The organism is Olivibacter sp. XZL3 (assembly GCF_004368405.1).
Classification (GTDB): domain Bacteria; phylum Bacteroidota; class Bacteroidia; order Sphingobacteriales; family Sphingobacteriaceae; genus Olivibacter.
Window position 1 is genome coordinate 57,672 of the sequence record NZ_SBJH01000042.1, and the last position, 57,671, is coordinate 115,342.

General features: G+C 43.7%; 54 protein-coding genes (2 of these 54 cut by a window edge). 16 read left to right on the forward strand and 38 right to left on the reverse strand.

Annotated features, from left to right (window positions below; genetic code table 11):
* Positions 1–29 carry the beginning of a lipopolysaccharide biosynthesis protein gene (locus tag EPX21_RS09585; protein WP_134089469.1) on the reverse strand. Its footprint begins 1,453 nt before the window's first position, so the window shows 29 of its 1,482 coding nt (coding positions 1–29); its start codon is at positions 27–29; its stop codon lies beyond the left edge, outside the window.
* Positions 30–77: 48 nt separating this feature from the next.
* Between EPX21_RS09585 and EPX21_RS09590 the strand changes: the two genes are divergently transcribed.
* From EPX21_RS09590 to EPX21_RS09605, 4 genes are read left to right on the forward strand one after another with little or no spacing between them, the layout of a single operon-like run.
* Entirely contained in the window at positions 78–1,091 is a 1,014-nt protein-coding gene (locus tag EPX21_RS09590; RefSeq protein WP_134089471.1) for a glycosyltransferase, read from the forward strand.
* A 7-nt stretch (positions 1,092–1,098) separates the two neighbouring features.
* Positions 1,099–2,028, forward strand: coding sequence for a glycosyltransferase (locus EPX21_RS09595; protein ID WP_134089472.1), 930 nt, complete (start codon positions 1,099–1,101; stop codon positions 2,026–2,028).
* Positions 2,025–2,726 carry a DUF5672 family protein gene (locus EPX21_RS09600; RefSeq protein ID WP_134089473.1) on the forward strand — a complete coding sequence of 234 codons (702 nt, stop codon included), beginning with the start codon at positions 2,025–2,027 and terminating at the stop codon, positions 2,724–2,726. The genes EPX21_RS09595 and EPX21_RS09600 overlap by 4 nt, the downstream gene beginning before the upstream one ends.
* A 6-nt stretch (positions 2,727–2,732) precedes the next feature.
* A complete protein-coding gene (locus EPX21_RS09605) occupies positions 2,733–3,506 on the forward strand; it encodes a glycosyltransferase family 2 protein (protein ID WP_134089474.1) in 774 nt (257 codons plus the stop codon).
* A 24-nt stretch (positions 3,507–3,530) separates the two neighbouring features.
* On the opposite strand, the gene EPX21_RS09610 is transcribed toward EPX21_RS09605, so the two are convergent.
* The 4 genes from EPX21_RS09610 to tilS all read right to left on the reverse strand — a co-directional run bounded on the left by EPX21_RS09610 (position 3,531) and on the right by tilS (position 8,499).
* Positions 3,531–5,981 carry a YfhO family protein gene (locus tag EPX21_RS09610; protein ID WP_134089475.1) on the reverse strand — a complete coding sequence of 817 codons (2,451 nt, stop codon included), beginning with the start codon at positions 5,979–5,981 and terminating at the stop codon, positions 3,531–3,533.
* A 279-nt stretch (positions 5,982–6,260) separates the two neighbouring features.
* Entirely contained in the window at positions 6,261–6,545 is a 285-nt protein-coding gene (locus EPX21_RS09615; RefSeq protein WP_134089476.1) for a DUF4834 family protein, read from the reverse strand.
* Between the two features lie 135 nt (positions 6,546–6,680).
* A complete protein-coding gene (locus EPX21_RS09620) occupies positions 6,681–7,166 on the reverse strand; it encodes a hypothetical protein (protein WP_134089477.1) in 486 nt (161 codons plus the stop codon).
* Position 7,167: 1 nt separating this feature from the next.
* On the reverse strand, positions 7,168–8,499 hold the full coding sequence (tilS, locus tag EPX21_RS09625) for a tRNA lysidine(34) synthetase TilS (RefSeq protein ID WP_134089478.1): 1,332 nt from the start codon (positions 8,497–8,499) through the stop codon (positions 7,168–7,170).
* A 141-nt stretch (positions 8,500–8,640) separates the two neighbouring features.
* On the opposite strand from tilS, the gene EPX21_RS09630 reads away from it, so the two are divergent.
* Both EPX21_RS09630 and EPX21_RS09635 read left to right on the forward strand, forming a co-directional pair.
* On the forward strand, positions 8,641–11,052 hold the full coding sequence (locus EPX21_RS09630) for an OstA-like protein (RefSeq protein WP_134089479.1): 2,412 nt from the start codon (positions 8,641–8,643) through the stop codon (positions 11,050–11,052).
* A gap of 123 nt (positions 11,053–11,175) precedes the next feature.
* Positions 11,176–13,329, forward strand: a complete 2,154-nt coding sequence (locus tag EPX21_RS09635; RefSeq protein ID WP_134089480.1) for a S46 family peptidase — start codon at positions 11,176–11,178, stop codon at positions 13,327–13,329.
* A 36-nt stretch (positions 13,330–13,365) separates the two neighbouring features.
* Here EPX21_RS09635 and miaA read toward each other — a convergent pair whose 3' ends face one another.
* The 3 genes from miaA to EPX21_RS09650 form a co-directional block, all read right to left on the reverse strand.
* Positions 13,366–14,277, reverse strand: coding sequence for a tRNA (adenosine(37)-N6)-dimethylallyltransferase MiaA (gene miaA / locus EPX21_RS09640; RefSeq protein ID WP_134089481.1), 912 nt, complete (start codon positions 14,275–14,277; stop codon positions 13,366–13,368).
* Positions 14,256–15,413 (reverse strand): Gfo/Idh/MocA family protein, encoded by a 1,158-nt coding sequence (locus EPX21_RS09645; RefSeq protein WP_134089483.1) that lies wholly within the window; start codon positions 15,411–15,413, stop codon positions 14,256–14,258. Before EPX21_RS09645 ends, miaA begins: the two co-directional genes overlap by 22 nt.
* A 63-nt stretch (positions 15,414–15,476) precedes the next feature.
* Positions 15,477–16,265 (reverse strand): hypothetical protein, encoded by a 789-nt coding sequence (locus EPX21_RS09650; RefSeq protein ID WP_134089485.1) that lies wholly within the window; start codon positions 16,263–16,265, stop codon positions 15,477–15,479.
* 153 nt (positions 16,266–16,418) lie between these two features.
* Between EPX21_RS09650 and EPX21_RS09655 the strand changes: the two genes are divergently transcribed.
* A complete protein-coding gene (locus EPX21_RS09655; RefSeq protein ID WP_134089487.1) occupies positions 16,419–18,233 on the forward strand; it encodes a serine hydrolase in 1,815 nt (604 codons plus the stop codon).
* Between the two features lie 143 nt (positions 18,234–18,376).
* Positions 18,377–19,519, forward strand: coding sequence for an N-acetyl-alpha-D-glucosaminyl L-malate synthase BshA (bshA, locus tag EPX21_RS09660; RefSeq protein WP_134089489.1), 1,143 nt, complete (start codon positions 18,377–18,379; stop codon positions 19,517–19,519).
* A 34-nt stretch (positions 19,520–19,553) separates the two neighbouring features.
* Here the strand turns inward: bshA and EPX21_RS09665 are convergent, their stop codons facing one another.
* Entirely contained in the window at positions 19,554–20,660 is a 1,107-nt protein-coding gene (locus EPX21_RS09665; RefSeq protein ID WP_134089491.1) for a lactonase family protein, read from the reverse strand.
* A 77-nt stretch (positions 20,661–20,737) separates the two neighbouring features.
* Positions 20,738–21,088, reverse strand: a complete 351-nt coding sequence (locus EPX21_RS09670; protein WP_134089493.1) for a phage holin family protein — start codon at positions 21,086–21,088, stop codon at positions 20,738–20,740.
* A 191-nt stretch (positions 21,089–21,279) separates the two neighbouring features.
* Here EPX21_RS09670 and rimP point away from each other — a divergent pair, with 191 nt between their 5' ends.
* The 4 genes from rimP (at position 21,280) to EPX21_RS09690 (ending at position 26,568) form a co-directional block, all read left to right on the forward strand.
* Positions 21,280–21,744 (forward strand): ribosome assembly cofactor RimP, encoded by a 465-nt coding sequence (rimP, locus tag EPX21_RS09675; protein WP_134089495.1) that lies wholly within the window; start codon positions 21,280–21,282, stop codon positions 21,742–21,744.
* A 2-nt stretch (positions 21,745–21,746) separates the two neighbouring features.
* On the forward strand, positions 21,747–22,982 hold the full coding sequence (nusA, locus tag EPX21_RS09680) for a transcription termination factor NusA (protein ID WP_134089497.1): 1,236 nt from the start codon (positions 21,747–21,749) through the stop codon (positions 22,980–22,982).
* A gap of 112 nt (positions 22,983–23,094) precedes the next feature.
* Positions 23,095–26,142 (forward strand): translation initiation factor IF-2, encoded by a 3,048-nt coding sequence (gene infB / locus EPX21_RS09685; protein WP_134089498.1) that lies wholly within the window; start codon positions 23,095–23,097, stop codon positions 26,140–26,142.
* A 156-nt stretch (positions 26,143–26,298) separates the two neighbouring features.
* Positions 26,299–26,568 (forward strand): hypothetical protein, encoded by a 270-nt coding sequence (locus EPX21_RS09690; protein ID WP_134089499.1) that lies wholly within the window; start codon positions 26,299–26,301, stop codon positions 26,566–26,568.
* Between the two features lie 234 nt (positions 26,569–26,802).
* On the opposite strand, the gene EPX21_RS09695 is transcribed toward EPX21_RS09690, so the two are convergent.
* Positions 26,803–28,626 (reverse strand): ABC transporter ATP-binding protein, encoded by a 1,824-nt coding sequence (locus EPX21_RS09695; RefSeq protein ID WP_134089500.1) that lies wholly within the window; start codon positions 28,624–28,626, stop codon positions 26,803–26,805.
* Positions 28,627–28,824: 198 nt separating this feature from the next.
* On the opposite strand from EPX21_RS09695, the gene EPX21_RS09700 reads away from it, so the two are divergent.
* Together EPX21_RS09700 and EPX21_RS09705 are read left to right on the forward strand one after the other, a co-directional pair.
* A complete protein-coding gene (locus EPX21_RS09700; RefSeq protein ID WP_134089501.1) occupies positions 28,825–29,985 on the forward strand; it encodes a pyridoxal phosphate-dependent aminotransferase in 1,161 nt (386 codons plus the stop codon).
* Between the two features lie 19 nt (positions 29,986–30,004).
* Positions 30,005–30,847, forward strand: a complete 843-nt coding sequence (locus EPX21_RS09705) for a prephenate dehydrogenase (protein WP_134089502.1) — start codon at positions 30,005–30,007, stop codon at positions 30,845–30,847.
* A gap of 26 nt (positions 30,848–30,873) precedes the next feature.
* On the opposite strand, the gene EPX21_RS09710 is transcribed toward EPX21_RS09705, so the two are convergent.
* From EPX21_RS09710 to EPX21_RS09840, 27 genes are all read right to left on the reverse strand, one after another.
* Positions 30,874–31,593: a 16S rRNA (uracil(1498)-N(3))-methyltransferase gene (locus tag EPX21_RS09710; protein ID WP_134089503.1), complete on the reverse strand. Its 720-nt coding sequence runs from the start codon at positions 31,591–31,593 to the stop codon at positions 30,874–30,876.
* Positions 31,594–31,605: 12 nt separating this feature from the next.
* Positions 31,606–32,925, reverse strand: a complete 1,320-nt coding sequence (locus EPX21_RS09715) for a hemolysin family protein (protein ID WP_134089504.1) — start codon at positions 32,923–32,925, stop codon at positions 31,606–31,608.
* 3 nt (positions 32,926–32,928) lie between these two features.
* On the reverse strand, positions 32,929–33,471 hold the full coding sequence (locus EPX21_RS09720) for an inorganic diphosphatase (protein WP_134089505.1): 543 nt from the start codon (positions 33,469–33,471) through the stop codon (positions 32,929–32,931).
* A gap of 19 nt (positions 33,472–33,490) precedes the next feature.
* Entirely contained in the window at positions 33,491–34,150 is a 660-nt protein-coding gene (locus tag EPX21_RS09725) for a DedA family protein (RefSeq protein ID WP_134089506.1), read from the reverse strand.
* Between the two features lie 70 nt (positions 34,151–34,220).
* Positions 34,221–35,600, reverse strand: coding sequence for an NADH-quinone oxidoreductase subunit N (locus tag EPX21_RS09730; RefSeq protein WP_134089507.1), 1,380 nt, complete (start codon positions 35,598–35,600; stop codon positions 34,221–34,223).
* Positions 35,601–35,656: 56 nt separating this feature from the next.
* A complete protein-coding gene (locus EPX21_RS09735) occupies positions 35,657–37,108 on the reverse strand; it encodes a NuoM family protein (protein WP_134089508.1) in 1,452 nt (483 codons plus the stop codon).
* 21 nt (positions 37,109–37,129) lie between these two features.
* On the reverse strand, positions 37,130–39,043 hold the full coding sequence (gene nuoL, locus EPX21_RS09740) for an NADH-quinone oxidoreductase subunit L (protein ID WP_134089509.1): 1,914 nt from the start codon (positions 39,041–39,043) through the stop codon (positions 37,130–37,132).
* Between the two features lie 93 nt (positions 39,044–39,136).
* Positions 39,137–39,466 carry an NADH-quinone oxidoreductase subunit NuoK gene (gene nuoK / locus EPX21_RS09745; RefSeq protein WP_134089510.1) on the reverse strand — a complete coding sequence of 110 codons (330 nt, stop codon included), beginning with the start codon at positions 39,464–39,466 and terminating at the stop codon, positions 39,137–39,139.
* Entirely contained in the window at positions 39,466–39,963 is a 498-nt protein-coding gene (locus EPX21_RS09750) for an NADH-quinone oxidoreductase subunit J (RefSeq protein WP_134089511.1), read from the reverse strand. The genes nuoK and EPX21_RS09750 overlap by 1 nt, the downstream gene beginning before the upstream one ends.
* A gap of 45 nt (positions 39,964–40,008) precedes the next feature.
* Entirely contained in the window at positions 40,009–40,518 is a 510-nt protein-coding gene (locus EPX21_RS09755) for an NADH-quinone oxidoreductase subunit I (protein ID WP_134089512.1), read from the reverse strand.
* Positions 40,519–40,570: 52 nt separating this feature from the next.
* Complete coding sequence (nuoH, locus tag EPX21_RS09760; protein WP_134089513.1) at positions 40,571–41,608, reverse strand: NADH-quinone oxidoreductase subunit NuoH; 1,038 nt, start codon at positions 41,606–41,608, stop codon at positions 40,571–40,573.
* Positions 41,609–41,657: 49 nt separating this feature from the next.
* Positions 41,658–42,668 carry a 2Fe-2S iron-sulfur cluster-binding protein gene (locus EPX21_RS09765; protein WP_134089514.1) on the reverse strand — a complete coding sequence of 337 codons (1,011 nt, stop codon included), beginning with the start codon at positions 42,666–42,668 and terminating at the stop codon, positions 41,658–41,660.
* A 103-nt stretch (positions 42,669–42,771) separates the two neighbouring features.
* On the reverse strand, positions 42,772–44,124 hold the full coding sequence (nuoF, locus tag EPX21_RS09770) for an NADH-quinone oxidoreductase subunit NuoF (protein WP_134089515.1): 1,353 nt from the start codon (positions 44,122–44,124) through the stop codon (positions 42,772–42,774).
* 140 nt (positions 44,125–44,264) lie between these two features.
* Positions 44,265–44,777, reverse strand: a complete 513-nt coding sequence (gene nuoE / locus EPX21_RS09775; RefSeq protein ID WP_134089516.1) for an NAD(P)H-dependent oxidoreductase subunit E — start codon at positions 44,775–44,777, stop codon at positions 44,265–44,267.
* Positions 44,770–46,005: an NADH-quinone oxidoreductase subunit D gene (locus EPX21_RS09780; RefSeq protein ID WP_206106042.1), complete on the reverse strand. Its 1,236-nt coding sequence runs from the start codon at positions 46,003–46,005 to the stop codon at positions 44,770–44,772. Before EPX21_RS09780 ends, nuoE begins: the two co-directional genes overlap by 8 nt.
* Positions 46,006–46,012: 7 nt before the next feature.
* Positions 46,013–46,516 carry an NADH-quinone oxidoreductase subunit C gene (locus EPX21_RS09785; RefSeq protein WP_134089517.1) on the reverse strand — a complete coding sequence of 168 codons (504 nt, stop codon included), beginning with the start codon at positions 46,514–46,516 and terminating at the stop codon, positions 46,013–46,015.
* Positions 46,509–47,060 (reverse strand): NADH-quinone oxidoreductase subunit B, encoded by a 552-nt coding sequence (locus tag EPX21_RS09790; RefSeq protein WP_134089518.1) that lies wholly within the window; start codon positions 47,058–47,060, stop codon positions 46,509–46,511. The genes EPX21_RS09785 and EPX21_RS09790 overlap by 8 nt, the downstream gene beginning before the upstream one ends.
* Positions 47,061–47,206: 146 nt before the next feature.
* Positions 47,207–47,584, reverse strand: coding sequence for an NADH-quinone oxidoreductase subunit A (locus EPX21_RS09795; RefSeq protein ID WP_134089519.1), 378 nt, complete (start codon positions 47,582–47,584; stop codon positions 47,207–47,209).
* Between the two features lie 143 nt (positions 47,585–47,727).
* The gene (locus tag EPX21_RS09800) at positions 47,728–49,479 is read right to left on the reverse strand and encodes a tetratricopeptide repeat protein (RefSeq protein WP_166670723.1); all 1,752 of its coding nucleotides are present in this window, start codon (positions 49,477–49,479) and stop codon (positions 47,728–47,730) included.
* Positions 49,480–49,516: 37 nt separating this feature from the next.
* Positions 49,517–50,434, reverse strand: a complete 918-nt coding sequence (locus tag EPX21_RS09805) for a PstS family phosphate ABC transporter substrate-binding protein (protein WP_134089521.1) — start codon at positions 50,432–50,434, stop codon at positions 49,517–49,519.
* Between the two features lie 58 nt (positions 50,435–50,492).
* A complete protein-coding gene (locus EPX21_RS09810) occupies positions 50,493–50,738 on the reverse strand; it encodes a hypothetical protein (RefSeq protein ID WP_134089522.1) in 246 nt (81 codons plus the stop codon).
* 3 nt (positions 50,739–50,741) lie between these two features.
* Positions 50,742–51,569 (reverse strand): energy transducer TonB, encoded by an 828-nt coding sequence (locus tag EPX21_RS09815; RefSeq protein ID WP_134089523.1) that lies wholly within the window; start codon positions 51,567–51,569, stop codon positions 50,742–50,744.
* Between the two features lie 30 nt (positions 51,570–51,599).
* Positions 51,600–52,106 carry a biopolymer transporter ExbD gene (locus EPX21_RS09820; RefSeq protein WP_134089524.1) on the reverse strand — a complete coding sequence of 169 codons (507 nt, stop codon included), beginning with the start codon at positions 52,104–52,106 and terminating at the stop codon, positions 51,600–51,602.
* Positions 52,107–52,133: 27 nt separating this feature from the next.
* A complete protein-coding gene (locus EPX21_RS09825; RefSeq protein WP_134089525.1) occupies positions 52,134–52,766 on the reverse strand; it encodes a biopolymer transporter ExbD in 633 nt (210 codons plus the stop codon).
* 99 nt (positions 52,767–52,865) lie between these two features.
* Entirely contained in the window at positions 52,866–53,699 is an 834-nt protein-coding gene (locus EPX21_RS09830; protein ID WP_134089526.1) for a MotA/TolQ/ExbB proton channel family protein, read from the reverse strand.
* A gap of 545 nt (positions 53,700–54,244) precedes the next feature.
* Complete coding sequence (locus tag EPX21_RS09835) at positions 54,245–54,592, reverse strand: translation initiation factor (RefSeq protein WP_134089527.1); 348 nt, start codon at positions 54,590–54,592, stop codon at positions 54,245–54,247.
* A gap of 23 nt (positions 54,593–54,615) precedes the next feature.
* The gene (locus EPX21_RS09840; RefSeq protein ID WP_134089528.1) at positions 54,616–55,491 is read right to left on the reverse strand and encodes a diacylglycerol kinase family protein; all 876 of its coding nucleotides are present in this window, start codon (positions 55,489–55,491) and stop codon (positions 54,616–54,618) included.
* Between the two features lie 253 nt (positions 55,492–55,744).
* Between EPX21_RS09840 and metK the strand changes: the two genes are divergently transcribed.
* A complete protein-coding gene (gene metK, locus EPX21_RS09845) occupies positions 55,745–56,998 on the forward strand; it encodes a methionine adenosyltransferase (protein WP_134089529.1) in 1,254 nt (417 codons plus the stop codon).
* Positions 56,999–57,159: 161 nt separating this feature from the next.
* On the forward strand, positions 57,160–57,671 hold the 5' portion of the coding sequence (locus EPX21_RS09850) for a 1-acyl-sn-glycerol-3-phosphate acyltransferase (RefSeq protein ID WP_134089530.1). It continues 235 nt past the right edge of the window; 512 of the gene's 747 nt are visible here — the first part of the coding sequence; the start codon lies at positions 57,160–57,162; the stop codon falls past the right edge of the window.

Sequence of the window (57,671 nt, forward strand, 5' to 3'; positions counted from 1 at the left end):
TTAATAGTCTGTTGCTTAATAATACCCATTTTGAATTGCGATTTCTGTTTATCTATTGTAAACTTGCATAAAATAAGATGACAAAGATAGCATATAATGTTTGTGTGTTAACCGTAACCTATGGAAAGAGATGGGCTTTTTTAAAACAAATATTAGATCGTGTTTTGTCATTTAAAAACGTAGTGGATATCATTGTGGTTGACAATGCCGCTGATTATGACCTGAGAAGTAAAATAAATCAGCTGGGCGTCTCCACCATATCCCTTCTTCAACAGACAGAAAATATCGGCTCCGCTGGCGGGTATAAAGCTGGCTTAACCCATTTTGTTTCTCATTCGACAGCAGATTTCGTCTGGCTATTGGATGATGACAACCTACCGGATGAAGACGCTTTGGAACACTTAATGCGTGCCTGGCCCACTATTCCGCTGGCTGAAGACCAAAAGGCCTTATGTAGTTTGCGAACAGATCGCAAAAATCATATACGGATTGCAAAGGGAGCCGATCCGTATCAGTATTATTTAGTGCCTGATAATTTCATGGGCTTCCATCTGTTCCGGATTTTAAGCAACCAGTATCGCAAGTGGGACGAAAAGAAAAATCACCAGCAAGCAGCGCCATTGCGTGCAGCTAAGCTTCCCTATGTACCTTATGGCGGACTATACCTGCATAAAAGCTTGCTGCAGTTAATTGGCTATCCGGACGAACAGTTATTTGTTTATGTGGACGATTCGGAATACACTTACCGGATAACCGACCATGGAGGCGAAATCTGGCTGATTCCGGCCAGCAAGATCAAAGACGTGGATACTTCACAAGGAATTCACTATAAACGTCGCTTCTGGCGGTCGGCCATATTGGATTTATGGAATTTCCGCACTTTTTACCAAGTAAGAAATCGCCTTTACTTTTATTCGCGCCATGCTATAAAAAATAGATTTATTTTTGCCATTAATAAATGGTTATATATGACGGGGCATTACTTTATCAGTATACTTACTGGAAAAGGGACCGCCTACAAGGAATTCAAAAAAGCAGTTGCAGACGGACTGGCGGGACGGCTCGGTAAAAAAGAAGACCTTATCAATTGATGACAGTATGCAAAATCCAGCACCCATTGCTTTATTCGTTTATAATCGACCGGAACATATGCGTCGAACGCTGAAGTATCTTCAAGATAATTTGTTAGCGGCAGATAGCCGCTTATTTATTTTCTCGGATGCGGCAGCGCATACGGCGGACGAAGAAAAGGTAAACCAGGTCCGCGCCCTCGCTAAGCAAACTGCCGGCTTTAAATCGGTCCGATTGATTGAACGAGAAGAAAACATGGGTTTAGCGCAATCCATTATACAAGGCGTTACGCAACTCGTAAACGAATACGGAAAGGTAATCGTGTTTGAAGACGATCTTTTGAGTTCTCCCCATGCCCTCACCTATTTTAATGAGGCCTTGCAACGATACGAACAGGCGGAAAAGGTCATGCAGGTTGCGGCCTATATGTTTCCGTTAACAGGAAGGGACACCTTACCGGAAACCTTTTTCCTCCGCTCCATCAGCAGTTGGGGCTGGGCGACCTGGGCGCGTGCGTGGAAACATTTCGAAGCGGATATCGATAAGCTGTATGCACAGTTCGACGTGGAAAAAATCCATTGTTTTACGGTGGATGGTACCATGAAAAACTACTGGAAACAGTTGCTCGACTTTAAAAATGGTAAAAACGATTCGTGGGCTATCCGGTGGCATGCATCAGTTTTTCTGCAAGCAGGACTGGTATTATATCCTGCAAAATCGTTGATTGAAAACATCGGCCATGATGGCAGCGGTGTCCATTCCATTATAGAAGACAGCTATCGGGTGCATCCCTCCAGAACGCCGGTCTCGACCTTTCCCGATACCATACAAGAAGATCCAAGAGCCTTAGCGGCTGTGAAAGACTTCTATAGACACCGGAAAGGCACTTGGATCAAGCGGGGGCGGAAATTTATTACCAACCAATGGTTCAAACTAAAAAAAAGGCTTGCTAAATGAAGATTGCCGTCGTTATTCCTTTGTATAAGGAACTTGCAGAGCCAGACGAAAAATATGCCTTCTGGCAATGTGCAGAAGTGTTAGCGGCCTATCCTATTATCTTGGCGGCGCCGCAATCGCTCAACACGACCTACTACGAACACCTTACCGATAAAAAGTTGGTCATACAGCGATTCGACGATTCATTTTTTAAAAGCGTAACGGGCTATAGCAGGTTACTCACGGGTAAGCATTTTTACGAAGCGTTCAGCACATACGATTATATTTTAATTTACCAGCTGGATGCCTGGGTATTTCGCGATGATCTGTTGACTTGGGCTCAAAAAGGATACGATTATATCGGCGCGCCTTGGTTGGAGGCTCCGCCGATCAGCGCCGGCAAAAAGCCTATTATCAACCTGTCCAAACGTTTAGTCAACCGCGTAGGAAATGGCGGTTTATCACTGCGCAAAATTAAGAGCCATATAAAATGGAGCCCATGGGCCAGTGTTGTGTTTAAGCTTCTCCCAAAAAACGAAGACATGATCTGGACCTTGTTTGTTCCCTTTAAAAAGCCGCGTGCAGCCGAGGCGCTGCTTTTTGCGTTTGAACGGAATCCCCGACAATCGTATGCCATCACAAACGGCCGACTACCCTTCGGTTGCCATGCATGGCAAAAGTATCAGCCCGACTTTTGGCGACCATTCATTAAAAAATAAGGATTCATGGCTTCAGCAGACACCAGCAATTTTTTACCGACATTAAGCGTCATAACGGTTGTTTACAACAATGTGCGGGATATCGAACGGACAATCCGCTCAGTACTGGCGCAAAACTACCCAAACATAGAGTATATCGTAATAGATGGCGGCTCAACCGATGGAACCTTAAAAATCGTGGATCAATACAAAACACGTATTTCAAAAGTAGTTAGTGAACGAGATAAGGGGATTTATGATGCGATGAATAAAGGAATCCGTTTGGCTACGGGCGACTACCTTTTATTCATGAACTCGGGAGACGAAATTTACGCGCCTGATACGGTAAGCAATGTTTTCTCCTCCCAAGCTTTGGCCGATATTTATTATGGCGAAACGGAAATGATCAATGAACAAGGGGAAAGCCTGGGCCGAAGACGCCATAAGACCCCGCAACATTTTACCTGGAAAAGCTTTAAATATGGCATGTCCATTAGTCATCAGGCCATTTACATTAAGAAATCGCTTGTAGAACCTTACAACGAAACCTATCAGTTAAGTGCTGATATCGACTGGATTTTAACCGCAGCAAAAAAAGCCAAAACGATTGTAAACACCCATCAATATGTAGCAAAATATCTGGTAGGTGGATTGTCCAAGAAAAGACACTGGCAAAGCTTGAAAGAACGCTTTCGCATTTTTACCAAACACTATGGTCTTCTTCCAAACCTCTTTAACCACGGAGTTGTCGCTTTCAATTTGCTATGGTATTATCTGCTCCATGGTAAAACCAACGATTAAAAGAAATGGAGGGGCGGTGACTCTCTAAACCTTGCTCCCTTCCTTTCGCTCTTTCCAGATAGCTAAGCCTAAGCCCAGTACAAGGATTATCGATGCGATCAGTGAGATATTTTCACCCATATAGTAAGATTGCGGCTCAAATTTAAACTCCACCTTATGATTGCCGCCCGGCAGTTGGGCCGCGCGAAGCACATAATCAGCTCTCAAGATCGGTATCTCTTGTCCGTCTACAAAAGCTTTCCACCCTTTATCATACCAAATCTCAGAAAATACAGCCATTACGTCGTTAGGCGCGGTGTACTCATAAACTAAATGGTCCGGACGATAGTCTGTCAGCTCAATACTTGCGTTTCTTGGTGACCCCAATCGCTTTTCATCGATTTTGTCTTTAAATTCCTGATGAATAAAGGCCTCTTTCTTCGGATCGAAGCTATCGATGGCATTCATCTCTTCCTCGTTGCTTTTAACGAAAGTCACACGATCAACAAACCAAGCATTACCGGCTGCTTTATCTCGCCGTTGAATGCTTTGTGAAGTCCCCTCCCGATTATTAGTGATGAGGTAACGCGTGTTCAACATGTCGAGTACATCCTCGTTAATGGATTTGGAGAACTGCCTTTCCAACAGCTCTTGATAGCGCATGAGCTTAGCGGCATGGTATCCGCCGATGTTTTTGTGGAAATACGAAGGAGTTGCGTTATTGAAAGGGTCAACCGTTAAGTCTAGCACCCGATATTCTTTATCCTTATCCATGAGGATCAAGTTATCCACTTCACGGGGCTTAAAGAAAGACTGCTCTAAACGTTCTTTTTCTACAAAGCTATCCTTGTTGAGGTACCTGCGGTCGACCCCCCAAAGATCGATTAAAATGATAATTCCTACAACGACAATTGCCGTTTTCGCCGTCAGCTTGCCTTTTGCCAGCAACCAAACGGTACCGGCCGTTAACAGGATGAATAGCAATGAACGGAAGGCATCACTTCGCGCTAGATCCGTCCGATCTTCGATCAAGGCGCGTCCCAAAGATTGCGCAAACCCATTGTCCTGCATCTGTTGGGAAATCGATTGGATAAGCTGTTGGTGATTGCTTGCCTGAAAGCTAAAGAACAAGTCGGGCAATACCCATACCAACAAGGAAATGCCGCCAACGATCGCCAAAGAATAGATTATCTTTTTATCCAATTTTTCGATCGCTTTTCCTTTGCGGATGATTTCGTCGATAGCGATAATAGCTAATATTGGAACGAGGAAAGAAGCGACCACTAAGGTAGACTCAACCGCCCTGAATTTATTGTACAAGGGGAAGTAATCGAAAAACAAGTCGGAAACAAAAGAGAAGTGCCGGCCCCAGGATAGCACAATGCTCAATAAGGTTGCCGACAAGATCCACCATTTGATTCGGCTTTGTACGACAAATAGGCCCAAAACAAACAGGAATATCACCGCCGCCCCAAAGTACCAAGGTCCGGAAGTCATGGGCTTATCGCCCCAATACACGAGCCCGGCCGTTTGATCGGCACTAAACCCCCTGCTCCCTAGCAATTTGACGGTGTTAGAGTTTTCGTCGAAATTACTTTGCGTAGCGCCACCATAAACGTTGGGAATTAAAAAGGTAATACTTTCTCCAACCCCTTGACTCCATTGGTAAGCATATTCCTTGCTCACTCCTTGTTGCGCGGAGCCTTTTGTTTCGGAGGTAATATTGGATTTACCCCGGATCGATTCTTTTGAATATTCGTAGGTGGTCCATAACAATCCGGCATTAACGCCTAAAGCTATGACACCTGCAATTGCCATAAAGCCAATCGACTTAAGAAAAGCCGGCGCTTTTTTCGCCTTTATAGCATGATACAGCTCGATACCTACCAAGATCAGTAAGGCTATAAAAAGATAATAGGTTACCTGGATATGGTTAAAGCGTATCTCTAAGGCGAGCGATAATGCCAAGATAGATCCTCCCAAGAGATTTTTACCGCGGAAGCAAAGCAGCATACCCGCCACTACCGGAGCGAATAAGGCAATGGCATAGGCCTTATTGGCATGGCCCGCTTCGATATAAATAAAATTGTAGGACGTAAAGGCGAAAGCGACGGCTCCCACCGCAGCCAGCCAGGGCCTCACGCCAAGCACATTCAATAACAAATAGGCCCCTAGCAAATACAACAGCACCACATCCACGGGATATGGAAGCGCTCCTTTTAGGCCAGCCATGATGTGTGTTCCGATATTTTTAGGATAAGACACCCATATCTGATAGGAAGGCATGCCTCCGAACATCGAATTTGTCCAAAGAGGACCTTTACCATCCTTTTCGCGGAAGTCCATGATTTCTTTCTGCATGGCTTGCGCTTGGGTGACATCGCTTTGGACAAGCACCTTACCCTGCCAAGCGGGCGCAAAATAGATAAAACAGATAGCGATAAAGATGCCTATAATGGCAAGATGGGTAGCATTTCGGTTGAACCAATTCTTCATTCTTTTGTATTCTTTGAGCGAAGGTTCAAACCTATTACAAAAAAATGATATTTCGAACTTTTAAGGGCTCGAAATATCATTTTTTATCAATTTATTATCTATAACTTTGAGGCTTGCGGATCTTTGCGCTGAGCTTCGTTCGCCACTTCCTCACGCAGTTTCTCTTCGGACGGGCTAAAATTTGTTAACGCTCCTTTCAAGAGCGCGTCTTTCCTTGCACCGGGATGCCCTTGTCGAAACGGTCTCAGTTTAATTGATGGCCTAGAAAGTAGCTTAAGTTTATTTAATCTCTTCGAACTCGACAAACTCTCCGACTCCCCCATTTGTAGTGGAAGGTTTGTTTTTTGTCGTTTTGGGCGGCACATAATCGATACGTACTTTACCGTCAGGTTTCGGAGCATTCTCCTGTGCATAAGATCCGGTCTGCCTCTCGTATTGTTTTTGGGCTTCGCGTTGCATTTTTCCAACAAACATGGCCATTAAATATGGAAATAATACAGTTACCAGTATGCGAAGCACCCATAAAATCAAAATAGTAACTAATAATATTTTTAATAACCCCATTAATATCAATCTTAAATTAGAACAGTATAGCTTAATTGCGCCACCGAATACGGCAACCCACTCCTAACAAACTTACGCAATTATTAAGTAAATAGTATTGTTATCCGTTTCTAAATATGGTTATTGACAATAAATTTACGATTCTTTAGCCTTTAAGATAGCGCGCGTCAGGTCGTTAGGATGTTGCGTTCCGATGACATATACCAAGCCATCTCTATCGGTAAGCCAAACAGCCGACTTTCCGCCGGCATAAAAGCGAATTTTACCTTTTTGGTGCAGGTTATATACCGGGCTATTGATGAGATACGAACTATAGAGTCCGTTTTCCACTTTAACAATGCTGTTCAAGTCGATCTTTACCAGTCTGGCGGTCCACAGTCCCTGTAAGATAACGCTTTTATTTTTTACCGTAATACGGTAATGCAGCATATACATCATGATGATGGATACAATTAAGATAATGCAACCAACTAGCAAGAATAGCTGCTGGCTTCGTTCGCGCTCGGTACTTACATAATAAGCAGCAAAGCAGAACAGTGCCATTACCAAACGTACACTCACCCAACCTCGGTCGCGACCGAGGTATTGATTCTCAACAAACAAAGGTTTAGCTTCTTCCATATTATATGCACTCTAAAATAGCAACTTTTTTCGTTTTGTCGGTAATTTTATACCGATCGTCCATCCGGTAAGGTATTACCCAAATGATATCGCCATTTCCGTTGACCAATAACGGGATCTCGCTTTTGTTGAAGCGCGGTATCTTTAAGGATATAAAATAGTCGCTCAACTTCTTTTTTCCGCTCATCCCCAAGGGCTTGAACCAATCACCCTCTTGCCAAGACCGTACCAAAAGCGGAAAGATCAATTTATCGGCATCTACAGCGGCTTTTCCAAACTCGTTGACTTTATCGAGGTTTTCTGCAAATTGCATACGCAACTGATATCCTTTGTAGGTAACCTCTTGATCAAAGGTAAAAAGCTGGTTTAGCGGATCTGCCGGTTCACTTGTTTTGAGGATCAAGTTCGTCCGGTCGACCAACAATTTGTGGCTCGCCGAATGAAATTGCTTTCCAACGCGATTATCATTATTCCAGATTGAAATCAAATCATCAAGAACCTCGGGAAGAAATTGGTAGGGTTTAAACAGTTCGTACATCAGGGTGCGCAAGGGCCGCAGCTCTTGAAGCGCTTTTAACTCGATCTGATAAGTCTTGGATGCGGTTTCAATAAATAGTTTCCTCCTTAATTGATCGCTATAATTCTTCAGCAAGGTTTCCAGTTCTTCAAACCGCTTACTGTTTTCCTGAAACGTTTTTTCGAGCGAGGGGTTGATTTCTTTCAATCGGGGCACCACCTCCAACCGAATTTTATTCCGCAAATAGTCAATAGAAAGGTTAGATTCATCTTCCCGATAGGCTAAATTTCTTTCCGACACAGCTGCGGTAACTTCCGCGCGCGTCAGGAATAATAAGGGCCGGATAAGCGCTCCCCTTTTGGGTAAAATACCATGTAAGCCAGCAATGCCGGTGCCTCTTGTGAGGTTCAGCAGTACAGTTTCCAAGGAGTCATTCTGATGATGGGCAACCGCGACGTATTGGTAGTTTTCGGTTGTCCGGAGCTGCTCGAACCATGCGTACCGCAAGGCCCTCGCCGCCATTTCGGTGGAAATACCCTTCTCTTTTGCATAAGCTGCTGTATCAAAATGCTTACTATATAAAGGTACGTTTAACTCAGCGGCTAAGGCTGTAACCAACCTTTCATCGTCATCGGCGTTTTCGCCTCTTAATCCGAAATTGCAGTGGGCAATCCCGAAAGCTAGTCCGGCTTTTGCGAATAAATAAGTCATAAGTACCGAATCCCTGCCACCACTAACGGCCAGCAGTACGCGGTCTTTCCGGTTAAACAGCCTGTTCTCCTCACTGAATTTTAAAAAACGCTCCAAAAGGTCCATGGGTCAAAGGTATAAAAATTGTTCGTTGTAGAGCGCCCATTGATTATAACGTGAGTTCCCTTTGGATTGGCTCGCATAGCGAGCACCTTTGTTAAAATTTCTTAAAACATTCCTTCCCGATGTTTATTTAGGTAACTTTGCATGGTGAAAAAATGTATTGTACTGTTAACCTGGTTATGCTGCATACTGCCTTTTTATGTTCAAGCACAAAAGGAAGTCCGATTAATCAGTTCACGTGATTATGAGGCACGAAAGGAATGGGGCGTTAACAGATTTTACAAACCGGTCTTTTTGCACGAAGGCAGCACTTTATCGGCTGATAGTTCCGACTACAATCCGGAGGAACGCTTTTTTGATGCCTTTGGCAACGTGGTTATCACACAGCCAAATGGCACGGTGGTATATGCTGATAAGTTACATTACATTAAAGATGACCGAATTGCGATATTGACCAATAACGTTAGAATGGTAGATCCCAAAGGCGCTGTTTTAACAACAAATCACCTCACGTATAACCTCAATTCGAAAATAGGCACCTACACCGACGGCGGCCGAATCGTGAACGAAAAAGATACTTTGAACAGCAAGACGGGCTATTATTTTGAGAACAGCTCAGACGCTTATTTTAGGCATGACGTAGTAGTCCGCACTTCGCAATCTAATATTTTTACCGATACGCTACGCTATAATTCGCTATCAAAAATGGCCTATTTTTATGGGCCTACGAATATAAAGGGTAAAAATGGCGGTAATCTTTATACAGAAAATGGAGACTACCATACCGAGAGCGACCGCGCACGTTTCGGGAAAAACAATTTGTATACCGAGGGCAGTAAGTTCTTACGGGGCGATAGCCTTTATTACGATGGTAAGCTCGGTTATGGAAGGGCCATAAAAAACGTCGTCTTTATCGACACGGCACAGCAGGGAATTTTGTATGGGCAGCGAGGGATCTACTTAAAAAAGGATGAAAGCATCACGATGACCGAAAGGGCCTATATGATTATGGTGGTAAACAACGATTCAACGGCTAGGGACAGTGGGCGAGACAGCCTCGCTACAGATAGCTTAGCGGAGCTGCAACTGGCTGCGCAAGATTCGATAAGCCGTGACACGGCAGCGGAGACACCAGCTACCAAAAAGACCGATTCGGTTTATATGGCCGCCGACACCCTGTATTCGCAGGTTATTTTTCTGAGGGATTACAAACCGATTGAACTTAATTTACGTCGAGATGGCGGCGATTTAGATGCAGAAGAGGAAGAAGACTTTACGGAAGGATCTTTGGATAGCCTGTCTTCAGAAGACTTCGATGCAACAGCTGCTGACTCCACCCTTTTGAACGGTCCGGACAGTCTTGATCTGGCGCAGTCATCCGCATTTACCGACAGTTTGGCGCGCGTCTCTACGCCAGGTGGAGCCCCACCGGGCGTCGATTTATCCGCTGATTCCCTGATGCGGATGGCCGGTAAAGACAGTCTTAACAAAACATCGCCGCTGACCGAGCTTAATGAAGACAGCCTCCAAAGAGCGGTTGCCCAAAGCACCAAACTTCGTGAGGATTCCGTCATGAAAAGTGAACGGCAACTGATCAGTAAGGAGCTCGCCGCCGACAGCCTATTAATTGATTCCATGGGCAGCCCGCCTAAAGTTGGCGAGGCCGATAGTTCGCTGTTACTGGCGAAAAATTCAGCCTTGAATGCCGCTCCGAGAGATTCAAGTACGCTAGATACTGCACGGACACGTATTGTGAAGGCCTTCCATCATATGCGCATTTTCAAATCGGACCTGCAGGCCAGGGCCGATTCGGCCTACTATGGCTACCCAGATTCGATTATTAGGTGTTATGGGAATCCAATGATCTGGGCCCAGGGATCCCAGCTGTCGGGTGATACCATTTATATGCAGCTTAAAAACCAGAAGCTCGATAATATGCTGCTAAAGGCCAACGCTTTCATTGTAAGTACCCAGTTGGACTCTGTTAAATTCAATCAAGTCAAAGGTCGTAAAATTACCGGCTTCTTCCGTAATAACAAACTAGATCTTATGTATGTCGATGGAAATGCGGAAAGCATTTACTATACCCAAGAAAGTAATAAGATCAACGGTATGACCAAAAGTATAGGAGCCCGTATAAAAATAATATTCAGCGACAATGAGGTTGCTGAAATACTTAATATCCGAAAAACCGAAACGAGCTATACGCCGGTTGCTGCATTTGATGCCGATAAAGAAATACTTCCCGGCTTTATTTGGAAGCCAAAAGACAGGCCTAAAAGCAAGGAAGAAATTATCAATCCCATTGCTGCCATACCGGAACCCGTAACAGATACAACCGCTGTGACGGCAAGCGACAGCTTACAGCGGGATACCACTCAATCTAGCGCGCTGCCGAAGCAACCATTGAAGGAAAAACAAGAAGATTCCGATAGCGCTGAAGATCAAGACAAGAAGAAAGCGCCTGAAGGGAAAGAAAACGGCATCACCGCCGAAGAACAAAAACAGCTGCCCGACAGTCTGGTCAAAAAAGGAACCCCTCCTATTAGCAACTGACGGGCCACTTGCATTGCAAATAAATAAAATGCATCTTTGTTGCCTTACATAAATAGCTTTGCCAGGAACCAACTATTTAACCGACGAATTGTCTTGGCAAAAAATATTACACATAAAAAACATATGAAAACAAAGAACATTTGGTTTTTAGTCTTATTCTTACTTTCCTTTACCGGCGTAAGGGCAGACGAGGGCATGTGGTTTCTTATGCATATCGACCGATTGAACCACCGGGATATGCAAAAGATGGGTTTACAGTTAAGCTCTGAAGAAATTTACAGCATTAATCATTCGAGCTTAAAAGATGCCATCGTCCAATTTGGAGGAGGCTGTACCGCTGAGATTGTCTCAAAAGACGGTTTAGTGCTGACCAACCATCACTGCGGCTACGGCGCCATCGCTGAGCTTTCTACACCTGAGCACGACTATTTAACCAATGGCTTTTGGGCCGGAAGTAAGCCGGAAGAGCTGAAGCCGAAGTCGCTTTCCGTCCGCTTTTTTGTTCGTATGGACGACGTTTCGAAACGCATCTTAGCTAAGGTAAACGACCAGATGGACGAGCAGGAAAGACAACGGGTCATTAACCAGGAAATAGCGCTCATTGAACAAGAGAACAATGAAGGAGGAAAATATGTGGTGTCCGTCAAATCGTTCTACAATGGTAACGAGTATTATTACTTCGTATATCAAGATTATAATGATGTTCGGCTCGTGGGCACACCACCGAATAGTATCGGGAAATTTGGCGGTGATACCGACAATTGGGAATGGCCCCGCCACACGGGAGACTTTTCATTATTTCGCGTTTACGCCGATCGCGAGGGGAATCCAGCCGAATACAGTCAAAGCAATGTTCCGTTAAAGCCAAAATACCATTTGCCAATCAGTCTGAAAGGTTTTCAAGACAACGATTTTGCCATGATTTTAGGCTATCCCGGCCGCACCAATCGGTGGATGCCTGCCTCCGGCATTGATCAGAACGTCAACTTTGCCTATCCCGCTTGGGTTGAGGCTTCCAAAGTTGGTATGGATAACATGAAAAAACACATGGACCAAAACCAACAAGTGAAGCTCGAGTATGCCTCTAAATATGCGCAGGTGGCCAATTATTGGAAAAATAGACAAGGCATGATCGATGCCCTGAGCAAGCACCAAACAGCGACGACCAAACGTGCCGAAGAAGCAAAATTTAATCTTTGGGCGAACAAGAAAGGCAACAAGGATCGGTTTGGCCAGGTCATCACAAACATTAACCGCTATTACGAGCTGACCAACGAACAAAGTCGCCACGACAACTATATGATGGGTATGTTACGCTCCAGTACTTTTTCCTCTTTACCTTATGTATTGGGCAGGGCCTTATTGATTTACGCCAACAGCAACGATGCTAAACGAGCAGAACTCAAATCGCCTTTGAGCGAAGAGATAGCCAACCAATATGAGAAGTTGTATTTGCCTTTGGAACAGGATGTTTTGGCCGCTGAACTAAATTTATATGCGGCGAAGGCAAAGGCCGGCGGATTGGCGCCACGTGTCGACTCACTTGCTCAGGTAAACGGTGGTGAGTTTGACTCCTACGTGAAGAAAGCATTTGAAACGAGTATCTTTTCGTCGCCGGAAAAGCTGCTAGCGTTTTTAACCAACGCCAACGCGGCATTGATAGAACAAGATCCGCTTTTCCTTCTTTCATCAGATTTAATGAACCGCTATCGCTATACGGATGAAGAACAAAAGAAAGAGGAGGAGAATTTTCAACGCGCTTTCAGACTGATGGTTGAGGGCATGCGCAAAGCCAATCCGAAAAAGGTATATTATCCGGATGCCAATAGCACCTTGCGTTTGACTTACGGTAAGATTACTGCACTTCCTGCCGATCCACGGAATGATGCAAAAGAGAACTACTATACAACGCTTAAAGGAACGGTTGCGAAATATAAGCCCAATGATGAGGAGTTCGACCTTCCTCAGAAACTGATCGACCTTTACGAAGCCAAAGATTTTGGCCGATATGCGGATAAAGCGGGCTATCTGCCAGTCAATTTCCTGACCAACAACGACATTACCGGGGGCAACTCGGGATCACCTGTTATTAATGGAACAGGCGAATTGATCGGAATTGCTTTCGATGGAAATATAGAAGCAATGGCAGGTGACGTAATTTTTGACCATCAGCTTCAACGAACCATTGCAGTCGACATCCGATATGTCCTGTTTATTATGGATAAATTTGCCGGTGCGAAGCATTTAGTAGATGAGATGACTATTGTAGAAAAATAGAAATAAACAGGTATTTAATAATAGGCTATCTTTTGGTTACAGAAGATAGCCTATTATTTTTTCGACATTCTCAGCAACGAAATCTGTTCCGTCCAACCAATGGATGTGTATACCATCTTTCTCCATCTTTCTGAAGTAGGTCATCTGTCGCTTTGCAAAGCGATGGATCTCTGTATTTAATTTAGTAAATAACTGCTGTCTATCCATTTCTCCTAAGAGAAATGCGGTTACATACTTATACTCGAGGCCGTAAAATTTAAGCTTATCAGCCGAAACGCCGGCATCCATCAGCCTTTTCACTTCATCGATTAATCCCGCAGCTAAGCGTTTTTCCAAGCGCTGCGTAATACGTGCACGCCGATCGTCCAATGATAATTGGATACCGAAAACCAGCGCGGCGGGCTTTTGCGGCTGCTTGACGACGGCCTGTGGATTATCTTTCAGCCAGCTGGCGATTTCAATGGCTCTGATTAGCCGTTTTTTAGTACTGATATCTGCTTTAAAGGTGGTGGGCTGAGGCATGGATAAAAAAAGCTTTTCGAGCTCCTCCATATCCTTTTCCAATAGGTGGAAACGTAGGCTATCATTGCGTGGAATAGCGGTAAACATATAATGCTGTAATACCGATTGTATATACAATCCGGTTCCGCCACACAGAATCGGTATTTTACCTTGCGCCTGTATCTTCAACAAAGCTTCTTGAAAATCATCCTGAAAATGAGCAACGTGGTAGTCGGCCCCCGCATCGCGAATATCGATGAGGTAATAATCAACTCCCTCGTATTCGGCCAAATCCTTACCCGTACCGATATCCATTCCCCTGAATACCTGCCGTGAATCGGCACTGATGATAGCGCCATTTATTTTTTTAGCAAGGGCAACGGCCAGGGAGGTCTTTCCCGAAGCCGTTGGTCCTAAAATGCATATTAAACCACGAATTTGGTCCATTTTTCGTTACTAGCACTACTGGCTACTACATTATCGATAAAAGCCATTCCTCTTACGCCATCTTCCACGGTAGGGAAATCAAGCATTTCAGGAGTTGGCGTTTCCCCGTTTAATTTAGCAGACACCGTTAACACGAAGTTTCGGTAGATGTTTCCAAAGGCTTCCAACAAGCCTTCGGGATGTCCGGAAGGAATTCTGGTATTGTGTTTAGCCGCATTACTTAAGTAAGCATTTCCTGTGCGGTAGATCTGCTTAGGTTGATCCAGCAGGTTAACATAAAGGCTATTGGGCTCCTCCTGTATCCATTCCAGTCCGCCATGCTCACCGTATACCCTTATGCGAACCGCATTTTCATCACCCGCTGCGATTTGTGAAGCAATTAAAACGCCGTTCGCGCCGTTATCAAAGCGTAGCAGCACGTTGCCGTCATCGTCTAACAGTCGCCCTTCCACCAAGGTATTCAGATCAGCGCAAATATCCGTAATCTTCAGTCCGGTAATGTATTCTGCCAAATGGGCTGCATGCGTACCGATATCGCCCATGGCACCACTTTTTCCCGAACGTTTTGGGTCTGTCCGCCATGCGGCCTGTGCATTCCCTTCGCGCTCGCTGAGGCGGCTTAACCACCCCTGCGGGTATTCAACAATTACCTTTCGAATCTTGCCAAGTTTGTTGTCTTTCACTAAAGCTTTCGCCTCTTTAACCATCGGATAACCGCTGTACGTATGCGTAAGCGCTAAGGTCAGCCCCGTACTTTCCACCAGGTCTCTCAATTGCTTAGCCTCTTCCAAGGTGAAGGTCATTGGCTTTTCGAGCACTACGTTGAAGCCATTTTCCAAAGCTAAACGGGCGGGATCAAAGTGGACAAAGTTAGGCGTAACGATCGTCACAAAATCCATTCGTATGTCTTCCGGCAACTGGCTTTCTTTTTCTATCATTTCCTGATAGCTACCATAAACCCGGCTTGGATCAATAAACAAGGCCGCACCGGACTCTTTTGAAACCTCTGGATTTACGCTGAAAGCGCCGCAGACTAATTCAACCAAACCGTCCATTCGGGCGGCAATACGATGTACTGAGCCAATAAACGCATCAATACCACCGCCTACCATGCCCATACGAAGTTTTCTTTTCATTGCTATTTGTTTTAATTAATTGGTGTTGACCTATAAGTATCGGCCTAAAATAAAAAAAAGATCTTATAACACCTGACGCATTTTTATACTGCCCAGATTTTCCACATGATGAGCGGAAGCGCCCTTATCAACCGGTAAATCGAAACGTTTATCTTGATAGCGTTTTTTTTCAATGGCATGCACCAAGAAGCATTGTGGCGGCGATATTCCTTCGGATTGAAAGCCAAGCTTTTCATAATTCTCGCCGGAAGACCAGTCTTTATCGACATAAGTCATGATGTCACCGGGTGTGAATTCCCGCGCGAAACCCTTTAACAATTTGCTCAGGCCGCCTACCACTAAATAGCCGGAACGATTACAAAATCGCAATAATTCAAAAGAACGGTAATCGGAAGCTGTGGCACGCATCTTGCGTCCGCCACTGAACACCGCAACCGCCGTTAAAGTACCTTCGTGCCATAGGCCATAGCGGTATTTCCCCGGAAGCGGCACTTGTAAATGATGCTCTTCCTGAAACCGTAACGCTTCTTCTTTATTGATTCGGGTTAATACCGTATCGCGTGCATATACCCGCTTTGCCAAACCCAAAGCCGCGCGAAGTCTCGCCATTATCACTTTGTTTTTGCTTAAGAAGAGATCTTCGTCTAAGTGTATTTGACGAATACCGGCCAACGGTTCTTCTCGGTGTTTCACATCAAAATGGAGACTGCTGTAAAATTTAATAACCAAGGCCATGGAAGCAACAGCGATGTGTGTGAGGGCTGCGGATCGTTCGACCAAAGAAACTTGGATACCGAACTCCTCTTTCAGCTGTTTTATTAATTTATCGACGCTTTTATGTTCAGCTTCCATATTGCAAACATACTAAACTTGTGTCTTTTCACTTTTTTTATCGGAAAAGCATTTGCTCTATCCGAAGGATCCATTTCAATATATCTATTTCTAAATATTGTATATAAAAGTTAATTTACCTAAGTTCGATAAATATCACAAAAAGCAAACTTTATGTATATACCAAAGCATTTCCCTTCTTTCCTTATCATCTTTCTGATTGCTTTAAATGCTTGTGCGCAGAGCAAACATCAAGAAAATATACAGCAGGAGCTGGCTGAGAAGAACCTAAGTTTATCGCAAACAGTTGTTTTGAACAACGAGGCAGGCTTGATTCCGATCAACGGGCTTGGGAACTACAAAATTGCGAGCATCGACCTCGGCTTTGACCACGCCGATGACTTTAATGCCATGTTAGCTCGCTATGCGGCTGTTGATACCTACCACAGCGATGGCAACTTAGCGGCATTAAAGGTATTGAGCGAACAGCTTAAGTTTCATAACCTGCTGATCGTCCAACTTGCAAAGGACGTTGCCGCTAGCCAGCCGGTGCTTGATTTTATCAAAAATGAAATAGCTAGCAAAAAAGTAATTCTCTGTGGGTTTGGTTCCCCTCAAAAGCTGGCGTTACTAGATGAATTGACCGCTCCGATTGTCTGGTCGACCGACACGACGCTTGCTGCGGCGCAGAACAGCGCCGCCGGTGTCTTTGGAGGAATTGCCCTTTCGGGTAAACTGACCACTAATATTTCGCCTCGTTTCCCTGCAGGAAGCGGATTTACAACTATTAAAACGCGCCTGGCCTATGATTTTCCCGAATCGGTTGGTATAAAGAGCAGTAATTTAACGGACCCGATTGGTGAAGTTGTAAGAGAAGCCATCGCTGAAAAGGCAACGCCCGGCGCCGTGGTAATGATTGTAAAAAATGGGACGGTCATTTTTGAGCAAGCCTATGGCTTCCACACCTATGAAAACAAACGCCCGACACAGACTTCCGATATTTTTGACATGGCTTCTATTAGCAAAATCACAGCGACCACCCCGGCTGTCATGCGCCTCTATGAAGAGAAAAAAATTGACCTCAATGAAACCATCGGCCATTATCTTTTCCAAGCGCGGCAAACGAATAAAAGCAACATCAAGCTCAGCGACGTTATGCTCCATCAGGCAGGCTTTATTCCATTCATTCCTTTTTATAAAAACTTAAAACCTGGCGATGTAAGCAAGGACTCGTCGGCCACCCATAATGTAAAGTTGGCCGATGGCCGTTTCCTGCGTAGCAATTACTATCAGCAGGTCATGTGGCCAGAGATGCTCGCCTCCAAAGTAGAAACACCGGGTCAGTATATTTACAGTGATATCAGCATGTACGTCATGAAAGAAGTAGTAGAACAACAAGCTTCTCAGCCCATTGAATCCTATGTTCAAGAGCAGTTCTATCAACCCTTAGGCATGTTGAAAACAGGATATAACCCGCGTAAGCGCTTCGCCAAAGAAGATATTGTCCCTACGGAAAATGACATCGATTTCAGGGATACCCTTTTGCAGGGTTATGTACATGATCAGGGAGCTGCTATGGCCAATGGCGTGGCGGGACATGCGGGAATATTCAGTACAGCGAACGATTTAGCAATTTACGCACAAATGCTGTTAAATAAAGGCACCTATGGCGGGGAAATCTATTTCGCTCCGAGCACCGTAACGCAGTTTACAAGCAAGCAATCGGCCGTCAGCCGCAGAGGCTTTGGTTTTGACCGAAAGGACCCCGATGCGAAAAAAGCCTATCCTTCAGCTTTAGCTTCGCTCTCCACTTATGGGCATACCGGCTATACGGGCACTTGCATTTGGATGGACCCCGAACATCAGTTAACGTATATTTTCTTATCCAACCGCGTGCATCCGAAAGTTACCACTAAATTATTTGATCTTAATATCCGATCGCGCATTCAAGACGCCATTTACGAAGCAATCGCTAAAGGGCTGGAATAATACTTGACATAGGCTTAACAAATACTATAAAAAATAACGTTTAATTTGCATCCATATTTGACAAAAAAATCAGACAATTGAGTGCGACATCATTACCTGCATCCATTGTTTATGATCAATAGCTAAAATTTAGTACACATCGAATGAAGATAGGTATTGTATGTTACCCAACATTTGGCGGTAGTGGCGTGGTGGCTACCGAATTGGGCAAAGGCCTTGCTGCTAACGGCCATCAGGTACATTTTATTACCTATAGCCAACCGGCGCGGCTGGACTTCTTTTCAGCGAATTTATTTTACCATGAGGTGAGTATATCGAAATACCCGCTATTTGATTTCCCTCCCTATGAACTGGCTTTAGCCAGTAAGCTGGTAGATGTGGTTCGTTTTGAAAAACTGGATCTTTTACACGTACATTATGCCATCCCGCATGCATCGGCCGCGTTTATGGCAAAGCAGATTCTGGAGAGTTATGGCATTCGCATTCCCGTTGTTACGACGCTTCATGGAACCGATATCACCTTGGTGGGAAAAGATCCGACGTACAATCCGGTGGTTACATTCTCCATCAACCAGTCGGACGGCGTAACGGCAGTATCAACGAATTTGAAAGAAGACACGTTAAGCCATTTTGAAGTAATCAAAGACATTCGCGTAATTCCTAACTTTATAGACTTGACACGCTTTCGTCTAAAACCCAGGGAGCATTTCAAGAAAGCAATCGCCCCGGGAGACGAACGTATTTTGGTCCACACGTCTAACTTTAGACGAGTAAAGCGGACATCGGACGTTATAAAAGTATTTCAAAAGATACAAGAAAAAATCAAATGCAAGCTCTTAATGGTGGGCGATGGCCCCGATCGGGTAAACGCAGAGCAATTATGTAGGGATTTAGGCGTTTGCAACGATGTACGTTTTCTGGGAAAACAAGATGCGATTGAAGAGATTCTCTCCGTTGCAGATCTTTTTATGATGCCTTCTGAATCGGAAAGCTTTGGCTTAGCAGCCTTGGAAGCGATGGCCTGCAGCGTACCGGTTATCTCATCCAATGCAGGCGGCTTACCGGAGTTAAATATCGATGGTAAAACCGGGTTCTTGGATGACGTGGGCGCTATCGACAGCATGGCTGCACATGCCGTTTATATACTGGAAGATGACGAGCGGCTAGCCGCCTTTAAATCGGCCGCCCTGGCACGCGCGAAAGAGTTCGATCTGGGCTTGATCTTGCCCATCTACGAGCAATATTATCAGGAGGTGATTTCGCTAGTAAACGAAAAGGTCTTATAGAGTCGGCGATAAAGCTGTCTCTATAAGGCTTTATCTATTCATCAAACAATACGCAAACCGGCGCCCCTACGTCGATCCGGTTACCTGTATCTGTTAAGCGTCCCGTTTCTTCATTGCGTGCAAAAACGATCACTTCGTCGGTGTATTGATTGGCCACCAACAGGAATTTACCGTCGGGGGCAATGGCGAAATTCCGAGGTCCCTTACCTTTCACGGATTCATTTCCGATATGGCTTATTTCTCCGGTCGCGGCATTAATGGAATAGATGGCAATGTCATTTGCCTCCCCTCGGTTTGATGCATACAGAAACTTTCCATCAGGAGAAATGTGGACATCTGCCGCTCCTACCTCTCCGCCGAAGGAAGGGTTCAGCATACTGACTTCCTGTATGGGCGTTAAATGACCGTCTTTATAGGAATAGACAGTAATTGCTGCCTTCATTTCCTGTACCAGGTAAACATATTTTCCATCTTTTGAGAAGGTTAAATGCCTCGGGCCACTGCCCGGCGATGCCTTCGCCTCGTTCACCGCTGTTAATGCCACCGGCTGCTTGTTATCCGAAGCGTCATAGCGATAAATGGTAATGCGATCCGTGCCAAGATCTTGCACCAGCAGAAACTTACCATCGGGCGAGAATGTCGCAGAATGAACATGTGGCCCTTCTTGCCGGCTTTTATCCGGTCCGCTTCCTTCATGCTTTACCAATTGAACTTTTTCGCTCAGTCGGCCGTCAGGCTGAATACCGAAGACCGTAAAGCTGCCTCCAGAATAGTTGGAAGCAACGGCATAGCGCGTATTAGCATCAACCGTTACATGACAGGGGCTATCTCCATGGGTCAATTGCGTATTTAATAAGCTGAGTTTACCATCTGCCCGCTTGTACTGGAAGGCACTTATTGTGCCCTCCCCTTTTTCCAATTCATTAACAGCGTATACGAATTTTTTATCGCTACTCAATGCCAGAAAAGACGGGTTTGCCGATTCAATTTCATTTTTTAAGCTTAAGCGCCCCGTGTTGGGATCAAAAGCATACACGTAAATCCCTTTGCTTTTACCGGTATTGGTATAGGTACCGATCAGTACATTAATCGTTTTGGATTGCGCATTTGACACCATTGGCAGCAAGATTGTACAATACATTAATAGGACTCTATGGAGCGGTTTCATAAACTTCATTTTACAAAACCAAGTATACGTAAAATATAAAGTAACACCAACTAGCTTTCGCGGTTGGTGCCAAAAATACTACTCAGAATCATTTGGATAATAGCCGTTAAAATGGCGAAGAACAATGCTGAAAAGAAACCGCTCACCGAAAAACCGCTCATGATGCTGCTGACCAACATTACCATTAATACCGTGATAATAAAGGAGACCAAGCCCAAGGTTAAAATGTTGAGGGGCAAGGTAAAGATACGCAGGATCGTGCCAACTGTTGCATTAGCCAAACCGATTAATATACCTGCAAACATAGCACTCCAAAAGCCTGATACTTCAGCCCCCGGAACAACGTAGGCCGCCGCCATAACGGCCAGCCCTGTGATTATTAACTCAATGATAAACCTCATATATGCTCTTTTGTTATTACTCAAACGCCGAAAGGAAGAAAATGTTTAAGAAAATCCGTCATTGAATTTCGTTGTAGCAAGAAAATCAACTGTTTGAATTATAAAATATTTGTCGTACATTTGCCTATCTTGAAGAAAGAGGGGACAGCTATAGTCCCCTCTTTTCATTACAAGAACTTTGCAAATTCAATATGGGTATCGAGAAAAGGGTAACAGAATTAGTAGAAGAGAAGATTGCGGATCGGCCGGATTTATTTTTAGTAGACGTTAAGATGCATGTTAACGGCAAGTTGATTATCCATGTAGATGGTGATCAAGGTGTTAGTATACAAGATTGTGTAGCGATCAGCCGACATGTAGGCTATCATCTGGAAGAAGAAAACGCTATTGAAAATGCGTATAATCTGGAAGTATCGTCGCCGGGCATTGACGCTCCTCTTAAATTAGGCCGCCAATATCAAAAGAACATCGGGCGATCAGTGGCTTTGAAAATGATCGACGGAACGAAACGAGAAGGAACATTACTAGCAGCTTCGGAAAAGGAGCTAACCTTATTAGAAACGGTTAAAGAAAAAGGCAAAAAAGCAACGCAGTTGGAAGCAATTGTTCCGCTGGATCAAATAACAGAAACAAAGGTTTTAATTTCATTTAAATAAAAATGAGCAATATAAATTTAATAGACTCATTTCAGGAGTTTAAAGACTTCAAAAATATTGACCGTCCGACGGTGATCAGTGTGCTGGAAGAAGTATTCAGAAGCATGATACGGAAACGGTTTGGTACAGACGAAAACTGTGACGTGATTGTGAACCCGGATAATGGTGACTTGGAAATCTGGCGTACAAGAACGGTTGTAGCGGACGAATTTTCAGAAGATGACGATTTGGAGATCGAACTTGCAGAAGCACGAAAAGTAGATCCGGATTTAGAAATCGGTGATGACTTCATTGAAGAGATCACTTTGGAGAGTTTTGGCAGAAGAGCCATTCTCGCCGCAAGACAGACCTTGGTTTCAAAAGTATTGGAGCTTGAAAAAGACGAGATCTTCAAAAAATATAAAGATCGTGTAGGCGAAATCGTTACAGGGGAAGTGTATCAGATCTGGAAGAAAGAGACGCTGGTGTTAGATGATGAAGGAAATGAACTGATATTACCTAAAACGGAGCAGATCCCGGCGGATTATTTCAAAAAGGGAGATACCATCCGAGCCGTGGTTTACAAGGTAGATATGATGAATACTACGCCTAAAATCATTATCTCACGTACTGCGCCGGAATTCTTACAGCGTTTATTTGAGCTGGAAGTTCCCGAGATTTTTGATGGTTTGATCACGATTAAGAACATTGTCCGGGAGCCGGGCGAACGGGCAAAAGTAGCCGTTGAATCTTATGACGATCGGATTGATCCGGTTGGCGCCTGTGTGGGTATGAAGGGTTCCCGTATTCATGGGATTGTTCGGGAGCTGCGCAATGAGAACATCGACGTAATTAACTTCACGAACAATATATCACTCTATATACAGCGTGCATTGAGTCCGGCCAGAATCAGTTCTATCAAGTTAGATGACGAAGAGAAAAGAGCGGCCGTTTATCTTCAATCGGACCAGGTTTCGCTCGCGATCGGACGTGGCGGACATAACATCAAATTAGCGGGTAAGTTGACCGGCTATGAAATCGATGTATACAGAGAAAGTAACGAGAACGATGAAGATGTGGATTTAGAAGAATTTGCAGACGAAATCGACGGCTGGATTTTGGACGAATTTAAACGCGTCGGCTTGGATACAGCAAAATCAGTATTAGCCTTGTCAATGGACGAACTTGTTCGCCGCACTGATTTAGAAGAAAACACCATACAAGAAGTTGTGCAAGTGTTACGTGCAGAATTTGAGTAATTTCGCGAACGTGCACAAACAAAAGAATGCTTTGTTCATTATTTTAGTAATAAACAACTAAAAAGTATACTTTTGTAATATAACATCATAAATTAAGAGGTAAATAGATTAAATGACAGAAGGTAAAAGCATAAACTTACTGAAAGCTGCGAAGGAACTGAATATCGGAATTGGTACAGCTGTAGATTTTTTAGCAAAGAAGGGCTATGAAATCGAGGCGAAGCCTAACACTAAGTTAGACCGAGACATGTATGAGGTTCTTCTGAGAGAGTTTCAAGGAGACAAGATCGTGAAAGAGGAAGCCAATCAGATTGTTATTGGCAAGATTCGTCGCGAGGAGGCCCCTATTGAAGCCACTACATCAAAAACAACGCAGCCTGAGGTTGAAAATGATGAGATATTAATTAAAAATAATAGCGCTTTCTCCCCTTCTGTTGAGGATTCTAAAGCGAGCGCTTACAAAGCTCAGCAAAAGGAACCTTCTACCGATGAGCAAAAAGATAAAAGCAAAGAACCAGGTGCAGAACCTTCGATGGGCGTAAAAGTTGTTGGAAAAATAGACCTTTCGAGCATTAATCAACGCAGCAGGCCTGACAAAAAACCTTATATTAAAGAAGAACCCAAACTGGAACCATCGGTAGAAAAGCCGGCTCCTATTGTAGAGTCTAAGGCCGAAGTAGCTCCAGAGCCTCCTAAAGAGGCCCCTATTGCGGAAGAGAAGCCACAGGCTCCCTCTGTGCCTGAAGAGCCAAAAAGAGCCGAGGAAATACCGGCAGCACAAAGCGAGCAGCCAAAAACTGAAGTCGACAAACCAAGTGCTGCACAGCCAAAAGAACCGGCTAAAGAAGCTGCACCTACTCCAACGCCTGCCCCTCAAAATGAGGTGTTCAGAGCGCGTGCAGAGCACTTAAGTGGCCCGAAAGTAATTGGTAAAATAGAATTACCTAGTTCTCCTCAAAAACGCAAGGATCAACCTATCGCTTCCTCTTCGGGTGCCGGTGGGGTATCCGACCATAAGCGTAAGCGGAAACGTAATACACTCGGCGGACATCAAAATCGCCCGGGAGATAATAACCAACAGCAACGAGGCGGCCAGGCTGCTGCCGGAGGCGGCGGTCAAACGCAAAACCGTCCTCATCCAGGCCAAGGGCAAAATCAAGGCGGGCAAAGGCCTGACCATAGAGGTAAAGGCAAGCACGATTTCAAAGGCCGTGGCCGACATACGGAAACGCCGAAGGAAGAGCCTACAGAAAAAGAGATACAAGATCAAATAAAGGCGACGCTGGCACGTCTAAGCGGTGCCGGTAAGTCGGGCAAATTTGCACAAAGAGCGAAATTACGCCGTCAGAAGCGGGATGATGTCGCTTTATCTGCCGAAGAAGCGGCTATGGAAAGAGAGATGCAGTCGAAAGTGCTCCGTGTTACCGAGTTTGTTACAGCAAACGAATTGGCGAACATGATGGACGTTTCGGTAACGCAGGTTATTTCCACTTGTATGAGCTTAGGTATATTTGCTTCTATCAACCAACGATTAGATGCAGAGACTCTTACGATTGTTGCTGATGAATTTGGCTACGAAGTTGAATTTGTGAAGCCTGAGGATGAGGAAACACATTCATTGGAAGAGGAAGATAATCCGGATAATTTAATTCCACGTGCGCCTATTGTTACGGTAATGGGACACGTTGACCACGGTAAGACCTCACTACTGGATTACGTAAGAAAAACCAACGTTATCGGAGGAGAAGCCGGAGGCATTACCCAACACATCGGGGCTTATGCTGTTAAATTGGACGATGGACGAAAAATCACCTTTTTGGATACACCAGGTCACGAGGCCTTTACGGCGATGCGTGCCCGCGGTGCAAAAATAACGGATATTGCCATCATCGTCATTGCAGCTGATGACAGTGTGATGCCACAAACGAAAGAGGCAATAAACCATGCCCAAGCTGCTGGAGTACCGATTGTTTTTGCCTTTACGAAAATAGATAAACCCGGCGCCAATGCCGATAAGATCCGGGAACAGCTTTCTGCCATGAACATTTTGGTGGAAGACTGGGGTGGAAAATATCAGGCCCAGGAGATTTCTGGTAAAACCGGTTTAAACGTCGATTTGCTCTTGGAAAAAGTGCTTTTGGAAGCTGAATTATTAGATTTGAAGGCAGACCCGAAAAAACGTGCCGTTGGATCGGTTGTAGAGGCGGCTTTAGACAAAGGACGAGGTATCGTAACAACGGTCTTAATAGAAGGGGGTACCTTACGTATCGGTGACCCGATATTGGCCGGATCGCATAGCGGTAAAGTGAAGGCACTGACGAATGAGCGGGGCCAAAAAGTTACCGAAGCCGGTCCGTCTACACCTATACAGCTACTGGGTATGAATGGTGCACCTACGGCGGGCGATAAATTCTATGTACTTGAAAGCGAAGCGGAAGCTAGGCAAATTGCCAATAAACGCTTACAGCTGCAACGGGAACAAGGACTTCGTACACAGAAACATATCACGCTGGACGAAATTGGTCGCCGTTTAGCTATTGGAAACTTCAAAGAGCTCAATGTAATTGTAAAAGGTGACGTGGACGGTTCTATTGAAGCCTTGTCAGACTCCCTTTTGAAATTGTCTACGGAAGAAATCCAAGTAAATATCATCCACAAATCGGTTGGACAGATTTCAGAATCGGACGTGTTATTAGCTTCGGCATCAGACGCTATCATTATAGGTTTCCAGGTAAGGCCTTCTCAAAATGCGCGTAAATTAGCAGAGCAGGAACAAATAGACATCCGTTTGTACTCCATTATTTACGATGCGATCGAAGAGTTGAAAGCCGCAATGGAAGGCATGTTGGCTCCTAAGTTTGAGGAAAAAATTGTCGCCAACGTGGAAATCCGGGAAACGTTCAAAATCAGCAAAGTGGGAACCATCGCCGGTTGTATGGTACTAGATGGAAAAATTAACCGCAACCACGATATTCGCTTGATTCGAGACGGTGTTGTGGTTCACTCCGGTAAATTAGCCTCTCTAAAACGCTACAAAGATGATGTTAAAGAAGTTTCTCAGGGATATGAGTGCGGATTAAACATTTACAATTTCAACGACATCAAAGTCGGGGATATTGTGGAAGCTTATGAACAGGTAGAAGTAAAGAGAAAATTATAAAGAAGCTCTTCTATAAACAAGAAAAGGGGTTTTCCGGTTGGGAAACCCCTTTTTTATTAAGTACTTTCTTTCGGAAGGCATAATTTGCATAAGGTATTGAACCTTTTTCGTTACTTTTTTCCGCAAAAAGTAACAAAAACCGACCGTAGGGAGCTCATGAGCACCAAAAATGGACAGAATGCGAATAAACTCATCGCTTGGAACTTTGCTACAACCGCAGCGCATCAACATGCAAACCGCAAATTTCCTAGGCGATATTTTTATGTCGAACGGAGGGATATTGCTTCTAACCGTCCGTATCACTTTCGCTTGGTAACACGACGTTGTGTGGTGGGAAAAATGACCTTGGAGGATACCGAAGCAGCGAGCAGCAAAGCATTGGCGGTATCTTTCATTTTGCAATATCCAAGCAGATTGAGGAAGTGAAGCGGCTCCAATACCGCGATGGATGCTTGGCCATCAGGCGCAAGGTAGCCTACATAGCCTTGATCTTTTTTGGTTCTTTTTTGGGTCAAGCCAAAAAGAACATATTATTAAAAAAATGACTAAAGAAAGGGTCGTTTTAAATAAGCAGATATTGACTAAAAAAGTACATTAGAACGCTGGCTAAGAAAGAAACAAGAAGCATTTATTCTACATAGCACCAAAAAAGACATCTATTTATACTTCCTCAAATTGCTGCATATCTACCAAGCGCTTATATAAGCCGTTTTTTGCCATAAGCTCCGTGTGCGTGCCTTGTTCTACAATAGCACCGGACTCCAAGACGATGATCACGTCTGCTGATTGGATGGTGCTGAGCCTATGTGCAATAACGAGCGTCGTTCTGCTATGCATTAACTTATTCAGCGCGTCCTGTACCAGCTTTTCCGACTCAGTATCCAAAGCAGATGTCGCCTCATCGAGCAGCAAGATCGGTGGATTACGTAAGACCGCCCTGGCGATACAGATCCGTTGCCGCTGTCCGCCCGACAACTTAACACCGCGGTCACCAATATTCGTGTAATAACCCTGCTCGGTAGCTTCAATAAAATCATGCGCATTCGCTATTTTTGCTGCCGTAACGACCTGCTCCAAAGTCGCATCTTGTACGCCAAAAGCGATATTGTTGAATATGGTATCGTTAAACAAAATGGACTCTTGGTTTACCGTACCCATCAAGGCCCGTAAAGAATCGCTTTGAATCTCTTTAATGTTTAGGCCGTCAAATGTGATTTCGCCGAACTGTACATCTTGGAAACGAGGCACTAAATCCATCAAGGTCGATTTTCCTCCACCGGAAGGCCCCACCAGCGCGATTGTTTTTCCTTTAGGAATATCAAAGCTTATGTTGTCTAATACCTTCTTATCCTGATAGGAAAAACTCACATTCCTGAAAGCGATTGCTTCTTTAAAGTCTGTTACGGCAACTGCATTCGGGCTATCCGCAATAGCCGGACGTTCGTCAATCAGTTCCAGTACCCTTTCGCCTGCTGCAATTCCGGAGTGAATATTACTAAAAGAATCGGTAATCGCTTTGGCAGGACGCATAACTTGCGAAAACATAGCGATATAAGCAATAAACGATGCCGCATCTAACTCCTCGCTCCCTGCGAGCACCAGATTGCCACCATATAATACCAGCGCCGCCACCATCAAGATTCCGAGCAGCTCCGACACGGGCGCCCCTAATTGCTGTCTCCTTGCCATTCGCTTTCCTAATTTGGAATAATATACATTCTCTTCATGAAATCGTCCCTTAACAAAGGAAGTAGCATTGAAGGCTTTGATAATCTTTACTCCCGACAGGGCTTCATCGAGGTAACTTATCATTTTTCCGTACACCTTTTGCGCCTCGGTAGCCTGCTGTTTCAATTTCCGAACGATCAACGAAATAATAAAGGCCGATACCGGAATTACCAAGATGGCGAAGAAAGTCAACTTATAGCTGATGGCGAAAAGCCAAATGATATAAAAAAGCAATTGTAATGGCTCTTTGAATACTACCTGTAACGTCGCGGTAACAGAGAACTGAACAACTTGTACATCGGACGCAATCTTTGAAATGATGTCTCCTTTTCGCTGATTATTAAAATAACCGACATGCAGGTCCATCACATTATCAAATACGGTTTTCCTTAGGTTGAGTAGCGTATGAATCCGAAGATTCTCCATAATCCGTTGCGCAAAATAGCGAAACAGATTACTGACAAACACCGAAGCCACGATTACAACGAGTACCCGTTGCAGGGTACCATAAGGCCCGAAGCGCTGGCTAAGATCCTGCGCGTAATAATTAAAATGGTCGATTAAGTTATACCAATTGTCTGGCTTGCTTACAACTTCGATACTATCTCCTTCCGCAAATAAAGTGTTCAAGAGCGGGATGAGCAGCGCCAGATTTAGCGTTCCGAAGAACACCGTAATAAGGGTGCATATAATATAAGGAATAGCGTATTTCTCGATGGGTTTGGCAAAAGACAATAATCTCAGATAGGTTTTCATTCAATATTTTTAAACCAAAAGCTCAAAGGTAACAAAAAGCTCAAACACTCCGGTAATAGAACGTAAAAACTTGACCGACATCTATATAAAAACGGGAGGAATATTACTTTCACTTCATAAAACATTAAAAAGTTGATCCCTCTCCGATATCAAATAACACAACTATTTTAGTAAATTAGGCCGCTTAAATAAGATGCAATGTTTATAGAGGTAGCGAAAAGATTACAACATACAGAGGAATACTATTTCTCCAAAAAACTCCGGGAAATCGACGAGCTCAACAAAAATGGGGCTAAGGTTATTAATTTGGGAATCGGCAGTCCGGATTTACCACCACATCCAACGGTTATCGAAACGCTAAATAAGTATGCTTCGCTACCTAGTGCCCATGCTTACCAAAGTTATAAAGGCTTGCCTGCATTACGCAGTGCCATTGCTTCGTGGTATAACAAGTATTATGCAGTAACCCTTAATCCGGACACGGAAATATTGCCGCTCATTGGCTCAAAAGAAGGCATCATGCACATTTGCATGACCTACCTCCAAGAAGGCGACGAAGCATTAATCCCGAATCCGGGATACCCTACCTATAGTTCGGCTGTACGCTTAGCGGGGGCAACGGGCGTGCCCTATGAACTGGAGGAGAGCAGGGGGTGGCTTCCGGATCTCGACGCGCTCGCCAAGCGCGACCTGAGCAAGGTTAAATTAATGTGGATCAACTATCCGCACATGCCTACCGGTGCTAAGGCCGACAAGGATTTCTTTGTACGATTAATTGCTTTCGCCAAGGCGCATCACATCCTGCTTTGCCATGACAATCCCTACAGCTTTATATTGACCGAGCAGCCGAGTAGCCTAATGTCTATAGAAGGTGCAAAGGAAGTGTCCCTGGAATTAAATTCCTTGAGTAAATCCAGTAATATGGCCGGCTGGCGTGTTGGGATGCTTGTTGGGCAGCAGGATCGGATTAATGAGATCATGCGCTTCAAAAGCAATATGGATTCTGGCATGTTTTTACCCTTGCAAATGGCTGCTGCTGCCGCCCTTGCCTTAGATACCGATTGGTATAAAGATTTGAATGAGATTTACCGGAGCCGACGGGAAAAAGTTTACCAGCTGCTTCGCGCATTGAATTGCGATTTTAACCCCTCGCAAGTTGGTCTATTTGTCTGGGCGAAGATACCTTCCGGGTACAGCGACGGTTACCAGTTAAGTGATGAAATATTGAAGCAAGCCGCCGTATTTATAACCCCTGGTGGTATTTTCGGAAGCGCAGGCAACTCTTATATACGCGTTAGTTTGTGTACGACAGAGAACGTCTTACAAGAAGCTATCGATAGAATTACAACTAAAGGATAAAAACGATTTACAGTACGAAATGAAGATTGCCATCATTGGTGTCGGTCTAATAGGCGGATCGATTGCCATTACGCTCAAAGAGAAAAAATTTGCTTCCTGGGTTATCGGTATTGACAAAGAGGAGCAGAATATAAGAAAGGCGCTAAGCTTGGGATTTATTGACGAAAGTAAATCGCTGGAAGCTGCCCTTCCCGAAGTAGACGTACTCATTTTGGCGGTACCTGTCGACGCCATTTGCAAGCTGCTACCATCTATTTTAGACAACATATCGCCGTCGCAAACGGTTATGGATATGGGGTCTACCAAGGAAAAACTGTTATCACTCATAGAAAAACACGAAAACCGGGGGCGATTTGTGGCTTGCCACCCTATGGCGGGTACCGAACATTCCGGACCTGAGGCTGCGATTCCCAATCTATTTGCAGGGAAAACGATGATTTATTGTGATGCGACCAATAGCGATGAAGACGCCTTTGAAACTGCCGAAGCGTTGGTGGATCAGTTAGAGATGAAGACGGTGTTTATGAACGCCAAAGAACACGATGTGCATACGGCTTATGTTTCTCACATCTCGCATATCACCTCTTTTGCCTTAGCACTAACCGTTCTTGAAAAAGAAAAGTCGCAAGGCAGGATCTTTGAATTGGCAAGTTCGGGCTTCGAATCTACGGTCCGCTTAGCCAAAAGTTCGGCGGATATGTGGATACCGATTTTTAGACAAAATCGCAAAAACATAATGGATGTCTTGGAAGAACATATCCATCAGCTACAGAATATGCAGCATTTGTTAGAGACGGAAGATTACCCCGGAATCTATAAATTGATAAAGAAATCAAACAAGATAAAACGGATTTTAAAATAGATGGAGGTTGACGCCGCAAAACCGGATTATTTTACATCAGTGCGATATGCCAAATTAACTTCCATACAAGCGTATAATGCTGCTGTTTCTGTTCGCAGACGGGTATTACCCAAGCTAATCGCTTGATAGCCATTGTTGGTTGCCGACTCCACCTCTTGTTGGCTGAAATCCCCTTCGGGGCCAATCAAGATGCAATAGCTGCCGCTCCCATCTATTGCTTGCGTCAAGGTAGTTTTAGCAGCCTCCAGGCAGTGGGCGATGAACTTCTGTGATACAGAGCACTCCTCGACAAACTGTTGAAAGGCTACCGGCTCGTTCACTTTGGGATGATAAGCGGTGAGCGATTGTTTGACAGCAGCCGTTACCACTTTATTAAGGCGTTCGATCTTCACTTCTTTCCGCTCCGATCGCTCGCAAATGATCGGAGTAATTTCGTCAATACCTATTTCAGTGGCCTTTTCTAAAAACCATTCCAATCGATCTATATTTTTAGTAGGTGCTACGGCTATATGTAAATAGTGATTTCGCTTGCCGTAGTTCCGCTCAATCGACAGGATCCCGACTTTGGACCGCTTCGGGTGGTCGTCTATAAGCTCGGCATGAAATAAATTGCCCTTTCCATCGATTAGTACGATGGCATCGCCTTTACCAAGCCTCAGCACGCGTACACAGTGTTTGCTCTCTTCTTCACTGAGTACATACTCATGTGCGTTGCTATCGATATCCGGTGTATAAAAGAGATGCACTTTTACTTACTATCAACGTTCTTCTTCTTCATTATCGTTGTTATGGGGCAACGACTCTAGCTTTACATATTCTATGTTCTGCTGTGTTTTCTTTAGAATAGTGAAAATATAGCCGTGGAACTCCTTTCTTTCGCCTACATCCGGAATTTTATCAAAGACGGTAATTACCAAGCCTGAAATGGTGTCATAATCCGAACTTTCCGGCAATTCATATGGCAAATACTCATTCACGTCATGCACGCTCGCAGCAGCTTCCACGATATATTCTGTATCCGAGGCTTTCTCAACAATTGGTTTTTCCTCGTCATATTCGTCCTGTATTTCACCCACCAATTCTTCCACGATATCTTCTAGGGTCACCATTCCAGCCGTACCGCCAAACTCATCCAACACGATAGCGATTTGAATACGTTTGAGCTGAAACTCGCTCATTAAATCGTTTATTTTCTTGTTTTCAGCGATAAAATAAGGCTTTCTTATGATGGTCTTAAGTACAAACTCCTTATTATTGACCATCAGCGGTAGAATATCTTTGGCATGTACGATTCCAACAATCTTATCGATTGTTTCATCATATACCGGAATTCTGGAATATCCCTCACTGATAATCGTCTGCAAAAGTTCTTCTTTCGGGCTACTTAGTTCGATGCCAACGATTTTTGTCCGAGGTACCATGATGTTCTTTACCACGCGCTCATTGAAGTCGAACACATTTTTAATAAGCTCGTGCTCAATCATATTCAAGGCACCGCTTTCCTTTCCCTGATCCAGTAGGTATTGTAACTCTTCGGTCGAATGGTGCGCTTCGTGAATGTTCGATCCGAAACCTAAAATGCGCAAAATAAAATTAGCAAATCCGTTCAGAATCCAGATAAAAGGGCGGAAGATAACGTAGAAAAATCGTAAAGGCAGTGATAGCGCCATGGTAGTACCGACCGGACGTTGAATGGCGATCGATTTTGGAGCCAGCTCTCCAAAGACTATATGTAGAACCGTTATAATGGAAAAAGCCAGCACGTGGCCTAAATTGGTGGCAATTTGCCCCGTCAGCTCCACATTGAAAAGGCCAAAGACCCTATTTACAATTTGGGTCATCACCGACTCGCCGACCCAGCCTAAGCCAAGGGAAGCAAGCGTAATACCCAACTGGGTGGCCGCTAGATAACCGTCTAAGTGTTGCGTTATATGCTTAGCAACCTTTGCCACGCTATTGCCGGATTTTGCTTTCACCTCGATCTGCGAAAGTCTAACCTTTACAATAGCGAACTCCGCAGCAACGAAAAATCCGTTGAGCAATACCAGAAATAACGTGACAAATATTTGGAAGCCCATTTATTATTTATTAATGAACGTATTCTGATAGAGCTCCAAGCTCTCTTGGATACAGGTATATGCAAATGACTTACCCATCCATTTTTCGATCGTGACATTCTTGCCTTCGAGCGCTTTATAGTCCTGGAAGAACCGAACAATTTCCTTCATCGTATGGGGAGGCAGTTCGGAAAGGTCGTTGATGTAATTGACGGACATATCGTTTTTGGCAACAGCAATAATTTTATCGTCCTGCTCGCCTCCATCGACCATGTGCATTACGCCAATCACCTTTGCTTCTATAATGGACATAGGAACTACGTCTACGGAACAAATAACCAGAATATCCAACGGGTCTTTATCGTCGCAGTACGTCTGTGGAATAAACCCATAATTAGCTGGGTACATTACGGATGAAAAGAGCACGCGGTCGAGCTTAAGCAAGCCGCTTTCTTTATCGATTTCATATTTGGCTTTGGAGCCTTTAGGTATTTCTATGATTGCGTTTACGGAAGAAGGGACATCATCGCCCGGAGATACATTGTGCCACGGATGTGCGTTGTTCATATAATTCTTAACTTAACTATTATTCTTTTTCTTGTTTTTTATCCTCGATTGGACGTTTTTTCAAACTTTGCTTTATAATCGCTATAATAACGGGCGATGCCGTCAGCGCGACAAAGCCAATTACAATATATTCGATATAGTCGATAATTTGTGGAAATTGTTTGCCTAAATAAAATCCGGCTAACGTCAAGGTAAGTATCCATAAAAAACTTCCTATAACGTTAAAAAGCACAAACTTTTTAAAATCTAAGCGCACAATACCTGCAAAGATCGGAGCAAAGGTACGTATTATTGGCATAAATCTGCCCAAAATTAGAGCGGCTCCTCCATATCTGTTATAAAACTCTTCTGCCATTACGATGTATTTCCGCTTGAAAAGCCAAGAATCTTTACGTTTAAACAGCACTGGGCCGGTGCGCCACCCGAACCAATAGCCCACAAAATTCCCCAATATGGCAGCAAATATCATTCCTGAACAAAGTGTAAAAATGGAAACGTCCAATAATCCCGAAGCAACGAATAACCCGGCGAGAAAAAGTAGGTAATCTCCCGGTAAGAAGAAACCAAAGAAAAGTCCTGTTTCGGCAAAAATTACGAATACTATTAAATAGAAGCCACCCGACCGGATCAAGGTCTCAGCATCCAAATAGTCAAAAATAGATAAGCAGAATTCTTGCATATATAGCTACAAAGCTACCATTATAAATCCAAACATACGAAAAATTTAGGTATGCCGCATTGCAAGATCATTATATTAAGCTGCTTAACCATTCTGGATAAATGCCGATAAGAACAGTCAACAGCACTGCGATCACTAAAACTACTTTGTAATTTCCGTTTGTCGCAATATAAAGGGTTTTTCCCTCTTTGAAATACATGTTGATAATGACATGAAAATAATAGAAGATGCCAATGGCGGCATTGATTGCTGCCAAGATGACAAGTGCTACATGAAAATTAGACAGCGCCCCAGAAAACATCAAAAATTTACCCACGAAACCAGCGGTAAGCGGAATACCGGCCAAGGACAACATCGCTATCGTTAGGATGAATGCCAAAAAGGGATTCGTTTTTCCCAAGCCGTTGAAAGCCTCAAAATGTTCGCTCCCCTCGCTCCTCTTCACTAAAATCAACACCGCAAAGGCCACAACCGAAGCAATCGAATAAGCTGTTACATATACCAGCATGGCGCCATTCGCCTGATCGCCTATATTTAAAATAGCAAATAACATGTAGCCGGCATGGGAAATGCTCGAATAAGCAAGCATGCGTTTAAAACTCTGTTGAACCAGTGCACTTACATTTCCTATAAAGAGTGTTAAAACAATAATAATGAGCAGAACCGGCGCCCAGAAGCTCTGTAACGATTCAAAACAAAGGGAGAACAAGCGCAAAAAAGCGCCAAATGCCGCCGTTTTAACAACCGTGCTCATATAGCTCGTAATTAAAATGGGAGAACCATCGTACACATCAGGCGTCCAAAAATGAAAGGGTGCCGCCCCTACTTTAAAAGCTAAGCCGATGAGCAGGAAGAGTATTCCTGCATAAAATAACGGCGATATATTCCCTCCATTTGCTTCTACATAACTTTTTATTCCTCCCAAATCGAAGGACGCACTCGCTCCATAAATGAGGGCTATACCAAACAATAAAAAGCCCGTAGAAAACGCGCCCATTAGAAAATACTTGAGCGAGGCTTCGTTTGAAGCCAAATCTTTCTTTCTGATTCCGACTAAAATATAAAGCGCTACAGACATGATTTCGATTCCGATAAACAACATGGATAAGTTGTAAAAAGAAACCACTAATAAAGCACCCGTTAAGGAAAAAATAAGGAGCGCATAATATTCAGCAATGTGGCTGCTTATATGGTCGAAATAGTCTTTCGACAAAATAAATATCAAGATGGCTATCAGAATGAGCAGTACAGAAAAAGCGAGTGCAAATCTGTCGAACAAAACCATGTTACTATATAACGGAACCGCTTCTGAATTCCACCATTTCAATTCAAAACATACCGCAGCCACCATCCCGAGTAAGGAGACAGGAAGTAATGCTTTGGGCATCTTGAAGAGCCCAAGGTATAAAACAAGTATTGCTAATAATGACAATGTAATAATTGCGCTCATTTGTATTCTATTAATTTCTTCGAATCTACTTCTTTATTTAAGTTCATTTTCTCCCTTTAACGGATAATCTTTACCTGCTCTATTAAATTTGCAACGGCAGCTTCCGAAAGCTGAAGCAGCGGCTTCGGGTATATACCTATAGCGATGATCAAGATAGCGATCAGACCTAACAAAAGTAAATCCGTCCCCTTGACATCGCGAAAGCCAGACGTCTTTTCATTCATATCGCCCAACATGACGCCTTGATACATGCGGAGCATATACACTGCGCCTAAAATGATGGTTAAACCAGCAAAGACCGTGGTCCAAAAACCGGTTTGGTAAATGCCCATAAGTAACAAGAATTCGCCGATAAAGCCATTGGTTAAGGGAAGTCCGACAGCCCCGAGCACAATGATAAGGAAAACCAAAGCAAGGGTAGGCGCTTGCTTCGCAATTCCGCCCATAGATTGTATATCGCGGCTTTCCAACTGCCGTTCGATTATATCCACCACAAAAAACAAGCCCACAACCGTAATACCATGATTAACCATCTGTATGATGGCTCCTTGTAGACTTTGGATATTCCAAACAAAAACCCCTGCCGCAATCAGGCCCACATGGGCAATAGACGAGTATGCGATTAATCGTTTAACATCTCGTTGCCTAAATGCAATAACGGATGCATAGACAATACCAATAATCGCTAAGCTCAATACCAGACTGCCGTATTTACCAGCGCCAAGCGGCGCGATTGGTAACAACCACCTAATTACACCATACACGCCCATTTTCAGCATAATTCCAGACAAGAGCATGGTCCCCGCAGTGGGCGCCTCCACGTATGTGTCCGGTTGCCAGGTGTGAAAAGGGAAAAGCGGCATTTTAATAGCAAAAGCGATAAAGAAGGCCCAAAAGATGTAGCCTTGCGTTTCTTCATCCAACCTGAGTTCATAGAAAGAGGCCAAGGCGTAATTAGCGGTTGGGACCTGTGTATAAAGGTAAATGATGGCAATTAACATCAGCAGGCTGCCCGCAAAGGTGTAGATAAAGAACTTTAAAGTAACGCGGGCCCTATTTTTACCGCCCCACAAACCACATATAAAATAGATCGGAATGAGTGCGATTTCCCATCCAACATAAAAAAGAAATGCATCTAAAGCCGTAAACACCAGTAACAGGCCGGTTTGCATAAATAAAACAAGCGCATAAAAAGTTCCTTTTTGCTGCTGACTAAAAGTGCTGACAATGATTAAAGGTATCAAGCCGTTGGTAAGCAAGACTAAAGGCATACTAATGCCGTCGATGCCTACATGGAAATGGACGCCAAGCGCTGGAATCCAGGGGATATCCTGTTCAAATTGAATACGGCCGTCGGTAGAGAAAGCACCTAGCAAAGTCGCAGTCAACCCGAGCGTTACAAGCGAACAGACGAGGGCCATTGGCTTAGCCAAGTGAGTACTTTTTACGAAAGCTAGCAAACCTGCTCCTATTAAGGGTACAAGAAGAAGTAAAACTATGTTATCCATGAATTTCTTTACCTTATCTGATTAAATTATAAATAAACCGTACGCTAACACGGCGATAATACCAATCACCATATAAAAAATATAATATCCCACATTGCCTTGCTGCAGCAGGCGCAGTAAACTGCCCGCTTGTGCCGCCCCATTTCCCAGATAGTTCACAAAACCATCAATCATCTTTTTATCGATCGTATAGAAAAAGTCAGATAAAACATTCAGCGGTCGTACGATGATGCGATCGTAAAGCTCGTCGATATAAAACTTGTGATAAGATAATCGTTCCAAGGCGTTCCGTTTTTCATAATCCGCTATAGGCAAGCTGGCTCTTTTTACATAAACGACATAGGCATACAGGGCCATGCCAAGAGCTGCAAGCGCGGCACTTCCCATTAGTATATATTCTGCTGTATGCGATAAATGGACCTCCGCATTTTTTGATGCCGACGCTGCAAAAACAGGTTGCAAAAAGCCGGCGAGCCACGTATGGCCGCCCAACGCCTCCGGTATATTTAAAAGGCCTCCACAAAAAGAAAGCACTGCTAATACAATAAGTGGGACAGTCATCACGGCTGGCGACTCGTGGAGGTATTTTTCTTGATCGAGTGTACCTCTGAACTTACCATAGAAAGTGAGGAAAAGCATCCTGAACATATAAAATGCCGTGAACAAGGCGCCTATAAAACCGCCTGCCCATAAAAGCTTGTTATGTACAAAAGCCTGCGCCAATATTTCGTCTTTAGAGAAAAATCCGGCCAATGGAGGAATGCCGGCAATAGCGATGGTGCCTATCAACATCGTAACGAAGGTCGTGGGCAGCTTCTTTCTTAAACCACCCATCAGTCGCATATCCTGTTCATTACTCATGGCATGAATGACCGACCCGGCCCCCAAGAACAGTAGGGCTTTGAAAAACGCATGCGTAATCACATGAAAAAAGGCCCCGGTAAAGGCACCCACTCCCAAACCCAAAAACATATACCCTAATTGCGAAACCGTTGAATACGCTAAGACTTTCTTTATATCGTTTTGCGTAACGGCAATAAATGCAGCCAATAATGCAGTTAACAAACCTACTATGGCAATGATTTCCATAGTGACCGGCGATAGTGTAAAGAGAATATTCGATCTTGCAACAAGGTATATGCCTGCCGTAACCATCGTAGCGGCGTGTATCAGGGCCGATACCGGTGTTGGTCCCGCCATGGCATCAGGCAGCCAAGTAAATAAAGGGATTTGTGCCGACTTGCCGGTTGCAGCGATGAATAGTAAAAGTGAAATTAAAAGCAAGGTGGTATCTCCATATGCAGACATTGCGGCTTTCGGTAATACCTCACTGAATTCAAGCGAGCCGAAGGTGTAAAACAACAGGAATACAGCCAGGAGAAAACCAAGATCGCCTATCCGATTCATTATAAAGGCCTTTTTAGCTGCATTTGCATAATCGCTTCGGCCATACCAGAAACCAATCAATAAATACGAACAAAGACCGACTCCTTCCCAGCCGATAAACATCACTGCATAATTGGACCCCAAGACTAAAAGCAGCATGAAAAAGATAAAAAGATTTAAATAGGCAAAGAACTTACCGTAACCGGCATCGTGTTTCATATATCCGGTTGAATATACGTGAATCAAAAAACCGATTCCTGTAATGATGAGTAGCATAATAGCACTCAAGGGATCAACGAAAAAAGATAACGATATCTGGAGATCTCCGGCACTGATCCAGTCAAAGATGCTAAGCGAGAAGGTAGCATCTTCGCCTGCTTGCCGCGCCGCATAAACGGCACCGAAAACACCACAGCTTAACAGGAAGGAGGCCAAGACTGTTCCGCAGGCTATCAGCGAAATAATTAGCTTTGAAAAGCTATTTCTGCCCAATCCGTTTAGTACAAACCCTATTAGAGGTAAAAGAACGATCCAAATTAATCCAGTCATACGATATTTATATTAGCTAGAACGCCTTACGAATAGCTTATTTTTGTTTAAGTCGGCTTAAAATTTTAGATTGATGGTTAACCTTGTGATCCATTACCACTTCAATTTATTGAGAGAGTTGATATCAATCGACCTCGTATTTCTATATACCATCACAATGATGGCCAGTCCCACAGCAACTTCCGCAGCAGCAAGTGCCATCACAAAAAACACAAAGACCTGTCCGGAAGCATCGCCATGATATACAGAGAACGCAGCCAACAAAAGATTTACTGCATTCAACATCAATTCAATAGACATCATGATAATAATCACATTCCTTCGGGTAAGTACGCCAATTACACCGATGGAAAATATGACACTACTCAGTAACAGGTAGTGATTGAGCGGTATTCCCTGCATGTCTTTTACGATCGTTTCCATTATATACTTTTTTGTTCTTTTTTCGCCAATAAAACGGCTCCTACCATTGCCGTAAGGAGCAGAAGAGATGAAATTTCAAAGGGCAGTAAGAATTCATTAAACAGTACTTTACCTAAACTGCTAACGAGACCTATATCCGGATTTTTAAGAATTAGCGGATCGGAGACCTCCATCGCGCGTATTGAACCGGCGACTGTAACCAGCAAGCACATACCGGCTACCGCTCCAATTACTTTAATCAAAACCGATTTCATCGGCTCGGTCTCTTTGTTCAAATTCAACAGCATCAACACAAACAGGAAGAGCACCATGATAGCCCCCATGTATACGATAAAATTTACGACTGCCAGAAATTGGGCATTCAATAGGACATAATGCACGGTGAAAGTAAAAAAGGTGATTACGAGATACAGTACGCTGTGTACCGGGTTTTTAGTGATAATCACCATGAGCGAAAAGAATATGGAAAGAAAGGCTACAAAATAAAATAAGCTCACAATTTAAAGTTTATGTTGTTTACAGAATTGTTTATATTGAATACTTTATCGCAACGAATGCAGATCGAAACGCTCTTCAACCAGCTTGTCTTTACCATATATGAAGTCTTTCCGTAGATAATCTGCCGGCACATGCGGACCGTCTAAATAAATGGCCTCTTTCGGACAAGCCTCTTCGCACAATCCACAAAAGATGCATCGGAGCATATTTATCTCGTAAACAGCCGCATATTTTTCTTCGCGGTATAAATGTTCTTCTCCTTTCTTTCTCTCTGCAGAAATCATGGTTATCGCTTCAGCAGGACATGAAAGCGCACATAACCCGCAAGCGGTACACCGTTCCCTCCCCTCTTCATCACGCTTCAGCGAGTGCAGGCCCCGATAATTCTTCGAATAAGGACGCGCTACTTCCGGATAGGAGACCGTGGCTTTCTTCCGAAAGAAATGCTTTATCGTAACGCCCATTCCTTTTAGCACCGCGGGGAGGTACATCCGCTCCCAAAAATTCATCGGTTTTTGCTCTAAAACTTTTTTTCTATTACTTAAGGGTTCCATCTTGTTGCTTTTTTAAGCCTATGCTTTAATTAATATCCCTGCTGCTTCGATTCTACCAGTAAGTGTCCTTTATTAGGGTTATCACGCCGGTTAATACAATGTTTGCAATTGCCAAAGGAATAAGTATCTTCCATCCCAAGTTCATCAACTGATCGTATCGGAAACGTGGAAGCGTCCATCGAATCCACATGAAAAAGAAAATGAATGCGAAAATCTTCAGGAAAAAGACCAATACGCCAATCACCGTAATCCAATTTTGCGACAGCCCCAAATCATACATAAAAGGAAAGTTATAGCCACCAAAATAGAGTGTAGACATTACGGCGGATGAGACAAACATATTGATGTATTCGGAAAACATATACAAGCCGAGTTTCATGGATGAATATTCCGTATGATACCCGCCCACCAGTTCCGTTTCACATTCGGGCAGGTCGAAGGGAACACGATTACATTCGGCAAAAGCGCAGGTCATGAAAATGATAAAGCCTAGTGGTTGCACCCAAATGTTCCAATTGACAAAGCCTTCTTGCTGTGCGACGATTTCCTTTAGGGATAATGTTTGTGTCACCATAAGAAGTGCAATAATGGAGAGGCCCATAGCCACCTCATAGCTGATGCTTTGCGACGCTGCCCGAATAGCTCCCATCAAGGAAAATTTGTTATTAGACGCCCAGCCCCCTAACATAATGCCATAAACACCCAGAGCAATAACGCCAAAAATATAGAGAACGCCCACATTTACATCCGCTACCTGTAATTCAACCGTCCTTCCGCCGATCTGTAATGACTGCCCCCAAGGTATAACAGCACTACTGATGCAAGCCGTTATGATGGCAATCGTTGGCCCGGCAATAAAAAGTCCTTTATGTGCTCCTGCTGGAATAATCTCCTCCTTAAAGAAAAATTTGCCTCCATCGGCCAAGGGCTGTAAAATACCGAACGGCCCAGCGCGGTCGGGACCTTTCCTATCTTGCATAAAACCCGCCACCTTTCTTTCTGCCAATGTAGAATACATCGCAATGACGAGCGTCAGTACGAAAACGACGACAATGAGCACTAATTTTTCTATAATAAATATGGCTTCCATTATTTTACTTTTTCTATTTATCGATGTGCGTTATGACGACGGTATACCTTTAAAGTCGGACGGATCGTTCAAATTGATATTTATTTGCTTCTTGAAGTTTCGGATTTTCCTTAACCACCGGTAAGGGTTTAAGCGTTTCGTAGTGGTTAGCCGAAATAACCGAGGTATGAGCGACTTTTCTCGGACCTTCGATTACCCAATCTGACGTCTGTTTTTTGTCGAAACGGCAGGTATTGCAAATAAAAGCCTCCACCTCGCCATATTGATCTTTTCTCGCAGTTACCCGTAATACCTCTTCTCCTTTATACCAAAGGGTAACCTTTCCTGCGCAATCCGGACAATCCCGATGGGCATCTACGGGCTTAGTAAACCACACCCTGTTTTTAAACCTGAATGTTTTATCTGTCAAAGCGCCTACGGGACAAACGTCAATTACATTTCCAGAAAAATTATTGTCGATTGCCTTTTCTATATAGGTTGAAATTTCCGCGGCATCCCCTCTTCCCAAAACGCCATGTACCCGCTTATCCGTCAGCTGATCAGCTACAAAGACACAACGGTAACATAAAATGCAACGCGTCATATGCAGTTGGATTTTATCTCCGATATCTATTCTTTCAAAAGTCCTACGTTCAAATTCGTAGCGCGTAGCGGCAGCACCGTGTTCGAATCCAAGATCTTGCAAATGACACTCGCCGGCCTGATCACAAATAGGACAGTCCAAGGGATGGTTAATTAACAACATCTCCACTACTCCCTTCCGAGCCTCCAACACTTCATTTGAGGTTATATTCTGAACCTCCATACCGTCCATCACCGTTGTACGGCAAGAAGCAACCAGCTTAGGCATAGGTCGCGGATCCTTTTCCGACCCTTTGCTGACCTTTACCAGACAGGTTCTACATTTTCCTCCACTTCCTTGTAATTTCGAATAATAACACATCGCCGGAGGAACGATGTCGCCCCCAATCTGCCGGGCTGCATTGAGTATCGTCGTCCCTGGTGCAACCTCCACCTGGATACCGTCAATACTCACTTTTAATTTTTCGTTATCAGCCATCTCTCGTTAGTAGTTATTAGTTATCAGTTGTAAGCCTTTAACGGCCTTTAACGGCCGGATTTAACCTATCCTTTTTATCTTACATCGTTCTTCACCTTAAAACTTAGCTTTCCACCGTTAGCGGGTCTGCGTAATGCGCCAAGCCAAAATTTCGGATTTGCGCTTCCTCGCCATGGGTAACATGCCATTCAAATTCATCTCTAAAGTGGCGGATGGCACTAGCAACAGGCCAAGCCGCTGCATCGCCCAACGGGCAAATCGTATTTCCCTCTATTTTCTTTGATACATCCACCAAAAGGTCTATATCACTCATTTTACCATGGCCATGTTCCAGCCGATGCAATACCTTTTCCATCCAGCCGGTACCTTCTCGACATGGAGAGCATTGTCCGCAACTTTCATGATGGTAAAAGCGCGCAAAATTCCAGGTGTTGCGCACGATACACTGATCTTCATCAAACACGATGAAGCCTCCCGAGCCAAGCATGGTTCCGGAGGCAAAGCCGCCATCGGCTAAGGATTCATAGGTCATTAGTCGGTTATCGCCCTTGGCCGTCTTCAATATCAGGTTCGCGGGAAGGATGGGTACGGAAGAGCCTCCAGCCACGACCGCCTTCAGGCGTTTCCCCTTAGTGATGCCGCCGCAGTATTCATCGGAGTATATAAACTCTTCCACTGGAAGGCCGAGCTCAATCTCATATACGCCCGGCTTATTGATATTACCCGAAGCCGAAATGAGCTTCGTCCCTGTACTTCTTTCAATACCGATCTTGGCATACTCTTCACCTCCAATATTTAATACCGGTACAGTTGCGGCAATCGACTCGACATTATTGACCACGGTGGGGCAATTATACAAGCCGGCCACAGCAGGGAAGGGGGGTTTTATGCGTGGGTTCCCCCTCTTTCCTTCCAATGATTCCAAGAGGGCTGTTTCTTCGCCACATATGTAAGCACCGCCACCGGGTTGTACATACAATTCCAAATTGTACCCAGATCCTAAAATATTAGTTCCCAAAAAGCCAGCGGCTTTGGCCTCTTCAATTGCCCTTTCAAGGATACGGATTTGCGGCATCATCTCCCCTCTTACATAAATGTAAGAGGTGTTAGCTCCCAAGGCGTAGCTTGCGACAATCATGCCTTCAATCAGCGCATGCGGAATATGTGTCATCAGATACCGATCCTTAAAAGTACCCGGTTCTGACTCGTCTGCGTTGCATACCAGATAGCGCGGTACTCCCTCCGGTTTAGCGAGGAAGCTCCATTTCATTCCTGTAGGAAATCCGGCGCCACCGCGTCCTCTCAATCCAGATTTCTTTACCTCCTCCACAACGTCTTCCGGGCTAAGCGTTCTCAAGGCCTTTTCGGCGGCTCTATAGCCTCCCTTTTGCCGATAGACCTCGAACGTATTGATTCCTGGAATGTGAACATGCTCTAATAATAATTTCCGCGCCATTACATTAGTCTTTAGCTGTTAGTATTGGTTATTCGTTGTTGGTTATTTGTTGTTAGTTTTGTTAATGTGATCGGCCGGTCACACGACCTTATTCAAGCGATCACTCTTTTAATGCTCTAATCCCCGACACCTCATTCTACTTACTTGCTTTTTAATTCTTCAATTAACTGATCAACGCTTTCTTCCGTCAGATTTTCATAATAGGTATAAGTCGGTCCGATCTGTAGGACCGGCCCCATTCCGCAAGCGGCGATGCACTCGATGCCTCGCCAACTAAACAGGCCATCCGGAGTAACTTCGTTTTCTTTTACACCCAAGCGATGCTCAATATGCTTCATAATACGTTCCGCCCCTACCAAACAACAGGGACCGGTACGGCAGACTTCCAAAACGTATTTACCCTGTGGTTGTAGAAAGAACATGGTATAAAAGGTAGCAACTTCATACACTTCAATCGGCTCTATTTCCAGGTAAGCGGCTACTTTGTCCATTGCATCCACACTTAACCAGCCGAAGGCAGCTTGTACTGCGTGCAGTATGGGTAAGAGGGCAGATTTTTGTCGACCTTCAGGATACCTTTTTACAATTTCATCGAACTGAGCGATCAGCTCATCCTGAAATTCCGTTGGATGGTTATTTTTTACACTAAGCATCTAGTTCTCCTGCTATAACGTTTAAACTACTCATGTTGATAATAGCGTCTGAAAGTAACATACCCCTGCTCATGGGCGCGTACATCTGGTAATTGATAAAGGATGGCCTTCTAAAGTGCAGCCTATAGGGCGCCCTCCCCCCATCGCTAATAAGATAAAAGCCCAATTCTCCATTTGCACCCTCTACCGCGTGATATACTTCGGATTTTGGCGTATCGATTTCGCCCATCACGATTTTAAAGTGATAGATGAGCGCTTCCATATTGTTGTATACCTCTTCTTTTGGAGGTAGATAAATTTCGGGCACATCCGCATGAAAGATGCCTTTAGGTTCCTGCTCAATCTTATTCAATGCCTGCTCAATAATCCGAATGCTTTGGCGCATCTCTTCATTACGAACCATATAGCGGTCGTATACATCGCCATTTTCGCCGACAGGGATATCGAAATCAAACTCCTCATAAGAAGAGTAAGGCTCATTTACACGCACGTCATAATCGATTCCGGTAGCCCTCAGCAAAGGCCCGCTCCAACTATAGCTCAATGCGGTTTCGGGGTCTACGGCCGCCACTCCCGAGGTGCGGTCTATAAATATCCTGTTCCTATTAAACAGATCTTCAAATTCGCTCAGTACGGGCGGATACCTTTTCACAAACTGTCGGATTTTCGCGAAAGCCACCTCGTTAAAATCGCGCTCAAAGCCGCCAATACGTCCGATGTTTGTGGTCAAGCGGGCGCCACAGATCTCTTCATAGATCTCATAGATAAATTCCCGCTCCTGCATGACGTAAAGAAATCCTGAAAACGCACCCGTATCTACGCCCAATATGCCGTTACAGATGATATGATCGGCTATGCGGGCTAACTCCATGACGATGACGCGCATATATTGCACCCGCTTTGGAACTTCTATGCCCAGCAACTTCTCTACCGTCATATGCCATCCCATATTATTAATTGGCGATGAGCAATAATTAAGACGATCAGTAAGCGGTGTAATCTGGTAATAAGGCCGATGTTCGGCTATTTTTTCAAAAGCACGATGGATGTAACCGATAGTGGAAACACCGCTTACAATGCGCTCCCCGTCTATCTGCAAAACATTCTGGAAGACTCCATGTGTTGCGGGATGCGTAGGCCCGAGATTGAGGGTTACTAATTCATCTTGCGGATCGTTATCCTCAAATATCGGTTGGTTTGTCATTCTTTTAGGTCGCAGCTCGCTCATAATAACATTATCTACCAAAGAAAAAGTCTTTTTTATCTACTCGATTCGGATCTTCTAAAGGATACTCTTTTCGCATAGGAAACACCTCCATCTCATCAACATTCAGAATTCTGCGTAGATCGGGATGGCCCTCGAATATAACCCCAAAGAAATCGTACGTTTCACGCTCCATCCAATTCGCCCCATTCCATAAGGAGGTTGCGGATGGAATCTCCGGTTTCGCTCCGTCCAAAAACACTTTGATCCGGATTCGTATATTGTTTACCAGACTATGCAGGTGGTAGACAACCGCTATACTGAGTGCTTGTGCCGGATAATGAACCGCGGTAATATCCGTTAAGTAAATAAACTGCAATTCCTTATCGTCCTTTAAAAAAGCAAGTATCGATAAGATCCTCTCTTTTGAAACCTGTATGCTCAGTAAGCCGAAGGGTTCCTCTACGCTACTTATATCGCTCCCGAATGCTTTCTGTAAGTGACCTATAAGTGTTTGGTTGTCTAGCTTAGCCATTTTTATGTATTCCGTAACTTTCTAATAAGGCTTTGTACTCATCGCTTTCCCGTCGCCGAATGGATTCGTTTTTAACAATTTCCTGTAAGCGCATCACGCCATCCAGGATTGCTTCGGGCCTAGGGGGGCATCCAGGGACGTATACGTCTACCGGGATCACTTCATCGATGCCCTGCAACACGGAGTAGGAATCAAAAATTCCTCCGCTAGAGGCACAAGCGCCAACGGCAATTACCCAACGAGGCTCGGCCATTTGGATATAAACCTGTTTAAGTACCGGTCCCATTTTTTTTGCTATGGTTCCCATGACTAATAACATGTCGGATTGACGAGGTGAAAAACTAGGGCGTTCGGCACCGAAACGAGCAAGGTCGTAAGTTGCACCCATTGTAGCCATGAATTCTATTCCACAGCAGGAAGTGGCAAAGGGTAAAGGCCATAGAGAGTTTGCGCGGGCAAGCCCAACAGCTTTATCGAGCGTAGTGGCGAAAAAACCTGACCCTGTTACTCCCGGAGGAGGGGGGGCTAATTTTATATCACTCATAATTCAAGGTATTAAATGCCAACTGGTCATGGCATATCATCATAAAATGCCACTGCTTTAAAAGCAGGTATGCTCAAATTTAATAATTTAATAGGTTAGATATGAAAAATACGGGTATTTAGAATGGTTCTAATGAATAGCCCGGTTTAGTCCCACTCTAGCGCCCGCTTCTTGATCACATAAATAAAGCCCAACAGTAGCAGCCCCATAAATATAAACATTTCAATAAGCCCTTCCATACCGAGGGATCGGAAATTAACCGCCCAAGGATACATAAAAATGACCTCGACATCGAAAATAACGAAGAGTATAGCTACCATGAAATATTTAATCGAGACGGGCTGACGGGCATTTCCAATCACCTCGATCCCCGACTCAAAGGAGCTTAGTTTATTTTCTGTTCGGAGTTTAGGCCCGATGAGGTGTGTACCGATAATGGTGGTAACGCCAAAACCGACGGCAACTAACATTTGCAGCAGGATGGGCAAGTAATCGACGGGAGTACTGTTTGTAGCGGCTTCCATAATCTAGTTTAGTTAGTGTCTGTTAATAATACAAACATAAATTTTACTTCTTATATTATCAACTTATCTATCAACATTTTCCGATTAAAAAAAAGCGCCTGCTATTGCTAACAGGCGCTTACCAAAATAAAATTTTATTAAGATTATTTTTGTTGAGCAGATGTGCCAGTATTGGCAGCTGGCTTCAATTGCTCTAAGGTTTGTCTAGCGTATTCATCTTCCGGGTTTACCGCCAATGATTTTTCCAATAGTTCCCGAGCCCCTTGGTAATCTTCTTTATTCACCAAATCAGCAGCGACTACATCATACGCTTCGGAAAGATTTCTTTTCACACTCGCTGTTTGCGCCTCCGCTCCTTTCGCCTCGACCACCTCTATATATTTTTTAAAGGCTTCGACCCCGAGCCCCTGAGGATTTTCCGGATCATCCAATAATCGCTCAGAACGAGCCTTAAATAGATACGCTTCTGCCATTGTAGAATCAACTTCATTCATTTTAGAAAATGCTTCAACTGCATCCTCAAGAATTGCCTTTGAAGGATTTTGCTTTGCTTGATAAGCCATGGCATAATTGAAGTATTGTGCATATCCCCAATAAAATAAATCGTAGTTGTATGTTTCCGATTTCGGAGCTTGTGCTGCCGCTTTGAATAAAGCACCAGCCAAAGCGAAGTTTTTAGCCTTGAAGGCTTCTCTAGCCTCCTTTTCGCTTAAATCCTTAGCCAGTTGCCAGGTAGTGTCCATTTGGACCCCTTTAGTTAAATTAGCAATACCTTGTGTCAATAACGTAGTATCGGCAGCCTCCGTAGTATCGCTTGCAACCCTGATTTCAGATAAACCTAAGAAATAGTAATCTTGTGGGATAACACGATTTTCCTCTACTTTGGAAAGGAAGTCTGTCAATGCTTTCTGGCTGGAAGTATAATTGCCATTTTCGTAAGAAGCATAACCTAAATAACGCAGGATACGCGGATTAACCTGATCTAATTTAGCCATTTCGTTGGCTTGTTCCTCCAAGTTCTTATAGTCGCGCGCCTTGATCATAAAGTCAGCATAACGCATACGTGAATCTAAGGAGTAGTCAGTCAAATCCATGTACTGTTTGTAAGCTTTTAACGCTTCTTGTACGCGGCTGTCATAATCCTCTGATTTAGTAGCGAACTGTGCATAAGCATTATAAGTTTCCGCTAATTCTCTATAAGCAGGCGCATAATCTGGGTGCTCTTGAATAATTGTATTTAAATCCTGAATTGCTTCCGGAAACGCACGCGCTTGTTTAGAGATAACGGTCATCTGTACACGAGCCCGTGTAAAGGTATTATCCAAGTCGTAAGCATCACGATAGTTTGTATACGCATTACTAGCGTCACCCATGCCGAAATAAGCATCGCCCAAAGAAGAAGGGATCAATGCATCTTTTTGGTTCGCTTCTTTTGCCTTTTCTAAGTAAGGTAAGGCCTTTTTATAGTCTGGGTTTTCCAAGTTAGGATTCATATAAGCACGGCCTACGTATAAGTTTTCCAGGTAGTCCTTCTTTTTTGCCTTCTCGGTAGCCTCTGTAAATAACTTTTCTGCTTCTGCTGTATTTCCTTGTACAAGCGCTACAGCGCCCAAACCTACTTTATTCAAATTATCTTTAGGATCTGCTTCAAGCCCTTGTTGGAAAAAAGTTTTTGCTGAATCCGGATAATCGGTCACCAAATAAACGTCTCCTAAATAAAAGTAGTTTTCTGCATCTTTCGGCTTACTCTGAACCAAATTCTTTAAAATAGTCTTAGCCTTCGCATATTGCTCTGCATCGATTGCTACTTGTGCATCTTTCAGACTTTGTGCATAAGAAGCCCCCGAAGCTATGAAAGCAATCGCAAGACCTACACTTGCTGCTCTTCTTATCATTTTCATTGTTCTTTTGATTTATTTAAAGTCTAATATACTAATTTCTTACTATAATTTCACGAGGTGGGATACTATCGGGCAATAGGCCGGATTTTAAAATAAGTCTTTGTCCGCGCTCCCCATGCAGGAAAGACGAAAAGCCCATACCAACGGCTTCTTTCCCTTGCACATTAATGCTATACAAAGACCTCGTGAAAGGATACAAATTTAAAGCCAAATTCGATTGTGTAGGCTTATAATACCCATCGTCACCTGGCTTTCCCTTCTGATTTTTAACGCCAAGCACCTTGATGTTTTCTACATAGGACACAAGCGCCGACTGCGGCTGCATAATCCAATTGATTCCTAAAATACCTATACTCTGTGGATTTTCATTCACATATTTTAGTATTTCCCCATTGCCTTTAAGCGCATAGACGCCACGATCAGGTAACTTATCCACACCAGCTAACTTTCTAAAGTAGGTAACAGTGCTTGAGTTTGCATTATCAAATACCACGGCCTTCACTTTCGCCACCGGCTGTCCCTTCATAATTTGAATGATTTCATCCACACTTATTGTGGAATCCGGGTTACTTTTATTAGTGATAACGGCAATGGCATCGGTAGCAAAACGTACGGTTCTGGGATATATTGTCTTCGATTTAAAAAATTCCGTCTCTTTCTCTGTTAATTCTCGGGTCGTTATCGCTAACTGAGCCGAATCTCTTAATAGGGCACTAAAGACCTCGTTCTCCGGTTTAGCCATCATCGTCAGTTCCGCATTCGTATAACTACTTTCAAACACGTCTATTTGATCTTCAATGATGGGTGCTACGGTTTCGTCCACCAACACCTTGGCGCGCCCCGTAAGAATGCCTTGAGTATCTTTGGTTGGTGCATTATTGCAGGCACCAAGGAATACCGTCCAAGTTGACGCACATACAATATAAACAATGACACGAATATTTTTCATGGTTAGGCAGTAATTAGTAACACGCTACATTAACACAGGTTCTTGGCATGAAATTTCCTTATCTTCTCCTTTCGATTGTCTGGTTTTGCCATAATCTTGCAAATCGCAAAAATGAATAGACAATCAGCAGCAGACCAAATAGAATCCGATAGGTTTTATCTAGGCTCAGCGGAAAATCTTTCCAGAAGATGATAATCAGTCCAAGCACGAAATAGAACCCGAACATGCAAAGTCCTAAAATGGACAGAAATCGCTTTGCGGGCGATTTCTGTCTACCATTACGTTTATCTGTACGTTCAAGCATGAATTACATTCCTTGAAGGTTCAATTTAATAGGCAGTGAGTAAGATACACGTACCGGACGTCCGTTTTGGATACCAGGCTTCCATTTCGGCGACGACTTTAACAATCGCATTGCCTCTTCTCCTGTACCATATTTAAGGTCACGCAACACCTTGATATCGGTTAAGGAACCATCTCTTTCCACCACGAAAGACACGTGGATAGACCCACTTACACCCTGCTCCTTCGCCATTTGCGGATATCTATAATTCGCACCAACCCATTTGTAGAAGGCCTGTAAACCTCCGGGGAAAGATGGCTGTACTTCTACCGCGTTAAAGTCCATGATTCCAGAACCTTCTTCTGTCACTTGCGCATCTTTCGGTCCTTCACCCACTGGCATATCGATACGGATATCTGCAGTAGGATCGCCGGCGATTGTTTTTGGCCCAGGATCCGCCTTTTTCAATTCTTCGACTGTAGGCGGCTCTTCATCACGTACCTGTTCAGCCGGCACTACCTTTGGTGGAGGCATTCTGACCTGGTCTACACGCGGTGGCGGTGGCTCAACCGGTGGCGGCGGCGGCGGCGCCTCTTCGTTTACTGGCGGTGGTTCAGAAAGAACCACTTCCGTTTCAATTATTTCTTCTGGGGCTTCTTCTTGTTCGCCCCGAATCGCCTTGATGATCATGGGTGATGTTACCAAACCCACAAACAATAGAACCCCAATCAGGAGCGCTCGCGAAGTGTACTTCGGCGATATGACTCGCAAGTCATAAGCCCCATACGCTTTATTGCGTCCTGCGAAGACTACATCAAGCCATTGCGGTTTAAATATATCTAATTTAGACATGCTGATTTCTTTTTAAGGGATTCCCCTTTGTTAATAAATTCCCTCACGTTTAAGCAATTCAATCTCTGGATTACTAATGTCACCAATCATATATTGTTTGGCGTTAACGATTTTCATCTCATCCAGGATATCTACTAAGTTACGGTAGTTTGAATTGTCGCTTGGTCTGATAATAACAATGAGCGGTTTTCCCGTTGCTGCCTGCACCTCTTTCATTTTTTTCAGCAGGACAGGTCTGATTCCACTTTTGCCGTAATCTACTATTGTTGGACCATCTAAGGGCTTTTCTAGTTGCCCCATATAGTATTCGATTTTATTGTTTGCGCCCAACAAGATGGTCATTGATCTATTATCAGCGACTTCCAGATTATCATCTTTGTTTTCCTTATCCTTATCTGGCATAGCCACATCCATTGCATGGGGCTTAGCCAAACTGGTAGTCAACATGAAGAAGGTAATCAGAAGGAAAGCCAAGTCAACCATGGCCGTCAAATCCACTCGAGGAGACTGTTTACCACCGGTATTTAATTCTGCCATCTCTTCTTAAATTTTTATGAATTATTTTTAGTTTCCGTAATCTTCTGTTCTAAGATTAGTAACCAAACTAAACTTATTGATTTTTTGCCCTTGAAGAATATCTATTACTTTTTTAATAGCCGGATATTGTTCTTTGGCATCTCCTTTGATTGCTACCCGCATTTCCGCATTATTAATTTCTTTTGTTGCGTAACGAGCAGCGATAATCCATTCGTGCAGCTCAGATGGACTGTTTCCTACTGAATCTGACGGAATTCCGGGTTGGAGACCTGGTTTACCCCTTTCGTTATTGTCCATTGCAATCACTTGCTTCAGGTTTTTAAAAGGGACGCCGAACCCTTCCATCAAAGAAAATCTTTCCTTTTCTTTTTGAGAGAATCCAACACTGTACTTCTCCGACATTCTCTCCAACATACGCACTCTTACATTCGGACCAGCAACGCCAAAAAACACTTTGCCATCTCCTCCTACGGTAATTGTACCCAAGTTTGCATCCGGAACCTTGATCTGTACCGTTGATGCGGGGGTATCCACCGGCAGCGGCTCTGGCTGACGAGCAGTCGCGGTAAGAATAAAGAACGTGAGCAGTAAGAATGACACGTCACACATCGCCGTCATATCAATGGTAGTGCTCGCTCTTTTTACTTTAATCTTTGGCATCTCTTTACGTTTATAAGTAAATAAAAAAATTAGTTTCTAATATAGTGATGCAAATTCCACAGCGTTTCCATAAATACTATGGAATTTTTATCACTTTTTTTATTTATGCTTAGATGCGTAAGTCTGAACGATTGAGAAGCCGGCCTCATCAATAGAATAAGTCAATTTATCTATTTTAGAAGTAAATACGTTGTACATTACAATCGCGATAGTGGACGTAAAGATACCAGTAGCTGTATTGATAAGCGCCTCAGAGATACCGTTTGCTAACTGAGCCTGATCTGGAGCACCACCAGTTGCCAATGCCGCGAAGGCTTTGATCATCCCTGTTACTGTTCCTAATAGACCTGTCAATGTACCGATAGATACCAATGTAGCAATCACGGTTAAGTTCTTCTCCAACATAGGCATTTCTAAGGCAGTCGCTTCTTCGATTTCCTTTTGAATTGCCAACACAGAGTGCTCAGTATCTAAGGTAGCGTCTACAGAAGCCTCTTTATACTTATAAAGGCCCGATTTGATTACATTGGCTACAGAACCTTGTTGTTTATCACATTCTGCGATGGCAGCATCAATATTTCCTGCGGAAAGGAATCCTTGCACTTTTGAAACGAATGCATCTACATTTCCTTTTCCAGATGCTCTGCTAATTACAAAAAAGCGCTCAAATGAGAAGACGATAACCATTAAAAGCAAGCCTAGTAGGACCGGCACAACAAATCCTGCCTTGTAAACCATGCCAAAATAATTACCCGGTAGTGGGTGGCCGTTTTCTGGATCTCCGCCTTCGAAGTTGCCTGGATCACCCATTACGAATTTCCACACACATGCTCCGATGATAAAACAAATGATAATTGCCAAACTTGCAAATACGTTAGAACCTTTTGAGCTGCTCTCTTTTTTAGCTGGGGTTGGTTTTGGTGCGTTTGCCATTTTCTTGATTTTTTAGTTTTTAGTTTTTATGGATTAATTTTAATTGTACATAACACTTTGCCGTTCTTTATTCGTCAAAAAGGCAAAAGCAAATTTATAATTTTAGATTTAAAAACAAATTTATGCAATATTAACTTTTAAATACCTCTTCTTCCAACGTGCAACAGCGGCATCAACGCCAAAAAAAGAGCTCTATTGTGTCACTGTCCCCGTTTTCGAAGACAATATTTTACAATAAAAACCATTTTTTTTTGTAATTGCAAATAAATGACACAAAAAAAACGTCGATTCCAGCATCTATTCCTTAATATTGTGAACCCGAATGTGTCATTTTCACACCTTTCCAGATCCTGTTAATATATTCTCTTCCAACAGCCTAAACTAAGTGTAAAAAGAACACTATGTTTACTGCTTTTTTTCGCTTGGTCTCAAAATAAACTTTTAAATAGCGTTTAAGCGTTTTCAGATGAAATTGTAAACGTTGACAAATGGCTTAATATTGTGTAGGCGAGAGAAAATTCTTCAAAGAACAACGAGGTATACCTTTATCCTCCTATCTGCTTTACTTTATATCCTTGGGCACTTAAGATCTCGGCAATTTTCTTTCTGAAATCGCCCTGTACCATCACTTGTCCTTCCTTAACAGCTCCACCTACGCCGCACCGTTGTTTCAACAATTTCCCTAAAGCCAACAGATCTTCCTCCCGTCCAACAAAACCTGAAACGAGGGTTACCGCCTTTCCCGCCCTTTGCTTTTTGTCGAGCTGCACCCGTAATTGTTGTTTACCGGGCGGCAGGGTTTCTTCCCCAAACGGTTCTTCTTCCTGATAGCTATAATCTTGATCCGTTGAATAGACAATACCGTCAAACTGCTTCCTTTTTTGCTTTGCCATTACACCAAGTTTAAAACATTATACTAACATACCACATTTAAAGAAGACGGCAAAACTTCAATTGACAATTTTTTGTCGAGCGTCAGCGGCTCTCCGTCTAAATGCACGGGTCCGCTTTTTGGCCTTTCGATTATAATGTGTTTGCCCTTAATGATTTCTACATACTCGGACTGATGGGCGGTGCGACTAAATAAGTGGTAAATCATCAAGGGAAATTGAATCATAGGAAATTGCTTTATGATGCAGACATCCAGCAGTCCATCGTCAACCGACGCTCCCGGTGCGATATAGGCATTGTTTCCATATTGCGGCGAATTGGCGATACTGATCATAAAAGCTTCGCGCTGCAATTCCTTTCCATCGATATGAATCGTATAATACTCCGCTTTATACTTACTGATCTCGTTTAGCACGATCCGCAAGTAGCCCACGGGGCCACGTGTCATGTTTTCAGCGAATCGATCACTGATAAGCGCGTCGAAGCCCATGCCCGCCACATTAAAAAAAGCTTTTCCGTTCACTAAGCCGCTATCGATGGTAATGATATCACCTTTATTTATTTTGGCTATGGCTTGTGAAACGTCTGTAGAAATACCGAGATATCGCGCCAAGCCATTTCCTGATCCTTCCGGTACGATTGCCAAGGGAATGGGCGTATTCAACAGTTCTTTTGCAATTTCATTAATGGTACCGTCGCCCCCAACCGCTACCACCAAATCAACATGTTCCTGTATGGCCTGCTTGGTCAATTCAGATGCATGATTTGCTCGCTCGGTTACCTTAAAACTGGCGTCAAACAAATCCAGGTTTAAGTGCCTCTTTGCCAACATTTCAAAGCCTTTCTTGCTTTTGCCCCCTGAGATTGGATTGATTAAAAACTGAATACGCTTTTTTGCCATTTAACCGTCATAGCTAGTCTTCCACAAATGTAAGAAAATACTTCTCCTATTGTTCCTTTTATATTATCAAAATGAATTGTACTTTTGCACGGTAAAATGTGGAATGATTTGCGTGCCAACTACGTGGCGGGATTGCAACCACAGTAAAAAAAAGTGCTAATGATTGCCTTTCTAATTACGCTTCATTTTTGCTTATCAAACATTTTACAGACAGATAAAATATAGGTAGAACTCTTTTGAAAAAAATACTTTTATGCCATACTTATTCACTTCTGAATCTGTTTCAGAAGGACATCCTGATAAAATAGCGGATCAAATTTCTGATGCACTTATTGACAATTTTTTAGCGTGGGATCCTGACTCCCGTGTTGCAATTGAAACCCTAGTAACTACCGGACAGGTTGTATTAGCGGGAGAGGTTAAATCGAACACCTATTTGGATGTTCAGAAAATTACGCGATCGGTTATTGAAAAAATCGGCTATACCAAGTCGGCTTATATGTTCGAAGCGAATTCCTGCGGTATTTTGTCGGCCATCCATGAACAATCCTCGGATATCAACCAGGGTGTGGACCGCAAAGAAAAGCAAGACCAAGGGGCCGGCGACCAAGGGATTATGTTTGGGTATGCAAATAAAGAAACAGAAAATCTCATGCCCCTGGCACTCGATCTTTCTCATAAATTGCTGATGGAACTGGCGGCTCTTAGAAGAGAAAACAGGGACATCACCTATTTACGTCCGGATGCCAAAGCGCAGGTTACGATTGCTTATAATGACGATCACACGCCTTTGCGTGTTGACACCATTGTTGTTTCCACACAACACGACGATTTTGCGGAGGAGGAAGCTATGTTAGCAAAAATCAAGCATGATATCATTCATATTTTGATTCCACGGGTAAAGGCTCAGCTGACACCCGCGCTTCAGGGGCTCTTTGATGAAGAGATCACTTATCATATTAACCCGACTGGCAAATTTGTTATCGGAGGTCCACATGGAGACACCGGCTTAACGGGCAGAAAAATTATTGTAGACACCTACGGTGGTAAAGGCGGCCATGGCGGTGGCGCGTTTTCCGGAAAAGACCCTTCGAAAGTAGACCGCTCTGCCGCTTATGCTGCCCGACATATTGCGAAAAACCTAGTCGCTGCCGGTGTGGCGGATGAAATACTTGTTCAGCTATCTTACGCCATTGGGGTAAAACATCCTATGGGGATTTACGTAAATACTTACGGGAAAAGCAACGTTGCTTTATCCGACGGACAAATTGCAGAGAAAATCAGTGCACTTTTTGACCTTACGCCATATGGCATTGAAACGCGGTTAAAATTAAGGAACCCTATTTATTCAGAAACAGCCGCCTATGGTCATATGGGCAGGCAGCCGGTTACCGCGACGAAAACTTTCGAGAACTCTACGGGCGAAACAAAAACGGTAGAAGTTGAACTTTTTACTTGGGAAAAGCTTGATCATATCGAAGCGGTAAAGGACGCTTTTGGAATTTAAGATTCTCTCCTGTTTTTTCACGGGGCTGTTTTCCTATATTGTCTTCGACAGGGATAGGAAGACAGCCTCTTTTTATTCTGTACCTTTATAAAAATATCTTATTTTTGATGGCGTAGCTACGCAGCCTACAGGGACTGCAATGGTAAAAAAGCCTTTAGTAAATGAACAAATTTTTCGGATATCTCTTAACGCCTTTACATTACCTTTATTTTGGCCTTATCCTCGTCGTCTTTCATCCCATACAGTGGTTATGTCTTAAGTTAGGCGGATACCAACCCCATAAGAAGTCGGTAGACATCCTGAATTGGTTTCTTACAAGCAGTTATTATCTATTGGGCAACAGCGTTCGCTTTGTCAACAACCAACGGCTACCGGACAACCGATCTATCATTTTTGTCGCCAACCACCAAAGCATGTACGACATCCCGCCTTTGATCTATCACTTAAGGAAGCATCATGCAAAATTTATTTCAAAAATTGAATTGGCCAGTGGTATTCCGAGCATTTCTTTTAATCTTAAGCACGGTGGGGCGGCGAATATTGACAGGAGTGATCCCAAGCAATCTCTTGGAGAGATATTAAAGTTGGCAAAGAACATGAAAGACAAGAACTGGTCGACCGTGATTTTTCCCGAAGGAACGCGCTCTAAAACCGGCGTAATGAAACCCTTTGC

What these genes read in the sequence shown, in the direction of transcription:
- EPX21_RS09615 (WP_134089476.1), bottom strand. Translation starts at nt 6,545, where the DNA reads ATGGGGTTATTAAAAATATTATTAGTTACTATTTTGATTTTATGGGTG.
- bshA (WP_134089489.1), top strand. Translation starts at nt 18,377, where the DNA reads ATGAAGATAGGTATTGTATGTTACCCAACATTTGGCGGTAGTGGCGTG.
- nuoL (WP_134089509.1), bottom strand. Translation starts at nt 39,043, where the DNA reads ATGACTGGATTAATTTGGATCGTTCTTTTACCTCTAATAGGGTTTGTA.
- EPX21_RS09600 (WP_134089473.1), top strand. Translation starts at nt 2,025, where the DNA reads ATGAAGATTGCCGTCGTTATTCCTTTGTATAAGGAACTTGCAGAGCCA.
- EPX21_RS09620 (WP_134089477.1), bottom strand. Translation starts at nt 7,166, where the DNA reads ATGGAAGAAGCTAAACCTTTGTTTGTTGAGAATCAATACCTCGGTCGC.
- EPX21_RS09705 (WP_134089502.1), top strand. Translation starts at nt 30,005, where the DNA reads ATGAAGATTGCCATCATTGGTGTCGGTCTAATAGGCGGATCGATTGCC.
- EPX21_RS09730 (WP_134089507.1), bottom strand. Translation starts at nt 35,600, where the DNA reads ATGAGCGCAATTATTACATTGTCATTATTAGCAATACTTGTTTTATAC.
- nuoH (WP_134089513.1), bottom strand. Translation starts at nt 41,608, where the DNA reads ATGGAAGCCATATTTATTATAGAAAAATTAGTGCTCATTGTCGTCGTT.
- EPX21_RS09820 (WP_134089524.1), bottom strand. Translation starts at nt 52,106, where the DNA reads ATGGCAGAATTAAATACCGGTGGTAAACAGTCTCCTCGAGTGGATTTG.
- EPX21_RS09720 (WP_134089505.1), bottom strand. Translation starts at nt 33,471, where the DNA reads ATGAACAACGCACATCCGTGGCACAATGTATCTCCGGGCGATGATGTC.
- EPX21_RS09665 (WP_134089491.1), bottom strand. Translation starts at nt 20,660, where the DNA reads ATGTATTGTACAATCTTGCTGCCAATGGTGTCAAATGCGCAATCCAAA.
- infB (WP_134089498.1), top strand. Translation starts at nt 23,095, where the DNA reads ATGACAGAAGGTAAAAGCATAAACTTACTGAAAGCTGCGAAGGAACTG.
- EPX21_RS09715 (WP_134089504.1), bottom strand. Translation starts at nt 32,925, where the DNA reads ATGGGCTTCCAAATATTTGTCACGTTATTTCTGGTATTGCTCAACGGA.
- EPX21_RS09830 (WP_134089526.1), bottom strand. Translation starts at nt 53,699, where the DNA reads ATGGCAAACGCACCAAAACCAACCCCAGCTAAAAAAGAGAGCAGCTCA.
- nuoK (WP_134089510.1), bottom strand. Translation starts at nt 39,466, where the DNA reads ATGGAAACGATCGTAAAAGACATGCAGGGAATACCGCTCAATCACTAC.
- EPX21_RS09795 (WP_134089519.1), bottom strand. Translation starts at nt 47,584, where the DNA reads ATGGAAGCCGCTACAAACAGTACTCCCGTCGATTACTTGCCCATCCTG.
- EPX21_RS09670 (WP_134089493.1), bottom strand. Translation starts at nt 21,088, where the DNA reads ATGAGGTTTATCATTGAGTTAATAATCACAGGGCTGGCCGTTATGGCG.
- EPX21_RS09650 (WP_134089485.1), bottom strand. Translation starts at nt 16,265, where the DNA reads ATGGAAGCTGAACATAAAAGCGTCGATAAATTAATAAAACAGCTGAAA.
- rimP (WP_134089495.1), top strand. Translation starts at nt 21,280, where the DNA reads ATGGGTATCGAGAAAAGGGTAACAGAATTAGTAGAAGAGAAGATTGCG.
- EPX21_RS09695 (WP_134089500.1), bottom strand. Translation starts at nt 28,626, where the DNA reads ATGAAAACCTATCTGAGATTATTGTCTTTTGCCAAACCCATCGAGAAA.
- EPX21_RS09805 (WP_134089521.1), bottom strand. Translation starts at nt 50,434, where the DNA reads ATGAAAAATATTCGTGTCATTGTTTATATTGTATGTGCGTCAACTTGG.
- EPX21_RS09590 (WP_134089471.1), top strand. Translation starts at nt 78, where the DNA reads ATGACAAAGATAGCATATAATGTTTGTGTGTTAACCGTAACCTATGGA.
- EPX21_RS09605 (WP_134089474.1), top strand. Translation starts at nt 2,733, where the DNA reads ATGGCTTCAGCAGACACCAGCAATTTTTTACCGACATTAAGCGTCATA.
- EPX21_RS09835 (WP_134089527.1), bottom strand. Translation starts at nt 54,592, where the DNA reads ATGGCAAAGCAAAAAAGGAAGCAGTTTGACGGTATTGTCTATTCAACG.
- nuoF (WP_134089515.1), bottom strand. Translation starts at nt 44,124, where the DNA reads ATGGCGCGGAAATTATTATTAGAGCATGTTCACATTCCAGGAATCAAT.
- EPX21_RS09690 (WP_134089499.1), top strand. Translation starts at nt 26,299, where the DNA reads ATGAGCACCAAAAATGGACAGAATGCGAATAAACTCATCGCTTGGAAC.
- EPX21_RS09735 (WP_134089508.1), bottom strand. Translation starts at nt 37,108, where the DNA reads ATGGATAACATAGTTTTACTTCTTCTTGTACCCTTAATAGGAGCAGGT.
- EPX21_RS09630 (WP_134089479.1), top strand. Translation starts at nt 8,641, where the DNA reads ATGGTGAAAAAATGTATTGTACTGTTAACCTGGTTATGCTGCATACTG.
- EPX21_RS09825 (WP_134089525.1), bottom strand. Translation starts at nt 52,766, where the DNA reads ATGCCAAAGATTAAAGTAAAAAGAGCGAGCACTACCATTGATATGACG.
- EPX21_RS09755 (WP_134089512.1), bottom strand. Translation starts at nt 40,518, where the DNA reads ATGGAACCCTTAAGTAATAGAAAAAAAGTTTTAGAGCAAAAACCGATG.
- EPX21_RS09790 (WP_134089518.1), bottom strand. Translation starts at nt 47,060, where the DNA reads ATGAGTGATATAAAATTAGCCCCCCCTCCTCCGGGAGTAACAGGGTCA.
- EPX21_RS09700 (WP_134089501.1), top strand. Translation starts at nt 28,825, where the DNA reads ATGTTTATAGAGGTAGCGAAAAGATTACAACATACAGAGGAATACTAT.
- EPX21_RS09645 (WP_134089483.1), bottom strand. Translation starts at nt 15,413, where the DNA reads ATGAAAAGAAAACTTCGTATGGGCATGGTAGGCGGTGGTATTGATGCG.
- nuoE (WP_134089516.1), bottom strand. Translation starts at nt 44,777, where the DNA reads ATGCTTAGTGTAAAAAATAACCATCCAACGGAATTTCAGGATGAGCTG.
- EPX21_RS09725 (WP_134089506.1), bottom strand. Translation starts at nt 34,150, where the DNA reads ATGCAAGAATTCTGCTTATCTATTTTTGACTATTTGGATGCTGAGACC.
- EPX21_RS09765 (WP_134089514.1), bottom strand. Translation starts at nt 42,668, where the DNA reads ATGGCTGATAACGAAAAATTAAAAGTGAGTATTGACGGTATCCAGGTG.
- EPX21_RS09595 (WP_134089472.1), top strand. Translation starts at nt 1,099, where the DNA reads ATGCAAAATCCAGCACCCATTGCTTTATTCGTTTATAATCGACCGGAA.
- EPX21_RS09780 (WP_206106042.1), bottom strand. Translation starts at nt 46,005, where the DNA reads ATGAGCGAGCTGCGACCTAAAAGAATGACAAACCAACCGATATTTGAG.
- metK (WP_134089529.1), top strand. Translation starts at nt 55,745, where the DNA reads ATGCCATACTTATTCACTTCTGAATCTGTTTCAGAAGGACATCCTGAT.
- miaA (WP_134089481.1), bottom strand. Translation starts at nt 14,277, where the DNA reads ATGGACCAAATTCGTGGTTTAATATGCATTTTAGGACCAACGGCTTCG.
- EPX21_RS09840 (WP_134089528.1), bottom strand. Translation starts at nt 55,491, where the DNA reads ATGGCAAAAAAGCGTATTCAGTTTTTAATCAATCCAATCTCAGGGGGC.
- EPX21_RS09785 (WP_134089517.1), bottom strand. Translation starts at nt 46,516, where the DNA reads ATGGCTAAGCTAGACAACCAAACACTTATAGGTCACTTACAGAAAGCA.
- EPX21_RS09655 (WP_134089487.1), top strand. Translation starts at nt 16,419, where the DNA reads ATGTATATACCAAAGCATTTCCCTTCTTTCCTTATCATCTTTCTGATT.
- EPX21_RS09635 (WP_134089480.1), top strand. Translation starts at nt 11,176, where the DNA reads ATGAAAACAAAGAACATTTGGTTTTTAGTCTTATTCTTACTTTCCTTT.
- EPX21_RS09810 (WP_134089522.1), bottom strand. Translation starts at nt 50,738, where the DNA reads ATGCTTGAACGTACAGATAAACGTAATGGTAGACAGAAATCGCCCGCA.
- EPX21_RS09800 (WP_166670723.1), bottom strand. Translation starts at nt 49,479, where the DNA reads ATGATAAGAAGAGCAGCAAGTGTAGGTCTTGCGATTGCTTTCATAGCT.
- EPX21_RS09610 (WP_134089475.1), bottom strand. Translation starts at nt 5,981, where the DNA reads ATGAAGAATTGGTTCAACCGAAATGCTACCCATCTTGCCATTATAGGC.
- tilS (WP_134089478.1), bottom strand. Translation starts at nt 8,499, where the DNA reads ATGGACCTTTTGGAGCGTTTTTTAAAATTCAGTGAGGAGAACAGGCTG.
- nusA (WP_134089497.1), top strand. Translation starts at nt 21,747, where the DNA reads ATGAGCAATATAAATTTAATAGACTCATTTCAGGAGTTTAAAGACTTC.
- EPX21_RS09815 (WP_134089523.1), bottom strand. Translation starts at nt 51,569, where the DNA reads ATGTCTAAATTAGATATATTTAAACCGCAATGGCTTGATGTAGTCTTC.